General features: G+C 64.0%; 53 protein-coding genes, 2 tRNA genes and 1 riboswitch (2 of these 56 only partly in view). Of the genes, 18 read left to right on the top strand and 37 right to left on the bottom strand.

Annotated features, from left to right (window positions below; genetic code table 11):
* Positions 1–323: the 5' portion of a GTP cyclohydrolase I FolE gene (gene folE / locus R2B70_RS06725; protein WP_042077431.1), read on the bottom strand. It extends 334 nt beyond the left edge of the window; the window shows 323 of its 657 coding nt (coding positions 1–323); it begins with the start codon at positions 321–323; its stop codon lies beyond the left edge, outside the window.
* Between the two features lie 318 nt (positions 324–641).
* On the opposite strand from folE, the gene moeA reads away from it, so the two are divergent.
* Positions 642–1,868: a molybdopterin molybdotransferase MoeA gene (gene moeA, locus R2B70_RS06720; protein ID WP_318163323.1), complete on the top strand. Its 1,227-nt coding sequence runs from the start codon at positions 642–644 to the stop codon at positions 1,866–1,868.
* The gene (gene moeB, locus R2B70_RS06715; protein WP_318162940.1) at positions 1,865–2,620 is read left to right on the top strand and encodes a molybdopterin-synthase adenylyltransferase MoeB; all 756 of its coding nucleotides are present in this window, start codon (positions 1,865–1,867) and stop codon (positions 2,618–2,620) included. The genes moeA and moeB overlap by 4 nt, the downstream gene beginning before the upstream one ends.
* Positions 2,621–2,685: 65 nt before the next feature.
* Here moeB and R2B70_RS06710 read toward each other — a convergent pair whose 3' ends face one another.
* The 18 genes from R2B70_RS06710 to moaA all read right to left on the bottom strand — a co-directional run bounded on the left by R2B70_RS06710 (position 2,686) and on the right by moaA (position 17,548).
* A complete protein-coding gene (locus R2B70_RS06710; protein ID WP_318162939.1) occupies positions 2,686–3,561 on the bottom strand; it encodes a hypothetical protein in 876 nt (291 codons plus the stop codon).
* Positions 3,554–4,597, bottom strand: coding sequence for a plasmid segregation protein ParM domain-containing protein (gene parM, locus R2B70_RS06705; protein WP_245195958.1), 1,044 nt, complete (start codon positions 4,595–4,597; stop codon positions 3,554–3,556). The genes R2B70_RS06710 and parM overlap by 8 nt, the downstream gene beginning before the upstream one ends.
* A 112-nt stretch (positions 4,598–4,709) precedes the next feature.
* Positions 4,710–5,489 (bottom strand): alpha/beta fold hydrolase, encoded by a 780-nt coding sequence (locus R2B70_RS06700; protein WP_318162938.1) that lies wholly within the window; start codon positions 5,487–5,489, stop codon positions 4,710–4,712.
* Positions 5,490–5,534: 45 nt separating this feature from the next.
* The gene (gene modC / locus R2B70_RS06695) at positions 5,535–6,590 is read right to left on the bottom strand and encodes a molybdenum ABC transporter ATP-binding protein (RefSeq protein ID WP_209793570.1); all 1,056 of its coding nucleotides are present in this window, start codon (positions 6,588–6,590) and stop codon (positions 5,535–5,537) included.
* Complete coding sequence (modB, locus tag R2B70_RS06690) at positions 6,587–7,267, bottom strand: molybdate ABC transporter permease subunit (RefSeq protein ID WP_318162937.1); 681 nt, start codon at positions 7,265–7,267, stop codon at positions 6,587–6,589. The genes modC and modB overlap by 4 nt, the downstream gene beginning before the upstream one ends.
* Positions 7,268–7,324: 57 nt before the next feature.
* Positions 7,325–8,038: a molybdate ABC transporter substrate-binding protein gene (modA, locus tag R2B70_RS06685; protein WP_318162936.1), complete on the bottom strand. Its 714-nt coding sequence runs from the start codon at positions 8,036–8,038 to the stop codon at positions 7,325–7,327.
* Between the two features lie 61 nt (positions 8,039–8,099).
* Positions 8,100–8,579: a molybdopterin synthase catalytic subunit MoaE gene (gene moaE / locus R2B70_RS06680; protein ID WP_318162935.1), complete on the bottom strand. Its 480-nt coding sequence runs from the start codon at positions 8,577–8,579 to the stop codon at positions 8,100–8,102.
* Between the two features lie 97 nt (positions 8,580–8,676).
* Positions 8,677–8,922, bottom strand: a complete 246-nt coding sequence (gene moaD / locus R2B70_RS06675) for a molybdopterin synthase sulfur carrier subunit (protein ID WP_318162934.1) — start codon at positions 8,920–8,922, stop codon at positions 8,677–8,679.
* A complete protein-coding gene (moaC, locus tag R2B70_RS06670; protein WP_318162933.1) occupies positions 8,919–9,443 on the bottom strand; it encodes a cyclic pyranopterin monophosphate synthase MoaC in 525 nt (174 codons plus the stop codon). Before moaC ends, moaD begins: the two co-directional genes overlap by 4 nt.
* Before the next feature lie 9 nt (positions 9,444–9,452).
* Entirely contained in the window at positions 9,453–9,959 is a 507-nt protein-coding gene (moaB, locus tag R2B70_RS06665; protein WP_209793565.1) for a molybdenum cofactor biosynthesis protein B, read from the bottom strand.
* Between the two features lie 170 nt (positions 9,960–10,129).
* Positions 10,130–10,720 carry a cytochrome c3 family protein gene (locus tag R2B70_RS06660; RefSeq protein WP_219143939.1) on the bottom strand — a complete coding sequence of 197 codons (591 nt, stop codon included), beginning with the start codon at positions 10,718–10,720 and terminating at the stop codon, positions 10,130–10,132.
* 93 nt (positions 10,721–10,813) lie between these two features.
* Complete coding sequence (locus tag R2B70_RS06655) at positions 10,814–11,269, bottom strand: nitrate reductase cytochrome c-type subunit (RefSeq protein ID WP_042077409.1); 456 nt, start codon at positions 11,267–11,269, stop codon at positions 10,814–10,816.
* Positions 11,269–12,144 (bottom strand): quinol dehydrogenase ferredoxin subunit NapH, encoded by an 876-nt coding sequence (gene napH, locus R2B70_RS06650; RefSeq protein ID WP_042077407.1) that lies wholly within the window; start codon positions 12,142–12,144, stop codon positions 11,269–11,271. The genes R2B70_RS06655 and napH overlap by 1 nt, the downstream gene beginning before the upstream one ends.
* The gene (gene napG / locus R2B70_RS06645; RefSeq protein ID WP_216989907.1) at positions 12,141–12,875 is read right to left on the bottom strand and encodes a ferredoxin-type protein NapG; all 735 of its coding nucleotides are present in this window, start codon (positions 12,873–12,875) and stop codon (positions 12,141–12,143) included. Before napG ends, napH begins: the two co-directional genes overlap by 4 nt.
* Before the next feature lie 15 nt (positions 12,876–12,890).
* On the bottom strand, positions 12,891–15,380 hold the full coding sequence (gene napA, locus R2B70_RS06640) for a nitrate reductase catalytic subunit NapA (protein WP_171269545.1): 2,490 nt from the start codon (positions 15,378–15,380) through the stop codon (positions 12,891–12,893).
* Positions 15,381–15,505: 125 nt separating this feature from the next.
* Positions 15,506–15,808: a chaperone NapD gene (locus R2B70_RS06635; RefSeq protein ID WP_318162932.1), complete on the bottom strand. Its 303-nt coding sequence runs from the start codon at positions 15,806–15,808 to the stop codon at positions 15,506–15,508.
* Positions 15,805–16,314 (bottom strand): ferredoxin-type protein NapF, encoded by a 510-nt coding sequence (napF, locus tag R2B70_RS06630; protein ID WP_318162931.1) that lies wholly within the window; start codon positions 16,312–16,314, stop codon positions 15,805–15,807. The genes R2B70_RS06635 and napF overlap by 4 nt, the downstream gene beginning before the upstream one ends.
* A gap of 250 nt (positions 16,315–16,564) precedes the next feature.
* Complete coding sequence (gene moaA, locus R2B70_RS06625; RefSeq protein WP_209793560.1) at positions 16,565–17,548, bottom strand: GTP 3',8-cyclase MoaA; 984 nt, start codon at positions 17,546–17,548, stop codon at positions 16,565–16,567.
* Positions 17,536–17,675: riboswitch (molybdenum cofactor riboswitch) on the bottom strand. (Overlaps the previous gene by 13 nt.)
* Before the next feature lie 78 nt (positions 17,676–17,753).
* Between moaA and narQ the strand changes: the two genes are divergently transcribed.
* The 4 genes from narQ to R2B70_RS06605 all read left to right on the top strand — a co-directional run bounded on the left by narQ (position 17,754) and on the right by R2B70_RS06605 (position 21,565).
* Entirely contained in the window at positions 17,754–19,466 is a 1,713-nt protein-coding gene (narQ, locus tag R2B70_RS06620; protein ID WP_318162930.1) for a nitrate/nitrite two-component system sensor histidine kinase NarQ, read from the top strand.
* A complete protein-coding gene (gene narL, locus R2B70_RS06615) occupies positions 19,466–20,104 on the top strand; it encodes a two-component system response regulator NarL (RefSeq protein ID WP_041212731.1) in 639 nt (212 codons plus the stop codon). The genes narQ and narL overlap by 1 nt, the downstream gene beginning before the upstream one ends.
* A gap of 146 nt (positions 20,105–20,250) precedes the next feature.
* Complete coding sequence (locus R2B70_RS06610; protein WP_042077394.1) at positions 20,251–20,676, top strand: globin domain-containing protein; 426 nt, start codon at positions 20,251–20,253, stop codon at positions 20,674–20,676.
* Positions 20,677–20,989: 313 nt separating this feature from the next.
* Positions 20,990–21,565 (top strand): LON peptidase substrate-binding domain-containing protein, encoded by a 576-nt coding sequence (locus R2B70_RS06605; protein WP_042077392.1) that lies wholly within the window; start codon positions 20,990–20,992, stop codon positions 21,563–21,565.
* A 268-nt stretch (positions 21,566–21,833) separates the two neighbouring features.
* Here the strand turns inward: R2B70_RS06605 and R2B70_RS06600 are convergent, their stop codons facing one another.
* Positions 21,834–23,915 (bottom strand): PAS domain-containing hybrid sensor histidine kinase/response regulator, encoded by a 2,082-nt coding sequence (locus tag R2B70_RS06600; RefSeq protein WP_219143932.1) that lies wholly within the window; start codon positions 23,913–23,915, stop codon positions 21,834–21,836.
* 18 nt (positions 23,916–23,933) lie between these two features.
* Positions 23,934–25,112, bottom strand: a complete 1,179-nt coding sequence (locus R2B70_RS06595; protein WP_318162929.1) for an FIST signal transduction protein — start codon at positions 25,110–25,112, stop codon at positions 23,934–23,936.
* 116 nt (positions 25,113–25,228) lie between these two features.
* On the opposite strand from R2B70_RS06595, the gene R2B70_RS06590 reads away from it, so the two are divergent.
* Entirely contained in the window at positions 25,229–26,152 is a 924-nt protein-coding gene (locus R2B70_RS06590; protein WP_209793558.1) for a gluconeogenesis factor YvcK family protein, read from the top strand.
* 11 nt (positions 26,153–26,163) lie between these two features.
* On the opposite strand, the gene R2B70_RS06585 is transcribed toward R2B70_RS06590, so the two are convergent.
* From R2B70_RS06585 to lpcA, 3 genes are all read right to left on the bottom strand, one after another.
* Entirely contained in the window at positions 26,164–26,499 is a 336-nt protein-coding gene (locus tag R2B70_RS06585) for an Hpt domain-containing protein (protein WP_042077387.1), read from the bottom strand.
* Positions 26,500–26,792: 293 nt separating this feature from the next.
* Positions 26,793–27,590 (bottom strand): class II glutamine amidotransferase, encoded by a 798-nt coding sequence (locus R2B70_RS06580; RefSeq protein ID WP_042077386.1) that lies wholly within the window; start codon positions 27,588–27,590, stop codon positions 26,793–26,795.
* A gap of 94 nt (positions 27,591–27,684) precedes the next feature.
* Positions 27,685–28,263: a D-sedoheptulose 7-phosphate isomerase gene (lpcA, locus tag R2B70_RS06575; RefSeq protein ID WP_209793557.1), complete on the bottom strand. Its 579-nt coding sequence runs from the start codon at positions 28,261–28,263 to the stop codon at positions 27,685–27,687.
* A gap of 251 nt (positions 28,264–28,514) precedes the next feature.
* Here lpcA and fadE point away from each other — a divergent pair, with 251 nt between their 5' ends.
* Together fadE and R2B70_RS06565 are read left to right on the top strand one after the other, a co-directional pair.
* A complete protein-coding gene (fadE, locus tag R2B70_RS06570) occupies positions 28,515–30,971 on the top strand; it encodes an acyl-CoA dehydrogenase FadE (protein ID WP_318162928.1) in 2,457 nt (818 codons plus the stop codon).
* A gap of 173 nt (positions 30,972–31,144) precedes the next feature.
* Positions 31,145–32,662, top strand: a complete 1,518-nt coding sequence (locus tag R2B70_RS06565; protein WP_318162927.1) for an HD domain-containing phosphohydrolase — start codon at positions 31,145–31,147, stop codon at positions 32,660–32,662.
* Positions 32,663–32,742: 80 nt separating this feature from the next.
* Here the strand turns inward: R2B70_RS06565 and R2B70_RS06560 are convergent, their stop codons facing one another.
* Together R2B70_RS06560 and dnaQ are read right to left on the bottom strand one after the other, a co-directional pair.
* Positions 32,743–33,999, bottom strand: coding sequence for a TIGR03503 family protein (locus tag R2B70_RS06560; RefSeq protein WP_042077382.1), 1,257 nt, complete (start codon positions 33,997–33,999; stop codon positions 32,743–32,745).
* Positions 33,996–34,730: a DNA polymerase III subunit epsilon gene (gene dnaQ / locus R2B70_RS06555; RefSeq protein WP_042077381.1), complete on the bottom strand. Its 735-nt coding sequence runs from the start codon at positions 34,728–34,730 to the stop codon at positions 33,996–33,998. Before dnaQ ends, R2B70_RS06560 begins: the two co-directional genes overlap by 4 nt.
* 75 nt (positions 34,731–34,805) lie before the next feature.
* Between dnaQ and rnhA the strand changes: the two genes are divergently transcribed.
* Positions 34,806–35,270: a ribonuclease HI gene (gene rnhA, locus R2B70_RS06550; RefSeq protein ID WP_042077379.1), complete on the top strand. Its 465-nt coding sequence runs from the start codon at positions 34,806–34,808 to the stop codon at positions 35,268–35,270.
* 6 nt (positions 35,271–35,276) lie between these two features.
* On the opposite strand, the gene R2B70_RS06545 is transcribed toward rnhA, so the two are convergent.
* Entirely contained in the window at positions 35,277–35,999 is a 723-nt protein-coding gene (locus R2B70_RS06545) for a methyltransferase domain-containing protein (RefSeq protein WP_042077377.1), read from the bottom strand.
* An 80-nt stretch (positions 36,000–36,079) separates the two neighbouring features.
* Between R2B70_RS06545 and gloB the strand changes: the two genes are divergently transcribed.
* Positions 36,080–36,844 carry a hydroxyacylglutathione hydrolase gene (gloB, locus tag R2B70_RS06540; RefSeq protein WP_318162926.1) on the top strand — a complete coding sequence of 255 codons (765 nt, stop codon included), beginning with the start codon at positions 36,080–36,082 and terminating at the stop codon, positions 36,842–36,844.
* Positions 36,845–36,931: 87 nt separating this feature from the next.
* Here gloB and R2B70_RS06535 read toward each other — a convergent pair whose 3' ends face one another.
* Entirely contained in the window at positions 36,932–37,204 is a 273-nt protein-coding gene (locus tag R2B70_RS06535) for a hypothetical protein (RefSeq protein ID WP_244462931.1), read from the bottom strand.
* Between R2B70_RS06535 and R2B70_RS06530 the strand changes: the two genes are divergently transcribed.
* Positions 37,205–38,461 carry a LysM peptidoglycan-binding domain-containing protein gene (locus R2B70_RS06530; protein WP_318162925.1) on the top strand — a complete coding sequence of 419 codons (1,257 nt, stop codon included), beginning with the start codon at positions 37,205–37,207 and terminating at the stop codon, positions 38,459–38,461.
* Between the two features lie 68 nt (positions 38,462–38,529).
* On the opposite strand, the gene R2B70_RS06525 is transcribed toward R2B70_RS06530, so the two are convergent.
* Positions 38,530–39,375: an endonuclease/exonuclease/phosphatase family protein gene (locus R2B70_RS06525; RefSeq protein WP_216989897.1), complete on the bottom strand. Its 846-nt coding sequence runs from the start codon at positions 39,373–39,375 to the stop codon at positions 38,530–38,532.
* Positions 39,376–39,486: 111 nt separating this feature from the next.
* Here R2B70_RS06525 and R2B70_RS06520 point away from each other — a divergent pair, with 111 nt between their 5' ends.
* Positions 39,487–39,711, top strand: coding sequence for a hypothetical protein (locus tag R2B70_RS06520; RefSeq protein ID WP_042077371.1), 225 nt, complete (start codon positions 39,487–39,489; stop codon positions 39,709–39,711).
* Positions 39,712–39,717: 6 nt separating this feature from the next.
* On the opposite strand, the gene yciA is transcribed toward R2B70_RS06520, so the two are convergent.
* From yciA to R2B70_RS06495, 5 genes are all read right to left on the bottom strand, one after another.
* Entirely contained in the window at positions 39,718–40,116 is a 399-nt protein-coding gene (yciA, locus tag R2B70_RS06515) for an acyl-CoA thioester hydrolase YciA (protein ID WP_029314261.1), read from the bottom strand.
* Positions 40,117–40,254: 138 nt separating this feature from the next.
* Positions 40,255–41,067 (bottom strand): NAD-dependent epimerase/dehydratase family protein, encoded by an 813-nt coding sequence (locus tag R2B70_RS06510; RefSeq protein WP_318162924.1) that lies wholly within the window; start codon positions 41,065–41,067, stop codon positions 40,255–40,257.
* Positions 41,068–41,313: 246 nt separating this feature from the next.
* Complete coding sequence (locus R2B70_RS06505; RefSeq protein ID WP_209793549.1) at positions 41,314–42,312, bottom strand: LacI family DNA-binding transcriptional regulator; 999 nt, start codon at positions 42,310–42,312, stop codon at positions 41,314–41,316.
* Between the two features lie 177 nt (positions 42,313–42,489).
* Entirely contained in the window at positions 42,490–44,406 is a 1,917-nt protein-coding gene (locus R2B70_RS06500) for a transglycosylase SLT domain-containing protein (protein WP_209793596.1), read from the bottom strand.
* An 83-nt stretch (positions 44,407–44,489) separates the two neighbouring features.
* Positions 44,490–47,009, bottom strand: coding sequence for a putative bifunctional diguanylate cyclase/phosphodiesterase (locus tag R2B70_RS06495; RefSeq protein WP_042077365.1), 2,520 nt, complete (start codon positions 47,007–47,009; stop codon positions 44,490–44,492).
* Positions 47,010–47,401: 392 nt separating this feature from the next.
* On the opposite strand from R2B70_RS06495, the gene hpf reads away from it, so the two are divergent.
* Positions 47,402–47,734 carry a ribosome hibernation-promoting factor, HPF/YfiA family gene (hpf, locus tag R2B70_RS06490; RefSeq protein WP_042077364.1) on the top strand — a complete coding sequence of 111 codons (333 nt, stop codon included), beginning with the start codon at positions 47,402–47,404 and terminating at the stop codon, positions 47,732–47,734.
* A 75-nt stretch (positions 47,735–47,809) separates the two neighbouring features.
* Here the strand turns inward: hpf and R2B70_RS06485 are convergent, their stop codons facing one another.
* Complete coding sequence (locus tag R2B70_RS06485) at positions 47,810–48,334, bottom strand: VC2046/SO_2500 family protein (protein WP_318162923.1); 525 nt, start codon at positions 48,332–48,334, stop codon at positions 47,810–47,812.
* Positions 48,335–48,459: 125 nt separating this feature from the next.
* On the opposite strand from R2B70_RS06485, the gene R2B70_RS06480 reads away from it, so the two are divergent.
* Positions 48,460–48,544, top strand: a tRNA-Tyr gene (locus R2B70_RS06480).
* 31 nt (positions 48,545–48,575) lie between these two features.
* Positions 48,576–48,660, top strand: a tRNA-Tyr gene (locus R2B70_RS06475).
* 127 nt (positions 48,661–48,787) lie between these two features.
* Here the strand turns inward: R2B70_RS06475 and R2B70_RS06470 are convergent.
* Positions 48,788–52,597: a translocation/assembly module TamB domain-containing protein gene (locus tag R2B70_RS06470; RefSeq protein WP_318162922.1), complete on the bottom strand. Its 3,810-nt coding sequence runs from the start codon at positions 52,595–52,597 to the stop codon at positions 48,788–48,790.
* A 76-nt stretch (positions 52,598–52,673) separates the two neighbouring features.
* A complete protein-coding gene (locus tag R2B70_RS06465; protein ID WP_412055160.1) occupies positions 52,674–54,449 on the bottom strand; it encodes an autotransporter assembly complex protein TamA in 1,776 nt (591 codons plus the stop codon).
* 536 nt (positions 54,450–54,985) lie between these two features.
* On the opposite strand from R2B70_RS06465, the gene R2B70_RS06460 reads away from it, so the two are divergent.
* Positions 54,986–55,360 (top strand): hypothetical protein, encoded by a 375-nt coding sequence (locus R2B70_RS06460; protein WP_318162921.1) that lies wholly within the window; start codon positions 54,986–54,988, stop codon positions 55,358–55,360.
* A 122-nt stretch (positions 55,361–55,482) separates the two neighbouring features.
* On the top strand, positions 55,483–55,564 hold the start of the coding sequence (locus tag R2B70_RS06455; RefSeq protein ID WP_209793545.1) for a peptidylprolyl isomerase. The gene runs 197 nt beyond the window's last position; only the first 82 of its 279 coding nucleotides appear in the window; its start codon is at positions 55,483–55,485; its stop codon lies off the right edge, out of view.

Here is a 55,564-nt window from a genome sequence, read left to right as displayed (position 1 = left end):
GTGCTGGTGAGGCTGATGTCCCGCACCATGATCATCTCGTCCACCTTCATCTTGTTCTCGATCACCGTCACCTTGGGGAAGGTGGCATAGTCGAGGCCGGAGAAGATCTCGTTCACGTACATCTTGGCGATGCGGTGCGGCGTCTCGGCCAGACTGTCGTCGGCCAGATCCAGTCCCAGCGTCTCCATGATGGCGCGCATATGACCTTCGATTTTTTCCTTCTTCTGCTGGCCGTTCAATGCATTGGCCACCAGAGGTGTCTCGAGACCCTGGGCCTCGAGCGCCGCCCTGACCAACAGGGCTTCCTGGCTTAAGCTCGTCATCTTGTTTCTCTCCCACGCTCAGGGACTGTGCTGGCCTGCGGCATGGTGCCGCGGCGCAATCTTACAGGGCGATTATTGTCATAATTCCGGCTAACTCAAGTCCGGCACCCGACTTTATGTCAAACCGCCCCGTTTTGCTCTCTATCCACCTCCCCGTTCGGGGACATAGGCTGAACCCGGACCCGCCCCCACCTGGTGGTGCGAGAGGACTGCCGCCCCACACCCGGGGGGCCAGCCCCCATTCCCGCACCTTCGGCCTGCCCATTCGGGCGGATTTTTGGGATAATCCGCCCCCTACACACCAGAGAGGTCATGATGATGGGATTCGATACCGGTGCACTCCTCCCCTTGGACAAGGCCCTGCAAGGGATGCTGGAACAACTCACCTGCTGCTGCGAGACGGAGCGGTTGCCCCTGCCCCAGGCGCTGGATCGGATCCTGGCCGAGGAGATCAGCTCCCCCCTGTCGGTGCCCCCCTTCGACAACGCCGCCATGGACGGCTATGCGGTGCGCCTGGCGGATCTCGCCGCCGGGGCGCCGCTTCCCGTGGCGGGCAAGGCCTTCGCGGGCCAGCCCTATCAGGGGGAATGGCCTGCCGGCCACTGCATCCGCATCATGACCGGGGCCCCGGTGCCTGCGGGCACGGAGGCGGTGGTCATGCAGGAAGAAACGCAGGCGAACGACAACGGGATCACTTTTCTGACTCATCCCCTGCCTGGCCAGAATATCCGCCGCCGCGGCGAGGACCTGGCGCAGGGGGCCAGGGTGCTCGCCAGCGGCCTGCGCCTGAGCCCCCGGGAGCTGCCGCTGCTGGCGTCCCTCGGCATCGCGAGCGTCTCGGTGCGCCGCCCCCTGAAGGTGGCCATCTTCAGCACGGGGGACGAGCTCAAGCCCCTGGGTACCCCGCTCCGGCATGGGGACATCTACGACTCCAACCGTTACGGGGTCAAGGCCATGCTGAGCCGCATGGGCATAGACTGCCTGGACCTTGGCATCATTCCCGACGATCCGGCCGCCCTGCGTGCCGCCTTCTTGCAGGCCGACCGCGAGGCCGACGCCCTGATCACCACGGGCGGTGTCTCGGTGGGCGAGGCGGACTTCACCAAGCAGCTACTTGAGGAGCTCGGCGAAATCGGCTTCTGGAAGCTCGCCATCAAGCCGGGCAAGCCCTTTGCCTTTGGCCGCCTGCCCCATGCCTGGTTCTTCGGCCTGCCGGGCAACCCAGTCTCCGCCATGGTCACCTTCGATCAGCTGGTGCAGCCGGCGCTGGCCCGCCTCGCCGGCCAGCAGTTCGAGCGCCCCATCCTCCTCAAGGCCACAGTCACCGAGCCGCTTAAAAAGAGTCCGGGACGGCTCGACTTCCAGCGCGGCATATTGAGCGCGGGCCCAGACGGCCTGGAAGTGCGCAGCACCGGATCCCAGGACTCCGGGGTCTTCAGCTCCCTGTCCCGGGCCAACTGCTACATCGTGCTCGAGCAGGAGCGCGGCAAGGTGGCCGTCGGCGAGACGGTGACCGTCGAGCCCTTCTCGGGGCTGCTGCTGTGAGCGAGATCCTGAGCGACGCCGAGCTCCTGCGCTACAACCGCCAGATAGTGCTCAAGTCCTTCGACTTCGAGGGGCAGGAGGCGCTCAAACAGGCTAGCGTGCTGGTGATCGGCGCCGGGGGCCTGGGCTGCGCCGCCAGCCAGTATCTGGCGGTGGCCGGGGTCGGCCGGCTCACCCTGGTGGATTTCGATCGGGTGGAGCTCTCCAATCTGCAGCGCCAGGTGCTGCACAGCGACGAGCGCATCGGCATGTACAAGGTGGACTCCGCGGCCAAGACGCTGCGGGCCCTCACCCCCTGGCTCAGGGTCGAGACCCACGCCGCCGTCGCCGACGAGGCGCTGCTCGACGCCCTGCTGCCCGGCCACCAGCTGGTGCTCGACTGCACCGACAACGTCGCCATCCGCAACCTGCTCAACCGGCGTGCCCGCGCGCACCGGGTGCCCCTGGTGTCCGGCGCCGCCATCCGGCTGGAGGGGCAGTTGTGCAGCTTCACCTGGCAGGAGGATGAACCCTGCTACGCCTGTCTCAGCGCCCTCTTTGGCGATCAGGCCCTCACCTGTGTCGAGGCGGGGGTACTCGCCCCCGTGGTGGGGCTGGTGGGCAGCCTGCAGGCCCTCGAAGCCATCAAGCTGCTGGCCGGCATGGGCAAGAGCTACAGCGGCCGCCTGCTGATGATCGACGGCCTCCAGGGCGGTTTCCGGGAGATGAAGCTCCCCAAGCGCCCCGACTGCCCGGTCTGCTCCAAGCCCTGATAGGCGCCCACAAAAAAGCCGAACCCCGGGGTTCGGCTTTTTTGCATCGCAGTGTCGACATGGCCCTAGAAGATCCCCTTCGCCTTGACCTTCTTCATGTTCGCCACCTGGCTCGAGAGATCCTCGATCAGTGGCTCGGCACCCGGCTCATTCCCTCCGACCTGCCGGCCCGGCTGGCTGGCCAGCCGCTGGATCAGCAGATGCTGCTCGCGGATGAGCCTGGATTGTTCCTCCAGCTGGCGGGAGAGCTGCTGGATGCTGCCGGCCAGGGGGGCCAGATCCGGCTCCGCCGCCGCGGTGGGCAGCTTGCCCGCGATGGCTTCCGCCAGCAGATCGTGATCGAGCGGGACCGGCAGCCCCTGCTTCAGCTCGTCCCACAGCGCGGCAGGCTGCTGCTCGCCGATGCGGTTCACTATCTCGTCCACCAGGTCAGTCTGGGATAGGCCACCTTGTGATTGTCCCAGACGCTGGACTATCTCGTCGACCAGGTGGACCTGGGAGGCGGCGGTCTGGGGCTGCCCCAGGCGCTGGACTATCTCCTCCACCAGGGAGGCCGAGTCCCCCTGCTCGAGCCGGGGGGCCAGCCTGGCCACTATTTCGTCGATCAGGGTGTCGGTCATGGCGGGGGTCGCCCCCTCCCCCAGATCGAAGCCGCAACCGGCGAAGACGTGGCGCAGGGTCGCGAGGTTCACCTGCTCCGGGCCGAAGGCGTTGGCCATCCCCTTGCACAGGCTGGGGGCCAGCACATAGAGGAACATGCCGGAGAGGTAGATGTCCTTGTGAAAACGGCTCTTGGAGAAGTCAAACTCCTCCACATCGTCCTGGATCTTGCGCGCCCGCTGATACCAGCTTTGCAAGATCCCGGCCGCGTAGCGATCAGACTCCAGCGCACCCGGATCCATGAAGATGGAGAAGGTCATGCGCTTGAGTTGACTACTCATCGCCGACCCCGGCCATCACCGGCGCTTCCCGGTACACCTCTTCCTCTTCCGTGGTGTAGAGGCAGATCTCCCGCGCCAGGGCGGACTGGGCGTCGTCCAGCAGTTCGACCCTGTCACCCAGGGTCGGGTAGGCGGCCTTGATGGCATCAAAGATCAGCGACGCCCCGCCGCCGACCAGATAGACCCGGTTCGGGTTCTTGGCGAACTTCTTCGCCTCGTGGGCCACCTGGGAGCCCAGCTCGTCGATCTTGTTCTGCATCTTCTCGAGGATCTTGGGGATCTGGCTCTCGTCGTTGACCACGTCCCGCACGAAGCTCATGTCGTGGCGACGCTTGATGAACTCGTTGGCCACCAGATAGCTGGAGTCGCTGTCCGCCGCCGCCAGCGCCTTGCGGGTCGCGTCGGTCACCATGGAGACGCCGATCTCGTTGTTGCCATAGACGTCGGAGACGTCGTCAAACTCGCCGACGATGATCCCCATGTCCAGGGTGGTGCCGCCGCAGTCGATCACCAGGGTCTTGGTGAACTCGTTGCAGCCGGAGCCGATCAGGCGGGAGAGGGCGGCAGGCAGGCTCTCCGGCATCACCTCCACGCTGACGATGTTGAACAGCTCACCCTTGTTGAGGCTGATGGCCCGCATCAGGTTGCGGCGCTTCTTCTCGATCTTCTCCTCGTTGCGCTGGCAGTCGTCCGGGTTGTAGAACTCGGTGATGGGCAGGGTGACCGTGATGGCCACGTCACAGGGGGTGACCCCGGTCTGCAACAGGGCATGGTGCACGGAGAGCAGGTTGAGATCGTCGTACTGGTACTCCACGTGGGTGGTGGCCAGGGACTTGTCGGAGGTGGCGTCGTAGGTGTACTTGGTATTGCCTATCTCGTAGTTGTAGATCTTCTTGTCCTTGCGCAAGGCGGCACTCTTCCAATCCTTGCGAAAGGAGTTGGGGGAGATGATGGTCTTGAGCACCTTGTTGTCGATCCAGCTCACCTTGACGTTGGTCGAACCATCGTCGATGGCCATTTTCATTACTTCAGACATGAGGAAATACCTGTTGATAGAGCAAAAATGGGTCCGATTGCCTTGCCTTGTGCCAGTGGCAAGGCGATCGGACCAATCCATACACGGGTGATAAGCCTAAGGGGCGACAAGTTTAATGAGTTTCTAAAATCCGGTGAAGCAAATGATTGAACCCGGCGGGATCTTCCGCCGGCCAGGCGTGATGGCCCTCGGGAGTGTGGATGCTGGCGTTGGGCAGGGAGGCGAACTGCTCTACCCGCCTCGCGAGCGGCAGGTAGTCGTGGCTGGTGGAGACGATGGCCACCGGCTGCCAGATGGTGCCGAGACGGGCGCGCACCGACCAACCGGGTAGCGCCTCCAGCAGCGCACGATAAGTCTTTTTTTTGTTGCTGCGCACGAAGCGCAGCCGGAAGGTGTGGCGCACCTGGGCGAGCTCGGGACCGGGAAAGAGTTCCCGCCCAAGCCACCAGGCGAGCGGCCGCATGCCGAACCAGCGCAGCCACTTGAGGCGCATGGCGTAGCGCTCCTGCTCCTTGGGGGTCTCCAGCAGAAATTCGCTGAAGCCGTTCACCAGCACCAGCCCCTGCACCTTGTGCGGCAGTCGCAGCGTCAGCTCCAGCGCCACCATGGCCCCCAAGGAGAGCCCCACCACCCAGGCGGGCTCGGGTTGCTCCTCGAGCCAGCGGGCCACGTCCGCCGCCAGGGTGGGCACGTCGAAGGGCCCCTCTTGCAGGCTCTGGCCGTGACCACGCAAGTCCAGCGCCACCACCCGGTAGTGCTCGCCGAAGTGCTCTATCTGGGCCTGCCAGTCGAGACTGGAGGAGCCCAGCCCGTGCAGCAGCACCAGCAGGGGCCCCTCCCCCGCGCTGCGCAGGGCCAATCCATGGGATTTCATTACCTGGTTGCGACGCACCCGTCCTCTCCCTTTTCTTTCGATAGCCGCCTGCCCGTATCGGCCTCAGCCTTCCCCCACCAGGCTCACCGCCTTGACGTAGGCATAGAGCCGCTGCCCGGGCGCCAGATCCAGGCGCCTGGCGGATCGGCTGGTGATCCGGGCCAGCAGTATCTGCTGCCCCAGGGCCAACTGCAACAGGGTTTGCCCCGGCCGCACCTCCCGCTCCCCCAGCAGCCGGGTCTCCAGGCAGTTGGAGAGGCTGGAGTGCTCGATGGGCGCCGTGGCGATCACCAGGTCCCGCGCCGCCACCTTGATCTGCAGGGGACCCGCCTCGTCGGGGGCATGCTCCATGGTCACCATCAGGATCTGCTCCCCGAGCCGCAGGGTCGCCATCTGTTCGCGCTCGTCATAGTGTGCCAGGGTCGCCGAGAGCATGACCCCGACGTCGTCGCGACTGGCCAGAGACAGGTCGGTGCGGGCGAAGATCTCTTCGGGGGAGCCCTGGGCCTCCACCCGGCCATCCGCCAGCAGCACCAGCCGATCGCAGAGCAGGCTCACCTCCTCCATGGCATGGCTGACGAAGATCATGGGGATGCCGCTCTCCTGCTGCAACCCCTTGAGCACGTGGGCCTGATGGATGCGGCTGCGCCTGTCCAGCGCCGAGAAGGGCTCGTCCAGCAGCAGCAGATCGGGCTCCGCCAGCAGGGCGCGGCCCAGGGCCACCCGCTGGCGCTGACCGCCGGAGAGACCGTGGGCGGGCTGCTCCAGCAGCTCGGCAAAGCCGAGCCGCATCGCCAGCGCCTCCGGTTGCCAGCGCCCCCTGCCCTTGCTGGCCGCCAGTTGCAGGTTGCCGAGCACGCTCAGATGGGGGAAGAGGCGGGCATCCTGAAACACCAGCCCGATGCGGCGCGCCTCGGGTTGCAGGGCCGCGAGCTCGCGCCCGCGCCAGCACAGGGCGTCCGAGGAGGCCCGATCCAGCCCGGCGAGGATGCGCAGCAGGGTGCTCTTGCCACAGCCAGAGGGGCCGAACAGACCGAGGATGCGGCAGGGGGGCAGCGACAGCTCGCACGCCAGGGTGAAGGGGCCGAAGGAGCGACGAACGGAGATCTCCAGCGTCATCCGAACAGCCTCCGTTGCCGGCGCTGCAGCACGCCGTAGACCAGCACCAGCATCACCAGGGAGAAGCCCATCAGGCCGCCCGCCAGCAGGTGGGCGCTGCGATAGTCCATCGTCTCCACGTGATCAAAGAGGGCGATGGAGAGCACCTGGGTCTCGCCAGGGATGTTGCCCCCTATCATCAGCACCACGCCGAACTCCCCTAGGGTGTGGGCAAAACCCAGGGCCGCCGCCATCACGAAGCTGGGCAGCGTCATCGGCAGGATGATGCGAAAGAAGCGCTCGATGGGCCCCAGCCCCAGGGTGGCGGCGGCCTCGATCTCCTTGCTGCCCATGTTGACGAAGGCGGAGGTGAGGGGCTGCACCACGAAGGGGAGCGAGTAGATGACGGAGGCGGTGAGCAGGCCGAGGAAGCTGAAGGCGAGCGGGGTCCCGAAGGTCTGTCGCCACCAGGCGCCGATGCCGTATTCGGGGGAGAACGCGATCAGCAGGTAGAAGCCGAGCACGGTCGGCGGCAGCACCAGGGGGAGCGCCACCAGGGCCTCCACCACGGGACGCAGTCGGTGCTGGCTGCGAGACAGCCACCAGGCGAGCGGCGGCGACAGCAGCAGCAGGATGCCGGTGGTGCCGGCGGCCAGCTTCAGGGTGAGCCAGATCGCCAGCAGATCCCCCTCACTCATCGCCCGCTTCCCGGATACAGGTTGGCAGGCATAGGAGGCCTCTCAGCACACGGGCCATCACTGCGGCAGGGCATAACCCGCGGCCTTGATCTGCGCCTGCCCCGGCCCCTTGAGCCAGGCCACCAGGGCGTCCACCGCCTCCCCTTTCTTCAGGACCAGGCCCTGCTGCTCGATGGCAGGATGGAACTGGCTCGGCACCACCCAGGCTTCGCCTGTCTTGCCCGCCTCCACCAGGTTGGCCCAGGCGACGAAGCCGAGCTTCGCATTGCCGGTGTCGACGAACTGCCAGGTCTGGCCGATGTTGGTGCCGGTCAGCAGGCGGTACTGCCTGGGATCGATCTTGAGGTGTTCCAGGGTCGCCATGGCGGCGGCGCCATAGGGGGCAGTCTTGGGGTTCGCGATGGCCAGCTCCCCCTGCCAGTGGCGCAGGCTTGCCTCGTCGGGGGCCGGTCCCCCCTTCTGCCACAGGCCCAGCTGGCCGATGGCGTAGGTGAAACGCTCGCTCCCCTTGCCTTCGGCTTCCAGTTTCTGAGGGGTCGCCACGTCGGCAGAAAGAAAGAGATCGAAGGGGGCGCCGTGGCTGATCTGGGTATAGAGCACGCCGGTGGCTGCCGAGCTGATGACGACGTCGTGGCCGGTCTTGGCGGTGAACGCCTTGCCGATGCGCTCCATGGTGCCCTTGAAGTTGGCCGCCACGGCCACCTTGACCTCGTCGGCCTGCACGGCGGTGGCGCAAGCACTCAGCAACACCACGGATAACAGCTTCTTCATTCCCTTACTCCTGTTGAAACCTGTGCCGGTTTGCAGCCCTGTCGCGGGGGGCCCGGCGGATTCACACCCCTTGTTGCCAGCGGGCGGCGGCGGCGTCGTCGCTCGCTTTGGCCTCGACCCAGCGTTGTACCCCGTCGGCGGTCAGCTCTTTTTTCCAGAACGGTGCCCGGGTCTTCAAAAAATCCATGATGAAGTGGCAGGCCTCGAAGGCCGCCTCGCGGTGGGCGCTGCTCACCGCCACCAGCACGATCTGATCCCCGAGCAGCAGCTCGCCGATACGGTGAATCAGGGTGCACTCCTGCAGCGGCCAGCGCGCTCGCGCCTCCTGCACGATGGCGGCCAGCGCCTTCTCGGTCATGCCGGGGTAGTGCTCGAGGGCCAGCCCCTTCACGTGCTCCCCCTGATTGAAGTCGCGCACCTTGCCCACGAAGGTGACAATGGCGCCGCTGTCGGGGCGGGTGGCGAGACGCCCGTACTCCTCGGCCAGCGAAAAGTCCGCCCGCTGCACCAGGATGCGATCGGTCATGCTTACCTCGCTCATGTCAGCCTCCGGTCGTTACTGGAGAGAGGGAAGAAGGCCACTTCGTCGCCACCGCACAGCTCAGTGGTGCGATCCACGGTCATTATCTTGCTCATCCTTAACCTCCGGTCACCGGCGGGAAGAAGGCGACCTCATCGCCATCATGGAGAGGCGTATCAAGGGGCACCAGGGTCTGGTTCACCGCCACCAGCAGCTTGCCCGCTTCCAGCGCCAGGGTCCACTTGTCACCCCGCTCGCTCAAGGCGTGGCGAAGCTCGTCCGCACTGGCGTACTCGCAGCACAGGCTCAGCTCGTCGCAGCCGACCAGCTCCCTGACTTGCGCAAAAAACAGTACCTTGATCATGCGTTCTCTCCTGCATTTGCATCCAACTGGAAATGACCGGACTTGCCGCCCTTCTTCTCCACCAGCCGGACCTGCTCGATCACCATGTCCTTTTGCACCGCCTTGCACATGTCGTAGATGGTCAGCGCAGCCACCGACGCCGCGGTCAGCGCCTCCATCTCCACCCCCGTCTTGCCGGAGAGCTTGCACAGGGTGCGAATGTGGATCCTATTGTGCTCGGGCTGGGCCTGGATCTCTACCTCCACCCGGGTCAGGGCCAGGGGGTGGCAGAGGGGGATGAGATCGGCGGTCTTCTTGGCCGCCATGATGCCGGCGATGCGGGCGGTGGCGAAGACGTCGCCCTTGTGGTGCCGGCCACTCAGGATGAGCGCCAGGGTGTCGGGCGCCATGCGCACGAAGGCCTCGGCGCGGGCCTCCCGTTCGCTCACCTGCTTGTTGGTGACGTCCACCATGTGGGCTTCACCGCTCTGGTTGAGATGAGTCAGGTTGGGTTGAGTCTGCCTGGGATCGGTCGGGTTCATGGCTGCCCCTCACAGATGGGCGACGAAGTTGCACGGCCTGGTGCGGGCGTCGAGCTGATCCCGGATCAGCTGCTCCCACCCGAGGCGGCAGGCGCCGGTGGAGCCAGGCAGGCAGCAGATCAGGGTGCGATTGGCGAGCCCCGCCAGCGCGCGGCTCTGCATGGCCGAGCCCTTGATCTCGGCAAACGAGAGCTGGCGGAACATCTCGCCAAAACCCTGCACGGTGCGCTCGAACAGCACGCCGACCGCCTCGGGAACCCGGTTCTGCTCGTTGAAGCCGGTGCCACCGTTGATGAGCACCACCTGTACCCCTTCATCGGCGATCCAGTCGCTCACCTGGGCCCGGATGCGAAACAGGTTGTCGGGGCAGAGTGCCCGGTCGGCCAGCACATGGCCGCTCTCGGTCAGGGCGGACACCAGGTAGTCCCCCGAGCTGTCGTCGGCGGCGCTGCGGCTGTCGGAGACCGTCAGTACGGCGATCTTGAGAGGGATGAATTCGCTGTGTTTGGGGGCCATGGGGCAATTCCTGTCAATCATTGACCACGAGAGGATGGGATGAAGGCGCCGCCTGGCCTGGTCGAGGATGCAGGACGACACGCTACCGGGCGGGATTCTATCAAAAGTTGTCTGGCAGAGGGGGTGAAAATCACAGGCCACCGGATCGGCGGGATCCGGTGGCCTGGGTATCAGAAGCCTGGCACGCCTTTCATGTCAGGCAGTTGGTGCGCAATCCCCTTGTGGCAGTCGATGCAGGTGCTCTGACCGCTTGCCAGGTTGGTGGAGTGCATCTGGGCCGCTCGCCGCCCTTGCAGGGAGAAGTCCATGTATTCGAAGTTGTGACAGTTGCGGCACTCGCGCGAATCCGTGTCCTTCATCCGCTTCCACTCCCGCTCCGCCATCTCGCGGCGGTGGGATTCAAACTTCTCGCGGGTGTCCACCTTGCCGGTGATCATGCCCCACAGCTCCTTGGAGGCCTGCACCTTGCGGATGATCTTGTAGGTCCACTCGTGGGGCACGTGGCAATCCGGGCAGCTGGCCCGCACGCCGGAGCGGTTGGCATAGTGGATGGTGTCGCGGTACTCCACGAACACGTTGTCCTTCATCTCGTGACAACCGGTGCAGAAGGCCTCGGTGTTGGACGCCTCCATGGCGGTGTTGAAGCCGCCCCAGAAGATGACGCCGCCGAAGAAGCCCATCAGCAGGATGACCCAGAGAGCCGCCCTGGACGGTGACTTGAAGGTGGTCCACAGACGCTGGACAAAGCCGGGTAATTTCATCTATGGCTCCTCAGTTCAGTGCTTCGTTCACTGGTGTGTTGAAGGTGGTCCAGACACTGGGGACAAGGCTGAGTGATGTCATCGGTAAACTCCTTAGTTCAGTGCTTCGACCGGTTTGAAGGTGTTCTCCACCAGCGGCTTGGCGTCCGCTTGCGGCACGTGGCACTGCAGGCAGAAGTAGCGGCGGGGAGAGACTTCTCCCAGGGTCTGACCATCGCGGGTCTCGAAGTGAGTGGGGCTTATCTTGGGCGCCTTCATCTTGCTGGCGTTCTTGAAGCTGTGGCAGGCCAGGCACTTGTTGACCTTGTTGTCCACCTCGTAGTTGCGGGTGTCGTGAGGGATCAGCGGGGGCTGATGCATGTACTGGCGATCATAGATGTCGCCGTCCTTGCGGTAGTTCTTGAGCGGGGCCGCATCGGCCTCGGTCACCAGATCCGTGCTCCCCCGCTCCGACTTGATCCCCCCCGTGCTGTTGGTGATCTCGGGGACGGCCGCCATCAAGGAACCCGCCATCAGGCAGGCCAGCATTGCTCCAATCAGCTTCTTCATTATTTGTTCTCCGACGTTTTCTCTGCCTTGACGGCAAAACCTGTAGTGATTTCGAAAACTTGCTCCGCGCAGACATCGATGCAACGGCCGCAGTTGGTGCACTCCTGAGCCGCAATCAAGGGCCCGTGACCTCGTTTGGCCCCGTGAACCGGGCCGCGCAGTATGGGACGCTCCGGGCAGACCGCATAACAATCCATGCAGTTGCTGCACCGCTCGCGCCCATTGGCTGCAATCTTGACGAACCCCACCCGGTTGACCAGGGCATAGAAGGCCCCCACCGGACAGAGATGACCACACCAGCCCCGCTCCACCACGAAGAGGTCGAACAGGAACAGGGCCGCCAGCAGACCCCAGCCCGCCCCCATGCCGAACAGCAGGCCGCGCAGGCTGAGCGACACCGGGTTGACCAGCTCCCACACCAGCACGCCTGTGATGGCCGGGGCCACCAGCACCATGGCCAGCAGCCAGTAGCGGGTGTGGCGGTTGAACTGGCCGTTGCCCTTGAGACCGAGCCGGGCCCGAACCCAGGCGGCGGCATCCGTGACCAGGTTGACCGGGCAGACCCAGGAGCAGAACACCCGCCCCCCCACCAGCCAGTAACCCGCGAGTACCAACCCGGCCCCGAGCCACAGGGTGGGGATGGGCCAATGGCCCGCCGCCACCGACTGCAGCAGGGTCAGGGGATCCGTGAGGGGCACCGTCTCCAGCAACTGCGAGCTGGAGAGGTTGCCCTTGAGGATCCAGATGCCCGCCAGCGGTCCCAGCAGGAAGAGCGAGAGCACGCCGAACTGGCAGAGCCGGCGCAGCAGCAGGAAGCGATGCGACCGCCACCAGCCCAGCCGCGCCCGGGCTTCGGCCCCTGGATAACGACTCATAGCCCCTCCGGTTTGCGGGTCGGCAGGGTCAGGCGATCACCGATGAGGGACTTGCCCGCCTTGGCCTTCTCTTCCCAGCCGAGCCGGTAGTGATGGCCCAGCTCCCCCTTGGCGAGCCCGCGAGGCACCACCTTGATGGCCGCCTCCTCCAGCACGCAGGCGTGCTCGCACTTGCCGCAGCCGGTGCAGGCCTCGCTGTGCACCGTGGGCAGGAACATGGCGTGCTTGCCGGTGCGCGGGTTGCGTACCAGTTCGAGCGAGATCGCCTTGTCGATGAGCGGGCAGACCCGGTAGCAGACGTCGCAGCGCAGCCCCAGGTAATTGAGGCAGGTCTCGTGGTCGATGAGCACCGCCACCCCCATCCGCGCCTGATCGATGTCCGTCATCCCCTGATCCAGGGCTCCGCTCGGGCAGGCTGCCACGCAGGGGATGTCGTCACACATCTCGCAGGGGACGCTGCGCGCCTCGAAGTAGGGGGTACCCGTGGTCACGGGGGTCAGCAACCGGGCAAGCTTGAGGGTGTCGTAGGGGCAGGCCTCCACGCAGAGCCCGCAGCGCACGCAGGCGCCGAGGAAATCCGCTTCGTCGAGGGCCGCCGGCGGGCGCAGCGCCTGGGCGGGCACCGCCTGGGCCTGCTGGCGCGCCACCGTGCCCAGACCCGCCCCGAGGAGGCCCACGCTGCAGGCCCCCTTGGCGAGGTCGGCCAGGAACTGGCGACGGCTGCGACTCATCCCCCCAGCCCCGCCTTAGGCCTTCATGACCTTGACGGCGCACTTCTTGTAATCCGTCTCCTTGGAGAGCGGATCCGTCGCGTCCAAGGTCAGCTTGTTGACCAGCTGGCTCGCATCGAAGAAGGGCATGAACACCAGGCCTTTGGGCGGACGGTTGCGGCCGCGGGTCTCGACGCGGGTCTTCACCTCGCCACGGCGGGAGGAGACGATCACCTCTTCGCCACGGCGCACGCCGCGGGCCTTGGCATCTTCCGGGTGCATGAAGAGCACCGCATCCGGGAAGGCGCGATAGAGCTCGGGGACCCGGCGAGTCATGGTGCCGGTGTGCCAGTGCTCCAGCACGCGGCCGGTGGAGAGCCACATGTCATACTCTTTATCCGGTGCCTCGGCGGCTGGCTCATAGGGCAGCGCGAAGATCACCGCACGGCCATCGGGCTTGCCGTAGAATTTCACCCCCTCCCCCGCCTTCACATAAGGGTCAAACCCTTCGCGATAGCGCCACAGGGTTTCCTTGCCGTCCACCACGGGCCAGCGCAGGCCACGGGCCTCGTGATACTGATCAAACGGTGCCAGATCGTGGCCGTGGCCGCGACCGAAGGAGGCGTACTCCTCGAACAACCCCTTCTGCACGTAGAAGCCGAAGTGTTCCGCCTCGTCGTTCAGCGCCCCCTTGCTCTGCTCTTTCGGGAACTGATTGACCTGCCCGTTGGCGTAGAGCACCTCGAACAGGGTCTTGCCCTTCACTTCCGGCATCTTGGCAATCAGCTCAGCCGGCCACACCTCTTCCACGGTGAAGCGCTTGGAAAACTCCATCAGCTGCCACAGATCGGACTTGGCCCCTTCCGGCGCCTTCACCTGCTGGTGCCAGAACTGGGTGCGGCGCTCGGCGTTGCCATAGGCACCCTCTTTTTCCACCCACATGGCGGTGGGCAGGATGAGGTCAGCCGCTTGCGCGGTCACTGTCGGGTAAGGGTCGGAGACCACGATGAAGTTGGCAGGGTTGCGATAACCGGGCAATCCCTCCTCGTTCATGTTGGGGCCGGCCTGCATGTTGTTGTTGCACATCACCCAGTAGGCGTTGAGCTTGCCGTCTTTGAGCATGCGGTTTTGCAGCACGGCGTGATAACCCACCTGCTCGGGAATGGTGCCTTCCGGCAGCTTCCAGATCTTCTCGGCGATGGCGCGGTGCTTGGGATCGGTGACCACCATGTCGGCGGGCAGACGGTGGGCGAAGGTGCCCACTTCCCGCGCCGTGCCGCAGGCGGACGGCTGGCCGGTCAGGGAGAAGGGACCCGAGCCCGGGGTGGAGATCTTGCCGGTCAGCAGATGGATGTTGTAGCAGAGGTTGTTCGCCCAGACGCCACGGGTGTGCTGGTTGAAGCCCATGGTCCAGTAGGAGACCACCTTCTTGTCCGGATCGGCATAGATCTGGGCCAGCTTCTCCAGCTTGTCTTTGGAGACGCCGGAGAGCTTGGCCACCGACTCGACGTCATAATCCGCCACGAACTTCGCGAAGTCGTCGAAGCTCATGGGGGTCGAGTCGCCGCTGTCGGGGTTCTTGGCCTTCTGCTGCGTCGGGTGAGTCGGGCGCAGGCCATAGCCGATGTCGGTGACGCCCTTGCGGAACTGGGTGTGCTTGTTGACGAAGTCCCAGTTCACCTTGTCGTTCTGGATGATGTAGTTGGCGATGTAGTTGAGGATCGCCAAGTCGGTCTGGGGCGTGAACACCATGCCGTTGTCCGCCAACTCGAAGCTGCGGTGCTCGAAGGTGGAGAGCACGTGCACCTGCACATCCGGGTTGGAGAGGCGGCGATCGGACATCCGCGACCAGAGGATGGGGTGCATCTCGGCCATGTTGGAGCCCCAGAGCACGAAGGCGTCGGCCTGCTCGATGTCGTCATAGCAGCCCATGGGCTCATCCATGCCGAAGGTACGCATGAAACCGACCACGGCGGAGGCCATGCAGTGACGGGCGTTGGGATCCAGGTTGTTGGTGCGCAGGCCCGCCTTCATCAGCTTGGCGGCGGCATAACCTTCCCAGACGGTCCACTGGCCGGAGCCGAACATGCCGACCGCGGTCGGTCCCTTCTCCTTGAGGGTGGCCTTGAACTTCTCGGCCATGATGTCGAACGCCTGATCCCAGCTGATGGGGGCGAAGTCGCCATTCTTGTCGAACTTGCCATTGGTCATGCGCAGCATGGGCTGGGTCAGGCGATCCTCGCCATACATGATCTTGGACAGGAAGTAGCCCTTGATGCAGTTGAGGCCACGGTTGACCGGCGCATCGGGATCGCCCTGGGTCGCCACGACACGCCCGGCCTGAGAGCCCACCAGCACGGAGCAGCCGGTGCCGCAGAAGCGGCAGGGTGCCTTGTCCCAGGTGATGGCAGTCTTGTCGGTGCTGGTAATAAGGTTCGCCGCCAGGGTGGGGGCACTGACTCCGGCCACGGCAGCGGCTGCCGCCACCGCATTGGCCTTCATAAAGTCGCGTCGACTCAGCTTCATGACATATCCTCGCATTGCTTAATCACATCAATGACAGCCATTGTCACGAGCCGCGCTGGCTCAGCGTCATGGCGCTTTATTGCTTTCATCGGGCATCGCGAACCGCGCGGCCCAGCCTCATGGCGCTATTCCCTGCCCTCGGCTTCGACTTCATCAAACTGGTGGTAAATCAGGGCGGCGGAGAGCACGCCCGGCATGGCATTGATCGCATCGATGGCCGCCATGATGGGGCGCTGGCTGGGCCCTTCCAGGGTCACCACCAGCTTGCCTTCGTCACTGACGGCATGGACCTCGGCCCCATCCAGGGCCGAAATCTGCTCTGCGAGCCGGTGGCGCAAGGGGGGCTGGGTCAGTACCACCAGGCTGGATACGTGGAACTCTTCTCGCTTCATCTCGCTGCTTTCCAACTGGCTCGTCTCTTGTGTCATGTTTGCCCCCCGTCGTGAGGGAGACCCATCCTGATACTGCCGACCGGGCAATCCGCCACGCAGGCACCGCAGCCGTTGCACGACTCGGTATGGACGCTGGGGGTCGGCACTCGCCCCAGCTGGGGGGAAAAACGGATGGCCTGCTGCTCGCAGCTGTCCTGGCAACGCTGGCACAAGACCTGGGCACTGGCCAGGCAACCGGCCTCGATATGAGCCACATACTCCCAGGGTGTCTGGGTCGTCGGTCGGAACACCGGCGCCTGGCAGACGTCGACGCACTCGGCGCAGAAGGTGCATTCGCCACGCAGAAAGTCGACCGCGGGAAAGCCGCCGTCCCCCTTCACCAGGATCTGCTCCGGACAAGCGGCCAGACAGTCGCCGCAGCGGGTGCAGTCGGCCACGAACTCGTCCCAGGAGACGGACCAGGGCAGTTGTACCCCGGGCTTGGGAGTACTCAGGCGTCCTCGAAACAGGCCGCGGCGTGACAGATTGATCCCATCGGCCATATCGACTCCTCTTCACAGGGGGAGACCCCCTGCGCGGATCCCGTGAGTGGTATTTTTAATACCAATTATAAGCGTGGGTGTATATTGCGACTCTCACAAGTCCAGTGATATACCACCTGGGGGATAAACAGGGGGGATTCTTGCGCTGGATCAAACCCTTGGCGCAATTAGGCAAGACAGGGGCAAGGCAAATTACCCCTATGTGAGGATTGCTAATTAATCGCTGGCCATTTGGGCCTGGCGATCGGGGTCAGCCGCCGATGGAGGCCAGGTGGGGGGTCATGCCCGCATTGCCGTCGTGCAGGCGGTGGGTGGCGGCCTTGCCGGTCAGCGCCTGGCGGATCCGCCACTGCAGCGCCTCCTGCTGGTCGTCGGCCGTCAGCAGATCCCGCAACTCCACCCCGTTGTCACCAAAGAGGCACAGGTGCAGCTTGCCCACGGAGGAGACCCGCAGCCGGTTGCAGCCGGCGCAGAAGTCCTTGCTGTAGGGCATGATGAGCCCCACTCCCCCCATTGACTCAGGATGCATAAACACCTGGGCGGGGCCGTCGTCCGGGCCGCGCAGCTGCTGTACCCAGCCCGTCTCCAGCAAGCGCTGTTTGATGAGATCCCCGCTGGTGTGGTGGTCGCGAAACAGGGTGTCCATCTCGCCGGTCTGCATCAGCTCGATGAATCGCAGCTCGATGGGTTTGTCGCGGATCCAGGCCAGGAAGGCATCCAGCTGGTGGTCGTTGAGCCCCTTGAGCAAGACCGCATTGATCTTGACCGACTTGAAGCCGGCGGCCAGGGCAGCGTCTATCCCCGCCATCACCTCCGCCAGCTTGTTCTCGCCGGTGATCTGGTGAAACTGGCGGGGGTCCAGGCTGTCGACGCTGACGTTGAGGGCGGTCAGCCCCGCATCGAACCACTCCCGGGCCCGCTCCTTCAGGCGGTAGCCGTTGGTGGTCATGGCCACCTTCTCGATGCCGGGCGTACTGGCGACCGTCTCTATGATGGCGGTGAAGTCGCGGCGCAGGGAGGGCTCGCCACCGGTCAGACGCACCTTGCGCGTCCCCATGGCGGCAAAGCCGGAGACGACGCGGCGGATCTCCTCTAGGGAGAGAAAGGACTTGCGCGCCTCCGAGGGGCGATAGCCGTCCGGCAGGCAGTAGGTACAACGAAAATTGCACACGTCGGTGACCGACAGGCGCAAATAGTAAAAGCGACGGGAAAAACCATCTTCAAGTGGCAACATAAACACCTTTCCAAATACGGGAGGCCAGGGCATTTCTTTCCTGACCCTTTCAGCTCGAACATCGGCTGACGGCGATCTCCCCCTATCTCAATGACTTAGGCAAAACCGCTCGGAGTTCATCTAGTTTTTCGATGCTAGCACAACTTGGAGTACACTCCCATGCTACTTTGTGGGGTCTTTATCGGTGTAAGGGGAGCCAGTCGGCATGGGAAAATGGTTCAGAGTGCAGTCGGTCAGCAGCGCCATCGGTCGCGCCATGGTGCTGATCCTGTTCATGGCCAGCCTGATCGCCCTGGTGGCCATGGTCACCCTCTTCTATTCGGTGCCGGACGCCAAAGCCATCAACCTGTCGGGCTCATTGCGCATGCAGGCCTACCGGATGGCCTATGAAATCGAGAAGGATCAGGTCGTGCTCGGCCGGCTCGCCCAGTTCGAGCAGACCCTCAATGCCCCCGAGCTGCAGGAGACCCAGCGCTGGATCACGCCCGCCTCCCTGCGCCGCACCTACGGCGAGGTGCTGCTGCAATGGCAGAGGATGCGCGAGCACATCGAGAACGCCACCCCCAGCCGCTACACCGACAACACGGAGCAGTTCGTCGCCGCCATCGACGACTTCGTCAACCAGATGCAGTACCACGTGGAGTTCAAAGTGCGCATGCTGGCCCTGGCCGAGGGACTCGGCCTGCTCGCCATCATCACCATCGCCTGGTGCACGGTGCGCTTCACGCGCCAGCAGGTGGTGGCGCCGCTCAATCAGCTGGTCTATTGCGCCCGCCAGATCCAGCGCCAGGAGTTCGATCTGACCCTGCCCCCCCACTGTGAAAACGAACTGGGGGAGCTGTCGGGAGCGTTTGCCACCATGGCCGCGGAGCTCGGCAAGCTCTACCGGGAGCTGGAGAGCAAGGTGGAGGAGAAGACCGCCAAGCTGCAACAGGCCAACGACACCCTCTCCTTCCTCTATTCCACCGCCCAGAAACTGCACGCGGCGCCGCTCAGCCGCCGCACCCTGCAAAAACTGCTGGAGCGGGCCGCCGCCCACCAGCACATCGACTACATCCGGCTGACCCGCTTCGAGCACAATGCCATGCCGGTCTACATCACGGGGCGCAAGGGGTGGCCCGGCGATCTCGAGGCCGTGGTGAGCTTCTACCTGCAGATGGACGAGGAGGAGTACGGCCGGCTCGACATGATAAGCGACCATCCCGTCGACGAGCGGCTGATGAAGAACTTCTCCATGCTGCTGGCCCAGGTGCTGCACAAGGATCAGACCCTGCTGCAACACCAGCGCCTGCTGCTGATGGAAGAGCGGGCCGTCATAGCCAGGGAGCTGCACGACTCCCTGGCCCAGGCGCTTTCCTACCTGAAGATCCAGTCCACCCTGCTCAAGCGCTCCTTTGCCAAAGGGGATACCGTCAAGGCCGAAGCGGCCATGCAGCAGATCGACGAGGGACTCGGCAACGCCTACACCCAGTTGCGCGAACTGCTCGGCACCTTCCGCCTCAGCATCGGCGATGCCAACCTGGGTGAAGCCATCGGCGTCATGCTGGATCAGCTCAAGCCCCAGACCCGGGCCGAGATCGGGCTCCAGTACGGACTGACGGATACCGATCTCGAGGCGGGACAGCACATTCACATCCTGCAGCTGATCCGTGAGGCAGTGCTCAATGCCATCAAGCATGCCAATGCCCGGCGCATTGACGTTAGCTGTGAGACCCTGGCTGATGGTAACATCCAGGTTCAGATTGCAGACGACGGTGTCGGAATAAGGGGCGCAAACTCGGCGGTCAATCACTACGGTCTCAGCATCATGAATGAACGCGCCAGCAAATTGCACGGCCAGCTGACCATCAGTGAGCCGCCTTCCGGGGGCACCCGCGTACACCTGACCTTTCCCACCAGCCTAACAAGAGATGCCTGATGGACGAGATGAAATACAGTGTTCTGGTCGTAGATGATCACCCCCTGATGCGCAAGGGAATTGTGCAACTGCTGGAATTGGAAGATAACATCGACGTGGTCGGCGAGGCGTCCAACGGCACCGATGCCGTGGCCATGGCCAAGGAGTCCGAACCGGACCTCATCCTGCTCGATCTCAACATGAAGGGCCTGTCGGGACTCGATACCCTGAAGGCGCTGCGGGCCGAGGAGATCACCTCCCGCGTGGTGATCCTGACCGTCTCCGATGCCCGCCAGGACGTGGTGGCCCTGCTCAAGGCCGGCGCCGACGGCTATCTGCTCAAGGACACCGAGCCCGACATGCTGCTGGCCCAGCTGGCGGATGTCATGACCGGCAAGCAGATCCTGAGTGAGCCGCTGCGCCCCTACCTCGAGAACATCTACGAGCTGGATCACCTGCAACAAAAGCTGGAGAGCCTGACCCGCCGCGAGATGCAGATCATGCGCGAAATTGCCAAGGGGCTCTCCAACAAGCAGGTGGCCTCCGTGCTCCACATCTCGGAAGGCACCGTCAAGGTACACGTCAAGAGCCTGCTCAAGAAGCTGGAAGCCCAGAGCCGCGTGGAGGCGGCGGTCATGTACCTGGAGCAGCGCAACTAATTCTCCGTCCCGAGCCAGCAAGGCAGCCCAGTGCGCCCTTGCTGGCCCCTCCTCGCCCGCCCCGGGTGGCACGACTGCGCTGCACCTTATTGAGCAAATGAATTATTATCTTCTGGGCATGGCACAGCGCACTGAGGAGAGACCCCATGACTTCCGGACAGATTGAACTGGTACAGCGGGCCTGGGGCAAGGTGACCGCCCTGAGCAACACCTATGTTCAGGAGGTATATGAGGAGTTGTTCCGGCTGTCGCCGGAATTGCAGGCCCTCTTCCCCCAGCACCCCGATCTGCCCGTCGCCAAGGTCTCCGACACCCTGAATACCGTCATCACCAGCCTGGATCAGCTGGATGCCCTGGGCTTCATCATCCGGGATCTCGGCAGACGGCATCAGAAATTCAACGTGCAACCACACCAGTTCGCCCTCCTGAAGCAGGCGCTGACCCTGGTGCTGGCGCGCCGCCTGGGAAGCAACTTCACTCCTGAGCTGGCCGACGCCTGGTCACAGATGTATGACGAGATCGCCGCCCTGATGCAGGAAGGCTTGAGCCAGCATTCCGAATCCATCGCCTGATCCAGGCCACTGTTCATCGACCGCGCAAGGTATCTGGACGGGTCTTTAAACAGGCATTTTGCGTGATCGCTATTTGCAATATGCGAAAACCGCCTCATTCTGCAGACGGGTCATGTTCGAGCCCCTGCAATCTCAGCTGAATCCCCCTCATGCCGTTCTCGCCATCCTCGTCAGAGGATATTTCAATAGATTGATTTTAAATGGATATTTTCCAACGCCTTCCTCATTCTCTCCTCATTGCCCGCCAGCCCCCCCTCCTCTGGCACGGTCACTGCATTGTCATATTCAGACGCAACTTATCGGAGGATGGAACATGAAACTTCAACAACTGGCACTGTTCCCCTTGCCTTCTCACATACTGCCAGGCGGAAAACTGCCCCTGCGGTTGTTCGAGCCACGCCACCTCCAGATGCTCAAGGCGTCCTTCATCGAGGATCGGGGCTTTGGCATCGTCATGGAGGAGGCGACCAGCACGGGCACCTGCGGGCGGATCCTGCCGGTCGGTACTCGGGTCAAGGTGACGGACTTCTATACCCTCAACGATGGCCTGCTCGGAGTGACCGTGCTCGGTCTGGAACGTTTTTGCATCCATGAGATGGAAACCGATGACTCTGGCTTGCGCCACGCCCAGGTCGAAATGCTGCCCAACTGGCCGAGCACCCACTCAGACTTCAGCGACAAGCAGCTGGTGAGCAGATTGAGGGAGGTATTTGAACAGTATCCGGAACTGGATGAACTTTACCCGGACAAGCAGTTCGACGACGCGGCCTGGCTCTGCCAGCGCTGGCTCGAGATCCTGCCCATGCCGATCTATGAAAAACAGATGTTGATTGCCAAACAGAACAGTGAAGCGGCGCGCCAGTTTCTGCGCCGGCTGATCGCACAGTGAGTCAGAGAGTGAGTCAAATTGCGATTTGCAAAACGCGAATATCCTGACCGAAAATTCTTACAATGAGAAGGGTGAATTCGCAATTTGCAATCGCCGGTGGCGATAAACAACACATAACTCCGCTACCAGCCGCAAATAACAGGTTATGAAAAGTTGGCACGACTTTTTCATGTAAGACCGTACAACCCGATTTATCCCGTGCTCTCTTCAGTATTTGCTGAAGAATTGGTCAACCACCAGGTTGACCATTTTTTTGCCCAGAATCGGCTCAACGGTTCCTGCAATGGCGGAGCAGGCAAGTGCGCAGTCGCGCGAGGCTGATGGGCTTGGCCAGAAAATCGTCCATGCCCTGGGCCAGACAGCGGGCCCTGTCCTCCATCATCGCATTGGCCGTCAGGGCGACTATGGGCACCTCGCACCCCATGTCGCGCAGGCGGCGCGTCGCCTCCAGCCCATCCATCTGCGGCATCCTCATGTCCATCAGGATGAGATCCGGTCGCCGCTCGCCGACCCGTGCCAGCGCCTCCAGCCCGTTGCCCGCCAGCCTCACCCTGCACGCCAGTTTTTCCAGCATGAGCGACACCACCAGCTGATTGACCGGGCTGTCCTCCACCACCAGCACATCCAGTGCCGGCATGATCCCGCCCTCGCCGGCGGGATCCGCCACTGGGGCACAGGGGGTGGCCATCCCGGGCAACTCGAACCAGAAGCAGCTGCCCTGCCCCGGCGTACTCTGCACGCGAATGTCACCGCCCATCAACTGCACCAGCCGCCTGCAGATGGCGAGTCCAAGCCCGGAGCCGGAGAAACGGCGGGTGGCCGAGCTGTCGACCTGATAGAAGGGCTCGAACAGCAGCACCTGATCCTCGGGGGAGATGCCGATCCCGGTGTCGCTGACCGACACCCTGAGCCTGTCGTCCTGCCACGCCAGCGCAAGCCGCACGCTGCCGACGGCGGTAAACTTCACCGCATTCCCGAGCAGGTTGCCGATCACCTGGGAGAGGCGCACCGCATCCCCCTGCAGCTGCGCCGGCACCGCCTCGTCCAGGTGCCAGTGCAGCCTGATGCCCTTGGCACCGGCCTGTGCCTGCAGAGGTGCCACCAGCGCCCGGCACAGCTCGGCGGGCTGGAAGGGTTCGCAGTGCAGCGCCAGGGTGTGCGACTCTATCTTCGAGAAGTCGAGCACATCGTCGATGATGGTCTGCAGCAGATGAGCCGAGTGGGTGGCATGGCCGATCAGGGCCTGCTGAGGGGGATCGAGTCGCCCGTGCTGCAGCAGATCCAGCATCCCCAGCACCGCGTTCATGGGGGAGCGGATCTCGTGGGTCATCATGGCCAGGAATTGGGACTTGGCACGGTTGGCCGTCTCGGCATCGTCCCGCGCCCGCGCCAGCTCCTGCTCCCGGCGGATCTGGCTGCCTATGTCCCGCGCCGTGCCCCGATAACCGATGAAGGTGCCTTGGGCATCGTGGCAGGGCTCGGCATTGATCTCCATCCAGCAGGGGCCGCCTGCCAGTTGCACCTGGGCACGGATCCCCCGAACCGGCAGATGACGGGCGATCAGACGCCGGTAGTTGCACCAGGCGGGATCCCGCTTGTCGTGGGCAAAATCGTAGAGGCTGCGCCCGGCCTGACCGGCCAGCACCTCCCCCTGATAACCGGGGGCGGAGACATAGCTGAGCCTGTGCAGGGGATCCGTCTCCCAGAACCAGTCGGAGGCCATGGCGGCGAAACTGCGAAAACGCTGCTCGCTGGCCTGCAGGGCGAGGGTCTTGAGATCCACCTGCTCCTGCAGCCGGGCCCGATAGGCGATGTTCACCAGCGCCTGGGAGATGAGGGGGCGGCAACGCTGCATCGCCGCCTTGCTCTTGAGATCGAAGGTGCCCGCGGCGCCGTGCCGGCAGATGAGCACGCCGGAGAACCCCGGCCCCTGCAGGCCCGTCATCATGACGCTGGCCCAGCCCGCCAGCCCCGCCAGGGGGGCCAGCTCAGGCAACTGGGCCGGATCGTAGATGACCAGGGTGTCGCCATCGATGGCCCGGGAGAAGAGCGGGGTCAGCGACCAGGTGCGGCCGACCTCTTCCGGCTGGGTGCTGAGATGGGTGGTGCCGCACGCGGCCTCCCAGGCGATCACGTCCGCCTGTTCGAATCCGATGAAGGGCTTGAGCGCAAGGATGAGGCTCTCCAGTACCTGCTCGAGGCTCTGGGCCTCGGCCAGGGTCGCCACCCCGCACAGCAGGGCTTGAGACTCCTCGCGGTATCTGGCCTCCCGCTCCCGGCAGCGCATCAGCTCCACCAGCGTGGTTTGCAGCTTGTCGCCCAGGGTTTCCAGTTCGCTATTGCCTATCATCTTGAATCCAGCATGCTGTCAGCTCTCGAGGAAGATTACGCTCGAGACCATGAGGTTGCCATGAGCCAGCTCACCGTGGGGCAATCGCCCCTGCTCGCCGAAGGTAAACGGCGTGATGAAGGGGATGTCCCCCAGCCTCTGGCCGAATTGCGCCACCACGTCGCCCAGCCTCTCCCCCAGCGCCAGACGGCAACCGGCACAGAACACCACCAGGGCGCCAAGGGGCTGCACATTGCCCGCCATGCCGTACTCCGGCTCGATGCGCACCGCGTTCAGACTGCGCTGCAACAGCCCCTCCTGGCTGCTGTACATGAGTTGCAGGCGCTCCCCCAACCGGGTTTCGGTGAAGAGGCGCAGCCCCTCCCGCGCCGTCACCGCCTCGGGGTGCGAGAGCTTGTAGTAGGGGATCTCGTCGAGCATGCCGACCTGGCGAGCCAGCGGGGAGAGCGTCGTCTCCCTGAGGATGGGGCCCACCGGCCAGGGAGCCGCACGCTCGGTCCAGCGGCCATAGACCCGGGCCGCCGGTTCATGGTCTATGGTCAGCACCTCGCGCCCCTCTAGCCCGGTGATGATGCCCTGACGCTCGGTGGGCACATAGCCTGAGTGAAACTGGAAGGCCAACTGGCAGTCGGGGTAGAGCACCGCCAGCACGCAGCCCTGGCCCCCCTCCCCCTCGTCCCAGCACAGCTGCCATGCGCCGGTGACACCGTCGTCCGCCGCCGACCCGCCGACGACGGGAACGGTCGCGCCAAACTCGGCGTCGATGCCCGCCAGCATGGCCTCCTCCAGTCCCGGGCTGGCATGCAGCAAGACCAGCTGGGGCAGCTCGCCGGGGCGTCCGCCGTCGGCGATGGCGCGGCGCAGCAATGCCCGAACATCCGGCTCATCGCCCAGCTGGCCGGCCACGCCGTAGACGCCTTTGTCATCGTAGAGGGCGGCGACCGCAAGGCTCCAACCCCTTCGGCCATGGTGGCCGGTCTGGGTCAGGATGCCGCCGCAGGAGCTGCAACCGATGAGCCGGGTGTCGGGAAAACGGGCCTTGAGCGCATGACGCAGTACCGCGGCATCGTGTGCTTGGGTAAAATAGACCAGCAACAGCGACGGGAAATGGGGTGATTGAGCGAGCAACCGCTCTGCTATCTGTTGGGCGGCCAGCGGGGTCGTCTCGGCAAGAGAGTGAGCCGTCAGGAAGTTCAACACCGTCTCCTAGAGGTATGGGATGCTGGCATCAAGCAAAAATCATACCCTCATCAAACAATTACCTGGCCACGGAGACTAGAATGGTGCTCACTGGCCTCCCACGGGATCACTGCATGTGGCAGAACAATATCAATGACTTCGACCGGGTCGTCGCCATCGGCGGTGGGCACGGTCTGGGCCGCGTGCTCTCCTCCCTTTCATTTTTGGGGTCCCGGCTGACGGGCATAGTCACCACCACAGACGACGGCGGCTCCACCGGGCGGCTACGCAAGAGCCAGGAGTGCATCGCCTGGGGCGATTTGCGCAACTGCCTCAACCAGCTGGTGACCACCCCCAGCATCGGCAGCCAGCTGTTCGAGCACCGCTTCACCGGCCGCGGCGAGCTGGCGGGCCACAACCTCGGCAACCTGATGCTGCTGGCCCTCGACAACCTCTGTGTCCGCCCCCTGGATGCCATCCGGCTCATCAGCGACATGCTGGAAATCGAGCCGAAGCTGCTGCCCATGTCAGAACAGCCCACGGATCTCTGCGCCCACACCCTCTGCGGTGACCAGATCCTGGGGGAAGTCTCCATCGATCAGCTCACCACGCCGCCACGGGCCCTGAGCCTGAATCCGGTCGTGCCGGCCACCCGCGAGGCCGCCCTGGCCCTGAGCCAGGCCGACATGATCATTCTGGGGCCGGGCAGCTTCCTCACCTCCGTCATGCCCCCTCTGCTGCTGCGCGACCTCGCCGAGGCGATCCGCGGCAGCAGTGCCATCGTCGTCTTCATCAGCAATCTGGTGGCCGAGACGGGACCAGCGGGTCAGTTGACACTGCTGGACCAGCATCGCTGGCTGGAAGAGCGGATAGGCAAGGGCCGGATCGATGCCATTCTGGCCCCCGAAGGTCAGGGATGCCCCGAGCTGCAGCCTTGCCTCGTCCAGGCCAACCTGGGTGAGGCCGCCCTGCCCCATCGCCACGATCGCATCAAGCTCAGGCAGGCGCTGGATGGCGTCATCCTCAACTGGCACATCGAGCATGACAAGGCGGGCTGAGCCGCCGGGCCTCAGTGAAACTGGGACAGGTGGGAGAAGACCTGGGGCAGGGAGTGCTCCAGCTCGGCCAGCAGTCGGCCAGCCTCCTGGGCATCTTCCCGCCGACAGGCGAGTTCAAGGGCCATGACCTGCCGATAGCTGGGCTCGGCACCATAGCTGCCACAAGAGGATTTCATGCTGTGGGCGAGGCGGGCCAGTGCGGACCAGTCTCGCCGTTCATAGAGAGGCCTCAGCTGGGCCAGCTGCTCCCCCACCTCTTCGACGAACACCGAGATGACCACGGGCATCATCTCGTGACCTATGTCATCTGCCAGTTGCCGCAGCACCTTCTGATCCAGCCACTCCATCTTCTCTTCCCTATGATGGTATTCAAACAGACCACAATATAGCCGATTGGGACACCCGCTGTCATCCACCCTTCCACCACGGGCAGACCGCAGTGGTTGGGCCATAATGTGAGCGCCATCAAACTCTCGGTACGACACGCTCGCGGGATCAGAGATAAATGTTGTCACAAAATTAACAATGACGTAACAATGCAACCCATGAGAATGATGCGGCTCAGCAACACCTCTCTCATCCCTTTTTGCCTGTATGGCTGCTGCGAAGAACCAGGGTAGGATTCTACCCTGGTATTTTTTTATGTCTGGCTCGGCAGTACGGCGTTATTGCCATACTCCAGCTCCCCCAGCCGGAACAGGCAGAACTCCCCTGGCACCATCTTCACCCAGCTCTCATTGCCGGTGAGCGGCCGGGTGGCGACCAGGGTCACCACGTCGTTCGGGGTGGTTTCGCTCTGAAAGTCGATGGCCACGTCCTCATCCAGCAGGCGGGCCTCGCCAAAGGGCGCCCTGCGCGTCAGCCAGTAGAGGTTGTTGCTGCAATAGGTCATCACGAACTCCCCGTCCGACAGCAGCATGTTGAACACCCCGAGCCCGCGCAGTTCGTCGCACAGGGTCGCGAGGTAGCGGAACATCGCGGGGAAATTCGCCGGGCGCTTGGGGTATTTGTGCTCCAGCCTGTCGAGCAGCCAGCAGAAGGCGTGCTCGCTGTCGGTGTCGCCGACCGGACGATGACGCCCGGTCGGCAGCTTCTTGTAACCGGTCAGCTGGCCGTTGTGGGCAAAGGTCCAGTAGCGCCCCCACAGCTCACGGGTGAAGGGGTGGGTGTTCTCGAGCGACACGCAGCCCCGGTTGGCCTGCCGGATGTGGCTGACCACGGCGCGGCTCTTGATGGGCAACGCCTGCACCAGCTTGGCGATGGGGGACTGGGCGCTGGGCTCGGGATCCTTGAAGGTGCGAAAGCCTCGCCCCTCGTAGAAGGTGATCCCCCAGCCATCCTTGTGGGGGCCCGTCTTGCCGCCCCTCAGCATCAGCCCGGTAAAGCTGAAGCAGATGTCGGTCGGCACATTGGCGCTCATGCCGAGCAATTCGCACATATCCCGTCAACCCCCTGAAATACTTGATTCTTTCTGCTTCAATCGGGGAATCCTCTTAGGCGAGACGCCGCGGCGTCTCGCCATCCCCGTCTGATTATTTCACCATCTCTTTCTCGACCAGCTGGATCAGGATGTGGATCACCTTGATGTGCACTTCCTGGATGCGGTCGGCGTAGCCGAAGTGCGGCACCCGGATCTCGACGTCCGCCAGACCCGCCATCTTGCCGCCATCCTTGCCGGTCAGGGCGATCACCTTCATGCCCTTGGCACGGGCCGCCTCGATGGCCTTGAGGATGTTGCCGGAGTTACCGCTGGTGGAGATGCCGAGCAGCACGTCGCCACGGCGGCCGACCGCTTCCACATAGCGGGAGAACACATGGTCATAGCCAAAGTCGTTGGAGACGCAGGAGAGGTGGCTCGGGTCGGAGATGGCGATGCCGGCGTAACCGGGACGGTTCTCGCGATAGCGGCCGGTCAGCTCCTCGGCGAAGTGCATGGCGTCGCAGTGAGAGCCGCCGTTGCCACAGGAGAGCACCTTGCCTTCCTCCTTGAAGGAGTCGGCGAGCAGCTTGGCCGCCGCTTCGATGTTCTTCAGATTTTGCTCGTCTGCCAGGAACGCCTGGAGCACGCTGGCAGCTTCGGTCAACTCGTTGCGGATCAGTTCTTGGTACATGGTCTTTGAGATCTCGTCGTCCAACATAGGGTGGCCGCATTGTCGCACAAGCCAGCCCAATCGTCGCCCCCCGCCCGCCAAGATGCGGCGCACGACCCGTTATGCCGATCACAGCGCCAAGGTAACAGGCTTGTAAACAGCTTGATAAGTTTGTGCGTATGAATTACAACAGGGCCACATCCAACAGGTCAGACCTCTGGATCAGTTAACCCCAGTTTCCCAACTTCGGCAATTCATGCAAGGAGCGAAAAATGACGACGACCCTCACTCTGTTCGGGGTGATCCTGGTGATCGGCGCCATGGCCTACCGCCGGGCGTCCCTGTTCACCGCCACGCTTGCCACGGCCGCCGCCCTGGTCGCCGGCGCCCTCTATGGCCATGTGCCCCTGCTGGTGTGGGTGCTGTTCGCCGTAATCGCCATTCCCCTCAACCTGGTGGAGTTTCGCCGCAACCAGCTGACCAAACCCCTGTTCAAGATCTACAAGTCCATCATGCCGGAGATGTCCCGTACCGAGAAGGAAGCCATCGAGGCGGGGACGACCTGGTGGGAAGCGGATCTGTTTGCCGGCAATCCGGACTGGAAGAAGCTGCACGCCATTCCGGTGAGCACGCTGTCAGCCGAAGAGCAGGCCTTCATGGACGGCCCGGTGGAAGAAGTGTGCCGCATGGTCAACGACTGGGAGGTGACCCACGAGCGGGCCGATCTCTCCCCCGAGGTATGGCAGTACCTGAAGGACAACAAGTTCTTCGCCATGATCATCAAGAAGAAATACGGGGGCCTGGAGTTCTCCGCCTACGCCCAGTCCTGCGTGCTGCAGAAGCTGTGCGGCGCCAGCGCCGTGCTGGCTTCCACCGTCGGCGTGCCCAACTCCCTGGGGCCGGGGGAACTGCTGCAGCACTACGGCACCGAGGAGCAGAAAGACCACTACCTGCCCCGCCTGGCCATAGGCAAGGAGATCCCCTGCTTCGCCCTGACCAGCCCGGAAGCGGGCTCGGACGCCGGCTCCATCCCCGACTTCGGCATCGTCTGCAAGGGCGAGTGGGAAGGGGAAGAGGTGATCGGCATGCGCCTCACCTGGAACAAGCGCTACATCACCCTCGCCCCCATCGCCACCGTGCTGGGCCTCGCCTTCAAGCTGCGTGACCCGGACCACCTGCTGGGTGAGGAAGAAGAGCTCGGCATCACCTGCGCCCTCATTCCGACCCACATCAAGGGCGTCGAGATCGGCCGCCGCCACTTCCCCCTCAACGTGCCGTTCCAGAACGGCCCGACCCGCGGCAAGGAGGTGTTCGTGCCGCTCGACTTCATCATCGGCGGCCCGGCCATGGCCGGTCAGGGCTGGCGCATGCTGGTGGAGTGCCTCTCGGTCGGTCGCGGCATCACCCTGCCCTCCAACAGCACGGGCGGCGTCAAGATGCTGGCCCTGGCCACCGGTGCCTACAGCCGCATCCGTCGCCAGTTCAAGCTGCCCATCGGCAAGATGGAAGGGATTGAAGAGCCGCTGGCCCGCCTGGGGGGCAACGCCTACATCATGGGCGCCGCCGCCAAGCTGACGGTGACCGGCATCGACTTGGGTGAAAAGCCCTCTGTCATCTCCGCCATCGTCAAGTACCACCTCACCGACCGCGCCCAGAAGTGCATCATCGACGCCATGGACATCCACGGCGGCAAGGCCATCTGCATGGGCCCCAACAACTACCTGGCCCGCGGTTATCAGGGCGCCCCCATCGCGGTCACCGTCGAGGGGGCCAACATCCTGACCCGCAGCATGATCATCTACGGCCAGGGGGCCATCCGCTGCCACCCCTATGTGTTGCCGGAGATGCTGGCCGCCAGCCACCCGGACAAGGAGCAGGCCCTCAAGGACTTCGACAAGGCGGTATTCAGCCACGTGGGCTTCGCCATCAGCAACCTGGTGCGCAGCTTCTGGCTGGGGTTGACCGGCGCCCGCTTCGCCGCCGCCCCTTACAAGGATCAGACCAAGGGCTACTACCAGCAGCTCTCCCGCCTCTCCGCCAACCTGGCGTTCCTCTCCGACATGGCGATGGGCACCCTGGGTGGCGAGCTCAAGCGCAAGGAGCGGGTCTCCGCCCGCCTCGGGGACGTGCTGAGCCAGCTCTATCTGGCCTCCAGCGCCCTCAAGCGCTATCAGGACGAGGGACGCCAGCAGGCCGACCTGCCGCTGCTGCACTGGGCGCTGCAAGATGCCCTGTTCAAGGCTCAGGAAGCGATCGACGAGCTGCTGCGCAACTTCCCGCATCGCTGGATTGGGCTGGCCCTGCGCGCCGTCGTGCTGCCGCTGGGTCGCGACCTGAAGCGTCCCTCCGACAAGCTCGACAGCCAGGTGGCCCGTCTGCTGCAGGCGCCGAGCGCGACCCGCAGCCGCCTGGCCGAAGGGCAGTACCTCACCCGCGAGGAGGGCAACCCCTTCGGTCTGCTGGAACAGGCTCTCGACGACGTGCTGGCCGCCGAGCCGCTGTTTGACAAGGTATGCAAGGCCGAAGGCAGCAAGCGTCCCTTCACCCAGCTCGACAAGGTGGCGGAGGCCGGTCTGGCGCTCGGGGTCATCAACCCGACCGAGGCCGAGCTGTTGCGCCGCGCCGAAGAGAGTCGCCTGCGCACCATCAACGTCGATGACTTCGACCCCGTCGATCTGGTGGCCAACAAGGCGCTGTTTGAGGCTTCTGCCTATCACAGGGCTGCCTGATCCCCTGCATGTCAACACGCCTCCCTCCGGGAGGCGTTTTTCATGGTGCGCTCTGCCCGATTGAGACCGGAGAAGGGAGATAAACCGGCGGGATCATATTTTGGATATCTAGCCGTTTCTTATCTTGAATGAAGCGGTTAAGGTAAGCACAGGATCACACACAGGATTGCGTAATGGATGATCAAATCCTGATTATTGACGATGACGATCTTCCCACATCAGCAGAGCGCCCCGCCGGCTGGAAGGTGATGATAGTGGACGACGAACCCGAAGTTCACCGCATCACCAAGATCACCCTGAACAAGTTCGAGTTCGACGGCAAACCCATTGATTTCCTGCACGCCTATTCCGCCGCCGAGGCCAAGGCGCTGCTCGCCATCACGCCGGATGTCGCCCTGCTGCTGCTCGACGTCGTCATGGAAGCCGACCACGCCGGTCTCGAGGTGGTCAAGTTCGTCCGCGACGAGCTGCAAAACAAGATGGTTCGCATCGTGCTGCGAACCGGCCAGCCCGGTCAGGCCCCGGAAGATGACGTCGTCACCAACTACGACATCAACGACTACAAGGACAAGACCGAGCTCACCTCCCAGAAGCTGCGCACCCTGCTGCGCGCCAGCCTGCGCTCCTACCGGGACATCCGCACCCTGGAGAGCAATCGCCAGGGACTGGAGAAGGTCATCGAAGCCTCCAAGGGGATCTTCGAGCAGCGCGCCCTGCGCCAGTTCGTCGAGGGGGCGCAGACCCAGCTCAGCGCCCTGCTCAACCTGGAAGAGTCCCAGATCTACGACGTGAAGCACCTGGCCTACGAGGTGCGGGATCAGGTACTGGAGCCCCTGCTCAGCGACGGCCCGGCCCTGCTGCTCTCCGATGCCCCGGCCATACTGCGCCACGCCATGACCAGGGGGGCCAATGTCTACGACGGCAACCAGATGGTGCTCTATTGCCAGAACCCCCGTCACCACCTGCTGTTCCACATCGAGACCACCCGTCCTCTCAGCCAGATGGACACCGGCCTGCTGAGCCTGTTCACCGAGAACATCATAGTGGCGCTGGAGAACATCCGGCTCAACGAGGTGATCGGCGACAACCAGCGCGAGATCATCTACCGCATCGGCGAGCTGGTGGAGAGCCGCTCCAAGGAGTCCGGCCTGCACGTCAAGCGGGTGGCCCTCTACACCGAGCTGTTCTGCCAGTTGCTCGGCATGAACGAGGAGAGGTGTGAACTCATCAAGCGCGCCTCCCCCCTGCACGACATCGGCAAGGTGGGGATCCCGGACGCCATCCTGCACAAGCCGGGCAAGCTCACCCCGGAGGAGTGGGAGATCATGAAGACCCATGCCCAGCTGGGGCAGGACATGCTCTCCGGCAGTGATCTGGCGCTGTTCCAGATAGGTGCCACCATCGCCGGCAACCATCACGAGAAGTGGAACGGCACCGGCTACCCCCGCGGGCTCAAGGGTGACGCCATCCCGCTGGAGGGGCGCATCGTCGCCCTGGCGGACGTGTTCGATGCCCTGGGCTCGGATCGCTGCTACAAACGGGCCTGGCCGCTGGAACAGGTGCTGGCGCTGATCAAGGAGGAGAAGGGTGAGCACTTCGATCCCCATCTGGTGGATCTGATGCTGGCCAATCTGGAGAAGTTCCTCGACATCCGCGAGCAGTACAAGGACATCTATATCGGCACCCACTGATATCTTTGTGTTCCCCGCGCCGCCACCTCGCCATCATGAAGAAGCCGCCCATCGGGCGGCTTCTTCGCAATGCACTGGGGCTATTGCTCCGGCAGATTGAGATCCAGCTTGGGCGCCGGGGCGACCTCGGCGTGCTGCGCCTTCTGCGCTGCCATCGCCTTGCGCAGGGTGCGGCGCTTCTGCAGCAGGATGAAGCCGCCCGCCCCCAGCAAGAGCAGCAGCACACCCCCGCCCCCCAGGGCCCAGGGCAGCCAGACAGGACTCTCACGCTCCTCAAACTTGGCCTTGGCCGGCTTGGCCGCCGAGGTGGCCGGAGCCGCCGAGGGAACGGGGGCCGGTGGCGGCATGATGGTGAACGACTTGACCGGCAGCTGCAGCCGCACTTCACGGCCGAGCCGGGTCGTGGCGAACAGGGTGGCCTCCACCTGATACTGGCCCGCCCCCTTGAGGGCGGAGAGATCGACGCCGAAGCTAGGCTCCTTCGCCACCTCGCTGAAGTCCAGGCTGCGCCCGGTGCCGTCGCTGGCCTTGCCCTGGATCACCACTGAGGCCGGATCCAGCTCCTCCCCATCGATGACCAGCGACAGCCTGGCCCCCGCATCACCCGAGGGGGCAGCCAGGGTGTAGCTCACCGGCAAAGGATAGAGCAGCACCTGCTGTGACTCGGCGCGGGAGAACACCTCGTTGCCCGTGCTGTAGAGGGCGCGATACTTGCCTGCCGGCACGTCCAGCACGGCCTCGGCGGTCAGCACGCCGTCTCCCGGCACCTCGTCAAGCCCCTTGCCATCGTCCAGATAATGGCCGAGCGTCTCCTCGAATATGGGCTCCCCGCGCTGGGCCGCATCGTTGAATTGCTGCAGCTTCACCGTCATGCCGAGATCCGAGAGGTAGTAGCCGGCCCCCGGCGACGCACCGTCGATCAGCAGCCGGGATTGCAGCTTGACCCGCTCCCCCTGATAGAGGCGGGCCGGCAGCGGCTCGCTTGCGACCCGGATATCGGAGAGCAGGCGCACCCGGTTGTCGGAGTCCACCTCACCGATGGCCTGCCAGGGGCCCGGCATAGGGTTGCGCACCGTGATGAGATCCTGATCCTTGAGAGCCAGCCAGCCCACCTCCGGCGGCCTGACCTTGCCCACATAGAGCTTGCTGCCATCGGGCCGCACCAGGATCACCGAGGGGGTACCCGGCTTGCGGGTGATGATGAAGGTGATCTCCTTCACGCCATAATCGATGCGAAAGCGGTTGTCGAGCAGGGGGATGTCGGAGGGTGCGAATACCTCGTTGGCCGAGGCCGAGAGGGAGGCCAGCAGCAACAGGCCGCCCCAGAGCGAACTCATTGCCGCCACAGGCAGGCACCTCCCTTCTTCTGTACCAGGTCCAGCCTGGCCTCGTGGGTCGCCACCACCTCCTCGCTGGCCCGCACCACCCTGAGAGGCGCGCGGTTGCCCTCCAGGCGGCGAATGCCGGTGTCCTGGTTGCTGTCGCTCTCGTTGCTCTCGCTGGCCAGGTTGAGCTTGGTCTGGCCACCCGTCATCAGCAGGTAGACGTCCGCCAGGATCTCCGCATCGAGCAAGGCGCCGTGCAGGGTGCGATGGGAGTTGTCGATGCCGTAGCGATCGCACAGCACATCCAGGTTGTTGCGCTTGCCCGGGAAGAGATCCCGCGCCATCGCCAGGGTATCCGTGATGCCGCAGATATCCGCCGTCTTGAAGTCGAGGCCTAACTTGCTGAACTCATAGTCCATGAAGCTCACGTCGAAGGGGGCGTTGTGGGCGATGAGCTCGGCACCGCGGATGAACTCGATGAAGTCATCCGCTATCTGGCTGAAGGAGGGCTTGTCGGCCAGGAAGGCATCCGTGATGCCGTGTACCGCGACGGCTTCAGGGTCCACCAGCCGATCCGGCTTGATATAGACGTGGAAGTGGTTGCCGGTCAGTTTGCGGTTGATCACCTCCACGCAGCCGATCTCGACGATGCGGTGCCCGAGGTAGACGGGACCGCCCGCTGTGTTCATGCCGGTGGTTTCGGTATCCAGAATGATCTGGCGGTTCAGTTGGGGTGTGCTCATGATCAAATCCATGTCAAACTTCGGTTTTACTCGCTAGTTTACCCCAAGCCTTTGGCTAAAACAGACTGATCACTCATGTTGAAACACATTGATTTATTCACGGATGGTTCCTGCCTCGGCAACCCGGGGCCCGGCGGCTACGGCGCCGTCATGGTCTACGGCAAGCATCGCAAGGAGATCTCAGCTGGCTTCCGATTGACTACCAACAACCGGATGGAACTGATGGCCGCCATCATGGGGCTGCGCACCCTGAACGAACCCTGCCGGGTGCGGCTCACCACAGACAGCCAGTATGTGCGTCAGGGCATCACCCAGTGGATCATCGGCTGGAAGAAGAAAGGCTGGATGACCGCCAACCGCCAGCCGGTCAAGAACGTCGATCTCTGGCAGGCGCTGGATGCGGAAGTGGCGCGTCACCAGATCGAATGGCTCTGGGTCAAGGGTCACTCGGGTCACCCGGAGAACGAACGCTGCGACGAGCTGGCCCGGGAAGCCGCCAGCGGCAAGCAGCTTGCCGAAGACGAAGGCTACCAGCCCTGAGGCAGGCTAGCCCCCCTGCCGCGCCATGCCCGGCGCCGCCATCGGCTCCGGCAGGCGCCAGCGGCGACGCACCGGGGTGACGGGGAAGCGCCGCTTGCGGGCGGCAATCACGTAGACGGACGCCAGGGAGCGGCAATAGTCCCGTCCCAGGCTCTCCCGCCACCAGCCTATCCGGCTCTGCCTGCCCATGAAGGAGAAGCCGAACCGTTCGTCAAACATCACCTCGCACCCGAGCAGTTGCAGCCAGTCGGTCACCCGCGCGGGGGTGAACATGCGGGCGGACCAGGGCAGATGGCGCCGCATGAAAGGCAGGTAGTGGCCAATCCCCACCAGACTGAGGGGGTTGTAACCGCTGACGATGAGCCAGCCATCGTCGGTCAGCACCCGCTCGGCTTCGCGCAGCACCTGATGGGGATCCGGCGAGAAGTCGAGGCAGTGGGCGAGCAGACAGGCATCCACGCTGCCGGAGCGCACCGGCAGGGCGAGCGGATCACCCAGGATATCCAGCAGCCGCCCGCCGGGGGCGACCCCGATCTGGTGACGAATGGTGGAACAACCGCAGGAGAGCTCGGCGCTCAGGGCGCCAATTTTCAGCAGGTGATAGCCAAACAGATGGGGGCACCAGTTGTCGAGCCTCTCCTGAAGCTCGGCAGCCACCCAGTCCCCCATGGGCAGTGCAGACCAGCTGGTCGGGATCGCGATCTGTTGTTCGGTACGTGCCAGCTGCATAATGGAACCAATCCGGGGTGCGAATGCCATCCAGTTATATAAGATCCCATCCCCAAAGAACACAAAAGAGAAGCCGAGCCATGTATACCGTCATCACAGTTCCCGCCTTTAACGACAACTACATCTGGTTGATCCGCCACGAGAATCACTGCCTGGTCGTCGATCCGGGCGAGGCCGCCCCGGTGCTGGCGCGACTGGAGGCACTGGGGTTGGTGCTCGACGCCATCCTGCTGACCCACCACCATCGCGATCACGTCGGCGGCGTCTCGGATCTGCTGCACCATTTCCCGCACGCCCGCCTCTATGGCCCCAAGCATGACCCCATGCCGGAGCATCACGGCCAGTGGCTCGATGACGGTGACAGGATCGAATGGCATGGCCTGAGTCTCGACGTCTTCCACCTGCCCGGCCACACCCATGGCCACATCGCCTATTACGGCCAGGGCATGCTGTTCTGTGGCGATACCCTCTTCAGTGCCGGCTGCGGCCGCCTGTTCGAGGGTACCCCGGCCCAGATGTACGGCTCCCTGCAACGGCTCGCGGCCCTGCCCGACGACACCCTCCTTTATTGCGCCCACGAATACACCCTCGCCAACCTGCATTTCGCCCATGCGGTCGAGCCGGACAACCCGGCGATCCAGCGGCAGATCGGGGTGATCAGCAAGCTGCGCCAGCAGGGCCTGCCGAGTCTCCCTTCCCGACTGGGGGATGAACGGCATTTCAATGTTTTTCTACGCTGCGAGCAGGACTCAGTGAAATTTTCTGCTGAAAAATACGCACTGAAATGCTTGGAAAATCCAGAGGATACCTTCACCGTCCTGCGGGCCTGGAAGGACGTTTTTTGAACAAACCTTGATCAGGGGGGCATTGCCCCTTATGATGCGAGCTGTTTTTCCATAGATGACCTGAGCGAGATGAAGCTACGAACGGCCTTATTGGCGGCGCTGTTTCTCAGCGGCTGTCAAAACCTGAGCCATCAGGATGACCGGGCGGTAACGGCAATCGAGCCGATGAAATCCCCCCAAGTCAGCAAGAAAACGTACAAGAAACACTCTTCGCGCATGCTGTTCGGCGACGAACAGATAGAAGAGCTGGATGACACTGATAACCTGTGGGTGCGTATCAGCGATGATATGCAGCTGGACTCGTACGATAACGCCCGTGTCCGGCAACAGCGTGATTGGTTGTTGCGCAATGATAAGCATATGGCGACCATTGCCAGCCGGGCTGAGCCCTACCTGTATCTGATGGTAGAGGAAATCGAACGGCGTGAGCTGCCAATGGAGCTTATTACCATCCCCATGATCGAGAGCATGTTCGATCCCAATGCCCGCTCCCGCAGCAATGCGGTCGGTCTTTGGCAGTTCGTTCCTGCGACCGGCAAGAATTTCGGCCTGCGCCACGACAACTGGTACGACGGCCGACGCGACGTCCTGGCCTCCACCAATGCCGCACTGGACTACCTGGAGTACCTGAACCGTTTCTTCGACGGCGACTGGCTGCAGACCCTGGCTGCCTACAACGCGGGCGAAGGTCGGGTGCGCAATGCCATCGTACGCAACGAGCGGGCCGGCCGGCCGACCGATTACTGGTCCTTGGACCTGCCCCGCGAGACGCGGATGTATGTGCCCAAGATCCTGGCCATGGCCGACATGATCCGCAATGCGGACCAATATAATGTCACCCTGCCGGTGCTGGCCAACAAGCCGCAGCTGCGGACCATCAACACAGGTGGCCAGATCGATCTGAACGTGGCGGCGCAGCTGGCGGGCATTTCCGCCTCCCAGCTCAAGGCGCTCAACCCGGCGCTCAAGCGGGGCGTGACCTCGCCGCGGGGTCCCTACAACCTGCTGGTGCCCGTCGAGTATGCCGATACCCTGGAGCTGGCTCTGGCCGATCTGCCCCAGCGTGAGCGGACCCGAGGTGTGCGTTCCTATCAGGTCACCAGCGGCGACACCCTGTCCCGCATCGCCCAGAATCACGGGGTGAGCGTGCAGCAGCTCAAGCTCGCGAACAATCTGCGCGGCAACAACCTGCGCCGTGGCCAGAGCCTAATCATCCCCAATGGCGGCAAAGCCATGGTGAGCCAGACCGCCCAGAGCAAGCCGCAGCAACTGGCGAGCCGCAGTGGCAGCAAGGTGCATTACCGGGTGCGCTCCGGCGACAATCTGTGGAGCATCAGCCAGGCGCACGGGGTCACCCACGCCGATCTGGCCAAGTGGAACGGTCTGAACGCCAAGTCGTCCCTGAAGCCGGGCATGAAGCTGGTGGTCTGGCCCAAGCAAGGCAAGGGCAGCAACAAGTCCATGGTGTACCAGGTGCGCCGCGGTGACTCCCTCTCCTCCATCGCCGCCCGTTTCCAGGTCGCCGTCAACGACGTGATGCGCTGGAATCAGCTCGGCAAGAGCGACTACCTCAAGCCGGGTCAGGAGCTGACCCTGTTCGTGAAGAACAACAGCTGATCGCTCATCAAAACCCAAAAAAATACCCCGCGAATGCGGGGTATTTTTTTGTCTGCCATCCGGCCCCGTCAGGGGGTGATGGCCTGGGCCGCGAATCGCGCCAGGATGGGATTGTGATCCGAAGAATCGGTGGCCGGGGAACTCACCTCCACCAGATCCAGGTTGCGGTAGTAGAGGTGGTCCAGCGGACGGCCGAAGGCGGTGCGACGCAAGTCGGGCACCGGGACGGCCTCCTGCAGCCCGAGCTCCCCCACCAGCTTGTTCAGCCAGAATTCGCGCTTGTCGCTCCAGGTGTTGAAATCCCCGGCCAGGATGACCGGCCCCTGGTGGCGATGGACGAGGGCGGTCAGATCGTTGAGCTGCTCGCGGAAGGTGGCCATCCCCAACTCGAAGTTGACCGCGTGCAGGTTCACCACCAGCACGCCGTCAGGATCCCCCTGCAGGGGATACAGGCTCACCAGCCCGGACTTGGGGATGCGCAGCAGGGGCTCGGGGGAGCGCACACCGCAGACGAAGGCCTGGGGCGTCTTGGCGACCGTCATGACGCCGAAGGAGACGCCGCCCTGGGTGAAGGCCTGCAACTGCTGCCACTGGAAATCGCCTCGCCGCAGCCAGTCCAGCATCTCGGGTCGGGTTGCCGACTCCTGCAGCAGCACCAGATCCTGGGATTTGGCATACTGGTCCAGCCCTTCGCGCCAGTTCTTGCGCTGTCCCTTGTAGAGATTCCAGACAGTGATGCCAAACTCCCGGGGCAAGGCGGTGGAGGCGAGAGCCACCAGCGGGGGGCGATCGCAGCTGGCGCCGGGCACTATGCCGGCGGCCGTGACCAGATGATCCTGATCCGGCACCTCGAAACAGCCGACCAGACCCAGTGTCAGCAGGGAGGTCCCCAGAATCCGATAACTATTTTTCATTGGCTAACAATCACCTGCCTCTGCAAGGCGCCATGGCCCTCACAGAGCTCATGATCGCCGACTAGTCTCATTATTCGTGTCCGGCCCGACTCACCCACGAGGGATCCCGCCATGGCGAGACAGCACCAGTACCGCGTGACATTTTATGATCAACAAGGAACCTGTCATCAAGTGGAGCTTTCCACCGTCTATCAGATCAGGCGGGATCCCCAGTGCGATCTCTGCCTGTTTGACACCCATCAGTGCGTCGGCTCGGAAGAGATGCTGGAGCGCATGATACGGCAAAAAACCGGGCTTGAGCAGGAAATATCCATCATCAATGCCCGGCTGATCTGACCCGCGTCAGACCGGGACCGGGCGGGATTTACCCTGATCGTCGATGGCCACGTAGGTAAATACCCCCTCGGTCACGCAGTAGCGCTGGGCCTCGTTCTCCCGCAGCACCGGCTTGACCCAGACCTCCAGCTTGAGGCGCATGGAGCTTCGCCCTATCTTCAGGCAGCGCCCGTAGCAGCACACCACGTCCCCCACCTTGACCGGGCTGTGGAAGGTCATCCCCTCGACCGAGACGGTGCAGATGCGTCCCTTTGCCAGCTCCTTGGCCATGATGCCCCCACCTATATCCATCTGGGACATGATCCACCCCCCGAAGATATCGCCATTGGGGTTGGTATCGGCTGGCATCGCCAGGGTTCTCAGCAACAGTTCCCCATCGGGGTGACGCTTTGTCTCTTCCATCATTACCGCTCTCTCTGTCATGGATGGCGGCATGATAGGGGGCGATCCCGCCCTTGGCAAACCTCAATTGCCCTCAGGCCCGCGCCAGACCTGGCTCCCACACGTGGTCAGCCGCCATGGCAATCCGACAGCATCCCTGGCTCACCCCTTCAGGGCGGTCTGCTCGGCAAACCAGTGGGCCGGATCCGGCCAGCGATAGACGAAACCGTGCCGCAGGCAGATGCGCTGCCCCTCGATGGGGGCAAAGTCGCCGACCGGCTCGATGAATTGCGGGGGCACCAGCCCGAGCAGACGGCTCGCGAAGGGGTAGAGCTGCTCCCGCCTCGGGTGGACAGGGGCACTCAGGTTGTAGGTCTCCCCATCCAGCCCCTGAGCCAGCATCAGCTGGCAGGCAGCCACCACGTCGTCCAGGTGCACCAGATTCACCGCCTGCCCGCCCCCCGCCAACGTCTTGCCCGCGAGGAAACGCCCTGGATGGCGATCGGGGCCGTAGAGGCCGGCCGGGCGCAGCACCATGGCGCAGGCAAAGCCGGCGTCCAGCACGGCGAGCTCGGCTGCCCGCATTCGCATCCCTCTCTCGTGGGCAGGGGCAGGCGTCTCTTCCTCCCCCTGCCCGGGCGCCCATACCGAGGTCGCGCTGATAAACAGCACTCTCTGCACTCCCGCCATCAGGGCCAACCGGCACAGCCGGGCCACCGATGCCGGGTAATCCCGGGTCTTGCTGGGGGGCACGCAGATCACCAGGTCACGGCAGCGAAACGGCAGCGTCTCCATCTCGGGGGCGAGCAGCAACGGCCAGGCGGCGATGCCCTCCCCTCGCAGTCGCCCGGCCTTTTCGGCGCTGCTGACCGTCACCGCGACCCGCTGGCCCGACCGCTGCAGCGCCTGTGCCAGCGGCAACCCCAGCCAGCCGGCGCCGACGATGCCCGTCTGATACTCATGTTCGTGCGTCATTCCAGGATCCTGACAAAAAAAAACGGCCATCCAATGATGACCGTCGAAAGTAACGAAGGAAATAGCCGGATGAGCCGGTTACCTCCCACAGCGGGAAAATCGGGAGCGCACGCTCCTAATTCGTGGGCCTATCCTAGTGGCAGCGCCACTAAAAAGCTTTGAAGCGGATCACAGTTGAAAAGGATTTCTGAAAGCGCTTTCAATGTCTTGTGAAAAAGTCGGCCCACTTGGGGCCAACTTTATGACTCAGGCCACCGACTCCCGACGCACCAGTTCCGCTTCAAACTTGAGCGCCAGCCCCTCTACCGGCTTGTGATCCAGCAGGCGCAGGGCCAGTTCCGCGGCCCGCTCTCCCATCTCCTCGATGGGGTAGCGCACCGTGGTGAGCTTGGGATAGATGTAACGGGCATAGGGGATGTCGTCGAAGCCGACCACAGACACCTGCTGGGGGATCTTGTAACCCCGCTCCAGCAGGCAGGAGATGGCCCCCGCCACCATGGCATCGTTGAAGCCCAGGACGGCGGTGAACTCGACCCCGCGCTCCAGCAGCTCGCTCATGGCCACATAGCCGCCCTTCTCGTCGGCGTAGGCGCGACCGATGAGGGATTGATCCAGTTCGATGCCCGCCCGTTCCAGGGCGAAGCGATAACCGGCCATCCGCTGCTGACCATCGACGAACTCCTCGTCATCCGAGGTGACGAAGGCTATCTTGCGGTGGCCCGCGTCCAGCAGATGCTGGCAGGCCGTGGTGATGCCCGCCTGGTTGTCCAGCCAGACACAGCGCTCCTCGCAACCCGGCACCTGGCGGTTGATGAAGACGATGGGGGTCGTGCCCGACGCCAGCTCGCTCAACTCTTCGTCAGGCAGGGCCTTGCTGTGCAGGATCAGGGCGTCGCACTGGCGTTGCAGCAGCGCCTGGATGGCGTGACGCTCCCTGGCCGCATCGTGGTTGCCGGAGACGACGATGGTGAACTTGTTCGCCTTGTCGACCATGCTCTCGATGCCGCGCATCATCTGGGCGAAGAAGGGGCCGCCACACAGATCGCCCACCAGCACGCCGATGCAGTTGGAACGTTTGCTTACCAGGGCCTGGGCGAAGCTGTTTGGACGAAAGCTGAGCTCCTTCATGGCCGCGAGCACGGCCTCGCGCTTCTCTGGCGCCACCTGAGCCGTGTTGTTGATCACTCGAGACACCGTCGAAATGGAGACATTCGCCAGCTGAGACACATCTTTGATCGTTGCCACTCTCGATTCCTTTGTTGGGAAAGCCTGTCTGTGATGATCGGGTATTGTATCGAACCTGCCAGACCAAGACGCGGGGCCCGATCACCTGGCAGGTTTCCTTTTGTAACAAAGCTTAAGGGATGATAACCATTCTTGGGCAAGAATGGGAGGCAGTCGCGACAACGACTGCCCCCTGACTCAGTAGGCGTGATTCAGCTCGCGTTCCGACATGAAACGCAGGGGCTGCTGCAGCTTGTGCTGATAGATGAGGTCGAAGGAGAGGACGTTCTGGACATAGTTGCGCGTCTCCCGATAGGGAATGCTCTCCACCCAGACATCCATCGGCTTGTTCTCGCTCTGCTCACGCCAGCGCTTCACCCGGCCCGGGCCCGCGTTGTAGGCCGCCGCCGCCAGGATCCGGTTGCCGTCATACACGTCCAGCAGGCGCTTGAGGTAGGCGCTGCCGAGGCGAATGTTCATGGCCGGATCGAACAGCTGCTGCTCGTTGCGATAGGGGACCCCCAGCTTGCCCGCCGTCTCCCTGGCGGTGGCCGGCATCAGCTGCATCAGGCCCCGCGCCCCGACCGGCGACTGCGCCAGCGGGTAGAGGGCGCTCTCCTGACGGGAGATGGCGTAGAGCAGGCTGGTGTTCATGGTCCGCTCCTGAGCCATCTGGGAGAAGGTGCGCTTGAGCGGCAGCGGGAAGCGCAAGTCCAGCGCATCCCAGGCCTCGGCCCGGATGCTGGAGAGGATGGCCAGCTCGTGCCAGCCCTGGTTGAGGGCGATGTGACCGAACTCGAGACGTTGGGCCACGCTGTTGCGATCCATGTTGTGGATCCACTCAGAGCGGGCCGCCGTGATCTCGTTCATCGCCAGCAGCTCGCGCACCCGCAGCAGGAAGGGCCAGCGCTGGCTGGCGGTACGCCAGTCCGGCACCTTGTGCGCCACGCTCTGGTTCTTGATGCGATAGGGCACCCCGGTGCGCTGCGCCGCCATGAAGCCATAGAAGCCGCGCAGGTTCGCGGTCTCGAGATAGAGCTCCCGCGCCGGTTTCTGCCGCCCCTGCTCCTCCAGCGAGCGCGCCATCCAGTAGCGCCAGCGATCCTCCTTCTGCAGTGCCATGGGCATCCGCTTGACCCAGCCCTCCAGCCCGCGCCAGTCCTGCTCCCAGACGGCCAGGCGGGCACGCAGCTCCATCAGCTCGCCATCCTTCAGGCGCACCAGGGCCGCGTCCAGCCAGCTGCGCTGGGCGAGGGAACGATCGAGCAGCAGGCGGCGGGCGGCCGCCCGCTCCACCCGGGTCACCTCGGTGTGGTTCAGGCCGAAGCGGCGGGTCATCTCCCCCAGCTGGCGCAAGACCGCATCCGGCTGCTCATTGGCATAGCGGGCCAGTCCCAGGGAGAGCAGCTGGCGCGATGGCGGTGTCGCCATGAAGTTGGCCGGATTCATCGCCCGCACGGGTTGCTCATACAGGGCGATCATCTGATCCCCGTATCCCTTCATGCCGCTGCCGAGCTGGGCCCCCAGGTGGCGAATGAGATTGGGGTTCTGCGCCTCGAAGGCCAGGCTCATGCGCTGCCAGATCTTCTCCTGGGTGCGCAGTCCAGCCTGCTGCCAGAGATCGAACAGGGGATCGCAGGCATCGGGCCTGGACTGGCCGCTCAGCCAGAGTTTGCCGGCTTCCTTCAGGGCCTCGCTCTTGTGCCCCGTGTAGTAGCGGGCCTGATAGTGCTGACAGAGCAGATCGGTGGAGCTCGGCTTGGCCGGGTAGAAGCGCAGGAACTGGGACCATTGCTGGCTCTGGGCCAGATAGCTGAGGTAAGCGCGCTCCAGGCGGTTGGATTGGGGCGTGTCCCCGTGCTGACGGATGAAGCGGGTCACGTCGTCATAGTCCGCCGCCCCCGGCCTGAAGGCGAGCTGGTAGTAGTCCAGATAGGGCCGCAGGGGGTAATGGCTCAGGCGGGCACGAATTTGCTCGAAACGGGTCTGATCATTGGCCCGCACGGCGTCATAGCCCTCACGATAGAGGGACTGTTCCATGGTTTGCGCAAAGACGGGTGCCACTAGCCCTGGCACACACAGCGCCGATAAGATGATTCCCTGCACGGCTTTCACGAATGGCATTCTCCCTTCAAAGGCACGACCACCGCCCGCTGGCGGTGGTGACATACCTTCATTCTACCCGCTAAGCCCCCGGGCTACGCCACACTATTTTTGTCGGCAAAGGCGCTGCGTTCGCTGCGCACCAGGCGGCTGACATAGCGTTCCAGATAGGGCACGGGGAGCGGCTTGGAGGCGAGGTATCCCTGGAAGAAATGGCAGCCCTGCGCCTGCAGGAACTCCAGCTGCTGGCGGGACTCCACCCCCTCCGCCGTCACGTTGAACCCCATGTGGCGTGCCATGGCGATCACCGCCTCGACGATGGCCATGTTGTCCCCATCCTTGGGGATGTCCTGGATGAAGGAGCGGTCGATCTTGAGCTCGTCCGCCGGCAGCCGCTTGAGGTAGCTCAGGGAGGAGTAGCCGGCTCCGAAGTCGTCGATGGCGAAGCTGATGCCCAGGGTCTTGAGCTCGGTCATCTTGCTGATGGTGTCCTCCGCATGGCCGAGCACCACGGACTCGGTGATCTCCAGGTTCAGGCACGCGGGATCCATGCCGGTCGAGGCCAGCACGTCGTGAATGCGATCGACGAAATCGGGGGCATGGAACTGCTTGGCGCTGACGTTGACCGACAGCTGGGGCACGTGGATCCCGTTCTCCTCCCAGGAGACGTACTGGGTGCACGCCTCGTGCAGCACCCAGTTGCCGATGTCGACGATGAGATCCGTCTCCTCGGCGATGGGGATGAACTCGGCGGGGGAGACCAGGGCCCGGCCCGGCGGTTGCCAGCGGATCAGCGCCTCCACCCCGATGAGGTCCCCCCCCTCGACCATGTGCTGGGGCTGGTAGTGCAGGGTCAACTCCTGGTTGTCGAGGGCGCTGCGCAGCTCGTTGTGGATGAGCAGACGCCGGTCGGCCTGCAACTGCATGGAGGCATCGAAGAAGCGCCGGGTCTTGCGGCCCGCCGACTTGGCCTGGTACATGGCGGTGTCGGCCTGCTTGAGCAGATCCCCCGCCTCCTGCTCCCGTCCGGGGAAGAGGGTGATGCCGACGCTGGCCCCGATATGCAGCACCTGTCCCCCATGGCTGTAGGGGGCGGCGATTTCACCGATGAGCCGCTCCGCGATGAGGTCGGCCTGCATCTCCGCCTGGGGCGGGCTGATGGAGAGCGCCGGCAGCAGCAGCACGAACTCGTCGCCGCCGAGTCGGGCCAGGCAATCTCCCTGGCGCACCAGCCGCTTGAGCCGGCTGGCCACCTCCTTGAGCAGCCAGTCACCGGTGGCGTGGCCGAGGGAGTCGTTGATGGTCTTGAAGTGGTCGAGATCGATGAACAGCAGGGCGCCGATGAGGTGCTCACGGCTCGCCTCCGCGAACGCCTGGGCCAGGGTCTCGTGCAGCTGGCGGCGATTGGGCAGGCCGGTCAGCTCGTCGTAATAGGCGAGATCCTGGATGCGACGCTCCGCCGCCTTTCGCTCGGAGATGTCCTCGAAGAAGATGACGTAGTGGCTGATGCCCCCCTTGTCGTCCTGCACCGGGGTGACGATTTCCCACTGGGGATAGGCGCGGCCGTCGGCGTGCAGACGCAGGGTCTCCCCCTGCCAGCGATCGAGGGCGTTGAGCTCATAGCCCAGCCCACCCAGTCCCGACCAGAGATCGTTGCCAAGGTGCAGGCCTATGACCCCCTGACTGTCAAAGCCGGTGATCTGGCTGAAGGCGTAATTGACCCGCAGGATCTTGAACTCGGGATCCGTGATGATGATGCCTTCGTGGGTTTCGAACGCCACCGCAGACAGCCGCATCAGGGCATCGCTCTGCAGACGCTCCAGCTCGGCCACCATGCGCACCGAGAAGATGGTCAGCACTGAGCCCAGATCGGCGGTCTGGGTCTGGCTCGGGAACAGCAGGGCGAGATGGCCCAGGAGCTGACCACCGCGATCCAGCAGTGGCTGGGCGTAGTAATGCAGGCCGGCGGGCAGGCCCTGGCCCTCGCTCAATGGTTCACTGACGGGGGAAGGACTGGTGGCCCCCTGCCGATAGAGTTGCTGGCAGGGCATGTCGCCCAGGGCGTACTCCTTGACGTCGATGCCGTGACTCGCCAGCACCCTGAGCCGGTCGAGCCCGACCCGCTCCGTCAGCCAGACCGCGCTGGCCCCCAGGATATGGGCGAGTTCGTTGACCAGGGTCTGGCAGAAATCGAGCCCCGTCTTGGCGGAGAGCGCCTGTGCCAGCTTGGCCAGCAAGGGGGCCTGCAACAGGGGCAGTGGCGGAATGATCCCGGCGGGCGGCTCGGTGCGGCTCATCTCTCGGTGGATCATCTCGAGCGGGGCCAGCCAGCCACAGCAGAGCTGCTGGGCCGCTACATACTGACCGTACCAGAGCACATGGTGCACATTGCCCGTCTCGTCGCCGAGGTGACCGATGAATTGGCCGGACTGGCCACTGTGGTGGAGTCTGGAGAGAAAATCGGCGAAACCCGCTTCATCTTCCGGCACCAGCTGCCCGGCCCAGGGATGAGGCCCCTCCCCTGCCCAGGGCTCACAAGAGACATGATCCGACAGGCTCCACTGCTCATGCTGCCGATCATAAAACCACATCATCTGGGTGGCTTGCTGCTTCATTTACGACTCCGACACGACAACCACGTCATCCACCCCCGACTCTTGCAGAAAAGCATATCCGTTTACGCGCATATCTCCACCGGCGCATGGCAATCTTCTGCGATGCGATAACGCGATGTGGATAGAGAAAATACGAGGCGGTGCGGCGAAAACCGGATATCGGGTCGGCACAAGGCGCTGCCAAGAGGGGGACAGAAACGATCCTATTCCCTGATACTGCCTTCCTGTTTCACTGAGCTCAAGCGGTTTTTGGCATGAAACGGGAAAAGCTCACAATTTGGGGACGGTGAGATCGCCAGGGGGACATTTCGTGATTCAGATCACATTCTGATTTGACCACATGGGTAATCTGAGGGTGAAGACACAAGCAAGACGACCCGAAGGGGGCCAATATGAAAATTGAAATGACCAGCAAAATCATTGACATCACCCCAGCCATCCGCGAGCGCATTGAATCCCGTTTTGAAAAGCTCGAGCGTCTTCAGGTGCCTCTTATCACACCCCACGTGATCATCTCCAAAGAGCGTTTGATGTATATCGTCGAAGCCACGGTCGGCATCCCCAACGGCAAGCTGTTTGCGCAGGCAGAGCATGAGGATCTCTATGCCGCCATCACGGATCTGGGCCAGAAGCTGGAGCGCCAGCTCAACCGTCACACGGAGAAGCCCATCGCCCGCCGTGCCGCCGGCAAGGAAGTGGCCCAGCCGGACGAAGCGGACGCTTGATCCGGTTCCCCTCTCCATCCATTGAGCAAAAGGCGGGTCATCCCGCCTTTTTGCATGGCGCCGACTCGGCGCCCATCACCCCAGCCAGCGCAGCCTGGCATCCACTTCGCGAGAGAGTTCATCCAGCAGCGGCAGCATGAGCAGAGGATCCTCCCCCCTGGGCTCGCCACCCAGAGGGCTGGCGGCCTGCTTCCCCAGCCAGCGCTCGCGGCCCAGCGCCGAGAGGTTGTCATAGACGGCGGGATCCAGCGCCGGCGCCCGGCTCACCAGCGGGGGGGATCGCAGCGCCAGCCAGAGCCGGACGTCCGCCATGCAGCCCCCCTGCTGCAGGCGCTCGTTCAGCGCTCCGGCCTCGGTCTCCTCCATTCCCCCCTGCAGGGGGGCCTGGGGCATCAGGCCGAAGCGGGTGCGCCACGGCGTCGTGCCGGAGGCAGCCGGGGGCGGGCCCTCAAACCAGGGCTGCTCTTCCACCGCCTCGGTCAGGAGCGCCAGGTGCAGCCTGAAGTCGGCCCTGTCTCCCTGGCGGAGATCCTGGTTGAGCCGCTGGCCAAGCTGGGCCTCATCGACGAGCAGTCGGTCACGAATCGCACTGGGCAGCATGAGATAAATCTTGGAAATAAGGGTTTCATTGCTTATCGGCCATCAACCCGATCCTTTAAGCATTAAAAATCCCTGCCAAGGGGTTCACAAGCGCGGCAGATCTGTTAGTATGCGCCTCGCACTTGGGAGGGGTTCCCGAGCGGCCAAAGGGATCAGACTGTAAATCTGACGGCTCTGCCTTCGAAGGTTCGAATCCTTCTCCCTCCACCATTCAAGTGCGCACAATCAGGCAATGCCCCGTGGAGGGGTTCCCGAGCGGCCAAAGGGATCAGACTGTAAATCTGACGGCTCTGCCTTCGAAGGTTCGAATCCTTCTCCCTCCACCACTCTTCCAGAAAACCCGGCCTCGCGCCGGGTTTTCGCTTTTCCGGCTCCCCGCTCCCGACCGAGTCTCCCTCCCCGGGCAATAAAAAACGGGAGGCCCCTGGCCTCCCGTCTTCGCATCCCGCGTCCTCACAGGGTGAAGCGATAGAAGATGTCCACCGCCTGGGCCACCCCGCTCATGGCCTGCAGGTAGAGCCTGGGCATCAGCTCGTAGCGCAGCTTGAACTCGGCGATGGGGCTGAACACCCCGACCCCGTACTGGAACTGCAGGCCGGGCAGCAGGTAGGCCGACAGGGTGACCTGGGTATCGTCTCCGCTGCCGGCGGTGTCGAGGGCCACGTCGCTCATGCCGAGGGACTCCCCTATGCTGGAGACCACGCCACTCGCCTGGCTCACGGCCCCCGCCACCAGCAGGCCATTGAAGCCGCCATCCTCGCCGCTGGTCTGCAGCCCCTTGCCGCGCAGCAGGTAGGAAAGCTGCTCGGACTGCGCCATCTGCGGCTCGGAATAGACGGTGATCTTCGGCTTGGCAGCCGGCCCGGTCACCCGCACCCCGACGGTGACGTTGTCCTCTATGGTATCGGGATCCCGGTAGGTCTCGATGTTGAGATAGGGCTGATCGATGGGGCCGGAGAAGAGGATACGCCCCTCCTTGATGATGAGGTTCTGGCCATAGGCCTTGAAGCGCCCGTCTTTCAGCTCCAGCTGTCCATTGCCCGCCAAGGGTTTGGACGGATCCTGGCGAATGTTGAGCGCCCCCGTCACCTTGGTCTTGAGCCCCATGGCCTCCAGCCGGACATCGTCCCCGAGCCGTACGGCGAGCCTGATCTCCATGGGCAGCGGCGCCGCCTTGGGCACGGGAGGCAGATCGTCGTAGATGACGGTCACGTCATCGGACACCGCCACCGCGCTCTCGGGCAGGGTCTTGACCAGGATCCGCGACCAGGGGATGTCCACCTGGCCGGTGACCCGGGTCTCCTCGCCCAGGGAAATGGCGATATCCGGTGTCACCCGCACCCGGCCCATGCCCGGATACTGGGCCTCCAGATCCTTGCCCTGGATGGTAAGACTGCCGGTGACGGGCTGCCGGGCCCAGCTCAGCCAGCCGCCCAGCGCCAGGGGCCCCTTGCCCACCAGCATGGAGCCGTCGAGTTCGGCCCGGTTGCCATCGATCTTGAGGCGGGTCACCAGCTTGGAGAGGGTCACCATGTCGGAGTGGGTCTGCACCTCCCCTTCCCGCAGATCCAGCTCGCCATACAGCAGGGGCGCGGCCAGGGTGCCGTCGAAACGGGCATCCGCCGAGATGATCCCCTGCAGGGAGCGCACCTCGGGAATGAGGGGGGCGAAGGTGGTCAGCTTGAGGTCGTCAAACCTGAGCTGGCCCGACAGCTGACCGCGACCGGCGGGCTCCCTGATCAGCAGATCGGTGTCGATATTGCCGATCTGTTGGGACGCGAAGTCGACCCGGATGGAGGCCTGCTGGCGCTCGAAGTCCACCCCCAGCTCCAGGCGCTGGTAGTCGGTCTTGAGCTCGTCGGCGACAAAGGTGCCCGGCGTGGTGCGCACCGTGGCGTGCAGGGTCGGCTGGCTGCCGCGCCAGCTGGCGCGCCCGTCCGCCGACAGCACCGCCTGCCAGCGGAAGTTGTCAGGCAGCCAGGGGCGCAGCCGCTTGAGATCGAACTGGCTCAGGGCAAACTCCAGGCTGCCCTGGGCCGGGGAGATGCGGCTGCCCTTGACGCAGAGGCTGGCCTTCTGGGACCCCAGGCAGAGATCCCCCATGGTCAGCTGCTGGCTCGGCAGATCCAGGTCCAGCGCCCAGGGGGCGATCAGGGACCAGCGCTTGAGGGGGGTCTTCAGCCTGAGCTCGGAGAGAGCGCCACGCCAGCGATCCCCGCGCAGACTGCCGTTCAGTCGCAGATCCGCGGCCACCGGCTCCCCCTTCATGGTCAGGGTCAGATCGTGTCGATTGAGATCGCCGCTCAGGTTCAGGGCGATCTGGGAGAGCGCGGTCGCCCCCTGCGCCAGGCTCGCCACCGTCAGGGCCAGCTCGCCGGCCGGTTTCTCCCCCACCAGGGCATTGCCCTTGATGACAGTCTCTTTCAGCACTGTCCCGGCATAGGAGAGACGGCCGGACACCAGATCCGCATTCACCCTTGGCGCCTGCTGGCTGCCGGTGACGCGCACCTGTCCCTTGAGATCGCCGCCAAGGCCGGGGTAGATGCCGCCGAGCTTGGGGGCGTCGATCTGCGCATCCAGCTTCCAGGCCAGGGTCGTGAGGGAGCCCTTCGCCTGCAACTGGTTGGGGCCGCTTTGCAGCGCCAGGGCCGGGATGGTCCACTCCATCTTGTCGTTGCCGCTGAGCGCTCCCTTGAGCGCCAGAGGATACTGGTTGAGCTTGCCGTCAACCTTGAGCTCCGGCAGCGCCAGCTGCCAGTGGCCCGCCTCGTCCAGCTCGAAGCGGCTCGCAATCCTGCCCGCCAGCCTCCCCTTGATCTCCGGCACCAGCTCGGCCGGGTTGATCCCCTTGAATTCCGTGGTGCCCTGCCACTGCACCCCCTTATTCCAGGCCAGCTTGCCGTCGAGCCTGAGCTCCCCCTTGAGGGCACCCAGCAGCAGCTCGATGCGGCTGAGCTGGCCGAGATCCCCCTTGCCCGACAAGGCCACCTTGAAGGGCGGCACATCGGTTCCCTTGCCGGCGGTCTTCAGCGCAAACTGGTAGCCGGAGAGCTTGCCCTTGGCGCTCAGGGTGCCCTTGTCCAGCCGGTAGCTGGGCTCATCCTTGGCTGGCTTGTGCAGCGGCCAGGCGAGGCTCTTCCAGTCCAGCGCCAGATCAAACGGCAGCTCCGGATCGAGGGCCGCGAGCGATCCCTTGAGATTGGCGGTGACCGGCCCCTTGGCCTTGAGCGCCAGCCCCAGCTTGCCCACGGACCCCGCCAGGGTCAGGTTAGCCTGCTCCCCCTTGAGCTGGTTCTCCAGCAGCCCCTTGCGGGCCTTGGCATCCAGGGTCAGGGCGAGGGGATAATCCTCGACCAGGCGCACATGGCCGCTCAAGGCCAGATCCGCCATGGCGTGGCGCAGGGAGAGCTCCCGCACGTCGATGCGCTCATCCTGGGCCTTGGCCGACAGCAGCAGGGTGTCGAGCCCCTCGACCAGCTCCCCCTGCTGGTAGCGCAGCCTGGTGGCGTTCAGGCCTTCCAGCTGGATGGGGAAAGGCAGGCGGATCTCGGGCAGCACTATGGGCTCGGGCTTGTTCGCGGCCTTGCCCTTGTCAGCCTGGCGCCCCTCGGACGCCTTGGCCGCCACCTCCTTCGCCTTCTGCGGTTCGCCCTTGCCCTGCCCCTGCTTGGCGGGCTCCTTCCCCTTGTCGGCGGGGGGCTTGCTGCCGGCCTCCTTGGGGGCCTGTGCCAGCACGATGTCGAGACCATCGAGCACGGGACCGCGCACCATGAGCCCCTTGCGATCCAGGGTGGCGCCTATCTCCAGATCCTTGAGGGTCACCGCCACGCCGGGCACGGCCAGATCGAGGCCGGCCACCCTGAGGCTGTCCACCTGGATCTTGAGCGGCAGCGGACGCCAGACGAAGGGCTCCGACGGCGCTTCCGGCACAGGTTCGGATTCGGCCACCCGGACCACGGGACGGGTGACCGCGAGAGACTTGATCCAGAGCTTGCCCTGCAAGAGCTTGCCGAGATCCCAATCCAGCACCGCCCGCTCCACGGTGACATCCACCAGCTCGTCCTGCCAGCCGACCCCTTCCAGGGTCCAGCCATAGCCGAGCTGACCCGCCACCAGCTCCCCCTTGAGGGAGGGCAGCGCGCTCCTGGCCTGCTGCCACAGCCACTTGTTGCCCTGGTGGGTGAAGCCCAGCAGGCTGACGCCGATGAGCAGCAGGAAGAAGAGGCCCATGAGCCACAGGAAGATGCGTTTTACCCAGATCACGATGCAGACCCCTGCAAGGAGAGCAGCCGCAGCGGCCAGAAAAGAGAGCGAAGAGGACGAAGGCGTTCAGACCGGATCATAGCTCTGGCCCCAGCGCGAAATGCAGCCGCAGCGGCTTGTCTTCTTCGGAGATGCCCACCGCCAAGTCCAGCCTGACCTGACCGATGGGGGTCACCCAGCGCACCCCGACCCCGGTGCCTATCTTCCAGGCCTCGCTGTAGTCGACGGTGGCGGTACCACCATCCACGAACAGGGCGCCGAGCCACTTGTCGCTGAAGCGGTAGTTGTATTCCAGGCTGCCCACGCTGGTGTAGCGGCCCCCGGTGAGCTTGCCCTCCTCGTCCCTCGGCGAGACGGTCTCATAGCCGTAGCCGCGGATGGTCTGATCGCCGCCGGTGAAGAAGCGCAGGGAGGGGGGCACCAGGGAGAAGTCATCCCCGACGATGGCCCCCTGCTCGACCCGCATCAGGAAGCGGTGATCCTCCCCCAGGGTGCGCAGCCACTTGCTGCGTCCCCACACCCGCATGAAGTTGATGTCAGAGCCCCAGTAGGGGCTGGAGAATTCCATCGTCAGCTGCTGGCGATCCCCCCAGTCCGGCACCAGCCCGCCGCGCACCCGCAGCCGCGACCAGGAGACCCCGGGGATCAGCAGCAGGCTGTTCCCCTCGTCGTTGCCCTGCACATAGCGCTCGTTCTCCAGCCGCACGAAGACGTCCCTGTCCCAGCTATCGGGTCGCCGCTTCCAGCGGTGCACGCCGAAGGTGGCCAGATCGGAACGGGTGTCGTTGTTGTCGGTGTACTGGTAGCCGGCCTGCAGGGAGTAGTAGTCCCGCAGCGGGTTGCCGACCGGGATCTGGTAGTCGAAACTCAGCTCCGCCTCAGGGGCAGAGATCTTGGCGGTGCTGGAGAGGCTGTGACCGTAGCGGTTGACCCAGGGCTTCTCCCAGGTGGCGCTCAGGCGCGGTCCCACGTCGGTGGCATAGCCGATACCCGTCTCTATCTCGTGGTCGACCCGGTTGGAGAGGGTCACCTGCACCGGCACCCGGTTGTCCTCGGCCTGGCTGATCAGGGGCTTGATGTCCACCTGCTTGAACAGCTTGGTGGAGGAGACGTCCTGGGACATCTCGGCCAGCCGGATCGCCAGATAGGGGTCGCCAGTCTGGATGTTGATGAGCGGCCGGATGAGGCGCAGCGCCTCCGGCGTCGCGTCGTAGCGGATCTCACCGAAGTGATAGCGGGGGCCGGAGCGAAACAGGATGTAGATCTCCGCCTTGCCCTGATCCGGGAAGACCTTGACCTGGCTCTTGCTGATCTTGGCGTCGAAGTAGCCCCGCGCCAGCCCCAGGCTGCCGAGATCCGCCTTGATGGATTCGTACTTGCCGTGGTTGAGGGGATCCCCCTCCTTCAGGGGCAGCTTGTCCAGCAGCTCGCTGTAGACCTCGTCGCTGCCCGCATCCCCCTCCAGCAGGATGTCGAGGCGCGAGATGATCACGGGCTCTCCCCGCTCGATCTCGATGACGACCCTGGCCGGGGATTTCTTGTCGCGGGTGAGGGTGATCTTCGGCTGGTAGTAGCCGTAGACCTGCAGGGCCTTCTGCACGCTCTCGGTGATCTTGGCGCGGGCGGGGCGGTACTGGCGCTCCTGGTAAACCGGCAGGGCATTGAGATAGGCCTCGACGTTATCCTTCTGCTCCCCCTTGACCCCCTTGATCTGATAGGTCAGCTTGGCCGCCATGGCGGGGGTGGCCAGCAACCAGAGGGCGAGGAGCAGCAGCAAGGTGCCGGGCCCGGGGCGACGGGATCGCCCGGATGAAGTGCTCCTGGCTGGAAAAGTAGGATAGCATCCTGTCAAACGTCAATTTCCCCGAATAACATGATTGAAAAATTGTTCTATTCAGAACGATACCGGGACTCACCCCGGCCAAATGCCGCCCATCCTAGCACAATCCCCGTCGCGAGATCCCCCGATCGGGCCCAGTCCTGACCATGATGCCCGCTCCCGGGCCGCGACCCGAACGACGGCCATCGGGCTCGCCTCCCTGCCAGAGCGACCAGACTGCGCACTCTCTCGGCGAGGGTCGTACAAAAAACCGTCTCTTCAAACGTCCCCCGCCTGCCCGCACTCAGTGCCGTCTCCTGTTCGCCGCCTCCCTCCGAGCGACAGTTCCTGTCGAATCACACCGGACTTTGCGAGGGGGGACGACCCGGCCGACTTGACGTCATCGTCTGGCTCCGCCGCCTTCCTGCCGGCGATTGCACCAGAAAATAAGTTTAAATCAATAACTTGATAGGAAGCACTAAAGCTTCGTTCAATTCAATCGATTTATCCCGCTGCCACTGATCTCCCGCCTGCCTCACACTGACTCCATTCATCGCAGGAGAGCTTCCATGACCTTACGCAGCGAACAACTGGCTGACTACATCGCCGACCGGCTCGAATTCATCACCTTCCTGGCCTGCTGCAGCGCCTTGCTGGCCCTGCTGACCGGGATGAACGGCCAGCAGGCCCTGGCCTTCACCGCCCTCAACCTGCCCTTCGGCCTCACCCTGCTGCTGGGCATGGCCCTGCTGGCCCCGCTGCCGGCCCACTGGCGCCTGCCCGGAATCGTGCTGCTGCTGGTCGGCGGCGCCCTGCTGACACTGCAGCTGGGTGGCGACTGGCTCAATCCCCTGGCCATCTGGTGCCTCTACGCCCTGCTGGGGCTGGAGATCCTCTGGCAGTCTCGCCCCAGGGGCCGCCTGGCAACCCATCCCCGCGGCTGAGCCTGCCAGCCATCTGCCGACGGCCAGGAGGACGTGCCATCAGGCTGCGCCCGCAAGGGGCTGACGCAGGGGCGCAATTGGAGTAATCTTGCGCCCCTTTACCGCCACCGAGGAGCGCCCCGATGAAAAAAGCCTGTGCCCAGCACATCCTGGTCAAGACCGAGAAACAGTGCCTCGAGATCAAGGAGAAGCTCGCCAAGGGCG

The organism is Aeromonas sp. XH (genome assembly GCF_033348475.1).
Taxonomy (GTDB): domain Bacteria; phylum Pseudomonadota; class Gammaproteobacteria; order Enterobacterales; family Aeromonadaceae; genus Aeromonas; species Aeromonas sanarellii.
Note: the sequence above shows the minus strand (reverse complement) of the source record. Positions and strands in the feature narration are given on the sequence as shown.

Bases quoted from the DNA above. Each gene is read 5' to 3' on its own strand.
- narQ (WP_318162930.1), top strand. From the start codon at position 17,754: ATGGGAAAATGGTTCAGAGTGCAGTCGGTCAGCAGCGCCATCGGTCGC.
- hpf (WP_042077364.1), top strand. From the start codon at position 47,402: ATGAAAATTGAAATGACCAGCAAAATCATTGACATCACCCCAGCCATC.
- R2B70_RS06525 (WP_216989897.1), bottom strand. From the start codon at position 39,375: ATGAAAAATAGTTATCGGATTCTGGGGACCTCCCTGCTGACACTGGGT.
- R2B70_RS06545 (WP_042077377.1), bottom strand. From the start codon at position 35,999: ATGCAGCTGGCACGTACCGAACAACAGATCGCGATCCCGACCAGCTGG.
- parM (WP_245195958.1), bottom strand. From the start codon at position 4,597: ATGTCTGAAGTAATGAAAATGGCCATCGACGATGGTTCGACCAACGTC.
- R2B70_RS06510 (WP_318162924.1), bottom strand. From the start codon at position 41,067: ATGACGCACGAACATGAGTATCAGACGGGCATCGTCGGCGCCGGCTGG.
- modA (WP_318162936.1), bottom strand. From the start codon at position 8,038: ATGAAGAAGCTGTTATCCGTGGTGTTGCTGAGTGCTTGCGCCACCGCC.
- gloB (WP_318162926.1), top strand. From the start codon at position 36,080: ATGTATACCGTCATCACAGTTCCCGCCTTTAACGACAACTACATCTGG.
- R2B70_RS06460 (WP_318162921.1), top strand. From the start codon at position 54,986: ATGACCTTACGCAGCGAACAACTGGCTGACTACATCGCCGACCGGCTC.
- napG (WP_216989907.1), bottom strand. From the start codon at position 12,875: ATGAGTCGCAGCCGTCGCCAGTTCCTGGCCGACCTCGCCAAGGGGGCC.
- dnaQ (WP_042077381.1), bottom strand. From the start codon at position 34,730: ATGAGCACACCCCAACTGAACCGCCAGATCATTCTGGATACCGAAACC.
- lpcA (WP_209793557.1), bottom strand. From the start codon at position 28,263: ATGTACCAAGAACTGATCCGCAACGAGTTGACCGAAGCTGCCAGCGTG.
- R2B70_RS06520 (WP_042077371.1), top strand. From the start codon at position 39,487: ATGGCGAGACAGCACCAGTACCGCGTGACATTTTATGATCAACAAGGA.
- moaD (WP_318162934.1), bottom strand. From the start codon at position 8,922: ATGATCAAGGTACTGTTTTTTGCGCAAGTCAGGGAGCTGGTCGGCTGC.
- moeA (WP_318163323.1), top strand. From the start codon at position 642: ATGGGATTCGATACCGGTGCACTCCTCCCCTTGGACAAGGCCCTGCAA.
- napF (WP_318162931.1), bottom strand. From the start codon at position 16,314: ATGGCCGATGGGATCAATCTGTCACGCCGCGGCCTGTTTCGAGGACGC.
- R2B70_RS06585 (WP_042077387.1), bottom strand. From the start codon at position 26,499: ATGGAGTGGCTGGATCAGAAGGTGCTGCGGCAACTGGCAGATGACATA.
- R2B70_RS06590 (WP_209793558.1), top strand. From the start codon at position 25,229: ATGTGGCAGAACAATATCAATGACTTCGACCGGGTCGTCGCCATCGGC.
- yciA (WP_029314261.1), bottom strand. From the start codon at position 40,116: ATGATGGAAGAGACAAAGCGTCACCCCGATGGGGAACTGTTGCTGAGA.
- R2B70_RS06560 (WP_042077382.1), bottom strand. From the start codon at position 33,999: ATGAGTTCGCTCTGGGGCGGCCTGTTGCTGCTGGCCTCCCTCTCGGCC.
- napH (WP_042077407.1), bottom strand. From the start codon at position 12,144: ATGAGTCGTTATCCAGGGGCCGAAGCCCGGGCGCGGCTGGGCTGGTGG.
- narL (WP_041212731.1), top strand. From the start codon at position 19,466: ATGGACGAGATGAAATACAGTGTTCTGGTCGTAGATGATCACCCCCTG.
- modC (WP_209793570.1), bottom strand. From the start codon at position 6,590: ATGACGCTGGAGATCTCCGTTCGTCGCTCCTTCGGCCCCTTCACCCTG.
- R2B70_RS06610 (WP_042077394.1), top strand. From the start codon at position 20,251: ATGACTTCCGGACAGATTGAACTGGTACAGCGGGCCTGGGGCAAGGTG.
- rnhA (WP_042077379.1), top strand. From the start codon at position 34,806: ATGTTGAAACACATTGATTTATTCACGGATGGTTCCTGCCTCGGCAAC.
- R2B70_RS06600 (WP_219143932.1), bottom strand. From the start codon at position 23,915: ATGATAGGCAATAGCGAACTGGAAACCCTGGGCGACAAGCTGCAAACC.
- moaE (WP_318162935.1), bottom strand. From the start codon at position 8,579: ATGAGCGAGGTAAGCATGACCGATCGCATCCTGGTGCAGCGGGCGGAC.
- modB (WP_318162937.1), bottom strand. From the start codon at position 7,267: ATGAGTGAGGGGGATCTGCTGGCGATCTGGCTCACCCTGAAGCTGGCC.
- R2B70_RS06580 (WP_042077386.1), bottom strand. From the start codon at position 27,590: ATGTGCGAATTGCTCGGCATGAGCGCCAATGTGCCGACCGACATCTGC.
- R2B70_RS06530 (WP_318162925.1), top strand. From the start codon at position 37,205: ATGGCGACCATTGCCAGCCGGGCTGAGCCCTACCTGTATCTGATGGTA.
- R2B70_RS06655 (WP_042077409.1), bottom strand. From the start codon at position 11,269: ATGAAGAAGCTGATTGGAGCAATGCTGGCCTGCCTGATGGCGGGTTCC.
- R2B70_RS06605 (WP_042077392.1), top strand. From the start codon at position 20,990: ATGAAACTTCAACAACTGGCACTGTTCCCCTTGCCTTCTCACATACTG.
- R2B70_RS06535 (WP_244462931.1), bottom strand. From the start codon at position 37,204: ATGCTTATCATTGCGCAACAACCAATCACGCTGTTGCCGGACACGGGC.
- moaB (WP_209793565.1), bottom strand. From the start codon at position 9,959: ATGGCCCCCAAACACAGCGAATTCATCCCTCTCAAGATCGCCGTACTG.
- napA (WP_171269545.1), bottom strand. From the start codon at position 15,380: ATGAAGCTGAGTCGACGCGACTTTATGAAGGCCAATGCGGTGGCGGCA.
- R2B70_RS06495 (WP_042077365.1), bottom strand. From the start codon at position 47,009: ATGAAGCAGCAAGCCACCCAGATGATGTGGTTTTATGATCGGCAGCAT.
- R2B70_RS06565 (WP_318162927.1), top strand. From the start codon at position 31,145: ATGGATGATCAAATCCTGATTATTGACGATGACGATCTTCCCACATCA.
- fadE (WP_318162928.1), top strand. From the start codon at position 28,515: ATGACGACGACCCTCACTCTGTTCGGGGTGATCCTGGTGATCGGCGCC.
- R2B70_RS06485 (WP_318162923.1), bottom strand. From the start codon at position 48,334: ATGCTGCCCAGTGCGATTCGTGACCGACTGCTCGTCGATGAGGCCCAG.
- R2B70_RS06660 (WP_219143939.1), bottom strand. From the start codon at position 10,720: ATGAAATTACCCGGCTTTGTCCAGCGTCTGTGGACCACCTTCAAGTCA.
- R2B70_RS06635 (WP_318162932.1), bottom strand. From the start codon at position 15,808: ATGACACAAGAGACGAGCCAGTTGGAAAGCAGCGAGATGAAGCGAGAA.
- moaC (WP_318162933.1), bottom strand. From the start codon at position 9,443: ATGAACCCGACCGATCCCAGGCAGACTCAACCCAACCTGACTCATCTC.
- R2B70_RS06710 (WP_318162939.1), bottom strand. From the start codon at position 3,561: ATGAGTAGTCAACTCAAGCGCATGACCTTCTCCATCTTCATGGATCCG.
- moaA (WP_209793560.1), bottom strand. From the start codon at position 17,548: ATGTTGCCACTTGAAGATGGTTTTTCCCGTCGCTTTTACTATTTGCGC.